This window comes from Cuneatibacter sp. NSJ-177 (assembly GCF_022867805.1).
GTDB lineage: Bacteria > Bacillota > Clostridia > Lachnospirales > Lachnospiraceae > Pseudolachnospira.
Window position 1 is genome coordinate 57,672 of sequence record NZ_JALIFO010000013.1, and the last position, 57,671, is coordinate 115,342.

Annotated in this window: 48 protein-coding genes and 1 tRNA gene (2 of these 49 cut by a window edge); 13 read left to right on the forward strand and 36 right to left on the reverse strand. The window is 53.4% G+C overall.

Annotation, left to right across the window (positions count from 1 at the left end; translation table 11 throughout):
• Positions 1 to 1,607 carry the 3' portion of a helix-turn-helix transcriptional regulator gene (locus MUB23_RS16420; RefSeq protein ID WP_244801834.1) on the forward strand. It extends 19 nt beyond the left edge of the window, so only the last 1,607 of its 1,626 coding nucleotides appear in the window; its start codon lies off the left edge, out of view; it ends in the stop codon at positions 1,605 to 1,607.
• Between the two features lie 35 nt (positions 1,608 to 1,642).
• On the opposite strand, the gene MUB23_RS16425 is transcribed toward MUB23_RS16420, so the two are convergent.
• The 5 genes from MUB23_RS16425 to MUB23_RS16445 form a co-directional block, all read right to left on the reverse strand.
• A complete protein-coding gene (locus tag MUB23_RS16425) occupies positions 1,643 to 3,334 on the reverse strand; it encodes a glycoside hydrolase family 2 protein (protein WP_244801835.1) in 1,692 nt (563 codons plus the stop codon).
• Positions 3,335 to 3,484: 150 nt separating this feature from the next.
• Positions 3,485 to 3,721: a hypothetical protein gene (locus MUB23_RS16430; protein ID WP_244801836.1), complete on the reverse strand. Its 237-nt coding sequence runs from the start codon at positions 3,719 to 3,721 to the stop codon at positions 3,485 to 3,487.
• A 651-nt stretch (positions 3,722 to 4,372) separates the two neighbouring features.
• Complete coding sequence (locus tag MUB23_RS16435) at positions 4,373 to 5,251, reverse strand: SPL family radical SAM protein (protein WP_244801837.1); 879 nt, start codon at positions 5,249 to 5,251, stop codon at positions 4,373 to 4,375.
• Between the two features lie 393 nt (positions 5,252 to 5,644).
• Positions 5,645 to 6,022: a BlaI/MecI/CopY family transcriptional regulator gene (locus tag MUB23_RS16440; protein WP_244801838.1), complete on the reverse strand. Its 378-nt coding sequence runs from the start codon at positions 6,020 to 6,022 to the stop codon at positions 5,645 to 5,647.
• A gap of 692 nt (positions 6,023 to 6,714) precedes the next feature.
• Positions 6,715 to 7,356 (reverse strand): orotate phosphoribosyltransferase, encoded by a 642-nt coding sequence (locus MUB23_RS16445; RefSeq protein ID WP_244801839.1) that lies wholly within the window; start codon positions 7,354 to 7,356, stop codon positions 6,715 to 6,717.
• 351 nt (positions 7,357 to 7,707) lie between these two features.
• Between MUB23_RS16445 and MUB23_RS16450 the strand changes: the two genes are divergently transcribed.
• The 5 genes from MUB23_RS16450 (at position 7,708) to MUB23_RS16470 (ending at position 12,046) form a co-directional block, all read left to right on the forward strand.
• Positions 7,708 to 8,205, forward strand: coding sequence for a superoxide dismutase family protein (locus tag MUB23_RS16450; protein ID WP_442874120.1), 498 nt, complete (start codon positions 7,708 to 7,710; stop codon positions 8,203 to 8,205).
• Between the two features lie 310 nt (positions 8,206 to 8,515).
• The gene (locus tag MUB23_RS16455) at positions 8,516 to 8,674 is read left to right on the forward strand and encodes a hypothetical protein (protein WP_244801840.1); all 159 of its coding nucleotides are present in this window, start codon (positions 8,516 to 8,518) and stop codon (positions 8,672 to 8,674) included.
• Positions 8,675 to 8,751: 77 nt separating this feature from the next.
• Positions 8,752 to 8,883 (forward strand): DUF3791 domain-containing protein, encoded by a 132-nt coding sequence (locus MUB23_RS20065; protein WP_244801841.1) that lies wholly within the window; start codon positions 8,752 to 8,754, stop codon positions 8,881 to 8,883.
• A 1,071-nt stretch (positions 8,884 to 9,954) separates the two neighbouring features.
• Positions 9,955 to 10,317: a hypothetical protein gene (locus tag MUB23_RS16465; RefSeq protein WP_244801842.1), complete on the forward strand. Its 363-nt coding sequence runs from the start codon at positions 9,955 to 9,957 to the stop codon at positions 10,315 to 10,317.
• A 319-nt stretch (positions 10,318 to 10,636) separates the two neighbouring features.
• Entirely contained in the window at positions 10,637 to 12,046 is a 1,410-nt protein-coding gene (locus MUB23_RS16470; protein WP_244801843.1) for an MATE family efflux transporter, read from the forward strand.
• Between the two features lie 427 nt (positions 12,047 to 12,473).
• Here MUB23_RS16470 and MUB23_RS16475 read toward each other — a convergent pair.
• The 18 genes from MUB23_RS16475 to MUB23_RS16560 form a co-directional block, all read right to left on the reverse strand.
• Positions 12,474 to 12,544: transfer RNA gene (locus tag MUB23_RS16475), tRNA-Trp, on the reverse strand.
• 71 nt (positions 12,545 to 12,615) lie between these two features.
• A complete protein-coding gene (gene radA / locus MUB23_RS16480; RefSeq protein WP_244801844.1) occupies positions 12,616 to 13,995 on the reverse strand; it encodes a DNA repair protein RadA in 1,380 nt (459 codons plus the stop codon).
• Positions 13,995 to 14,696: a 2-C-methyl-D-erythritol 4-phosphate cytidylyltransferase gene (gene ispD / locus MUB23_RS16485; RefSeq protein WP_244801845.1), complete on the reverse strand. Its 702-nt coding sequence runs from the start codon at positions 14,694 to 14,696 to the stop codon at positions 13,995 to 13,997. Before ispD ends, radA begins: the two co-directional genes overlap by 1 nt.
• Before the next feature lie 9 nt (positions 14,697 to 14,705).
• Positions 14,706 to 15,350 (reverse strand): zinc-ribbon domain-containing protein, encoded by a 645-nt coding sequence (locus MUB23_RS16490; protein WP_244801846.1) that lies wholly within the window; start codon positions 15,348 to 15,350, stop codon positions 14,706 to 14,708.
• The gene (locus MUB23_RS16495) at positions 15,328 to 16,848 is read right to left on the reverse strand and encodes a hypothetical protein (RefSeq protein WP_244801847.1); all 1,521 of its coding nucleotides are present in this window, start codon (positions 16,846 to 16,848) and stop codon (positions 15,328 to 15,330) included. The genes MUB23_RS16490 and MUB23_RS16495 overlap by 23 nt, the downstream gene beginning before the upstream one ends.
• A gap of 12 nt (positions 16,849 to 16,860) precedes the next feature.
• A complete protein-coding gene (locus MUB23_RS16500; protein ID WP_244801848.1) occupies positions 16,861 to 20,907 on the reverse strand; it encodes a vWA domain-containing protein in 4,047 nt (1,348 codons plus the stop codon).
• Between the two features lie 316 nt (positions 20,908 to 21,223).
• Positions 21,224 to 22,108 (reverse strand): zinc-ribbon domain-containing protein, encoded by an 885-nt coding sequence (locus MUB23_RS19720; RefSeq protein WP_280515839.1) that lies wholly within the window; start codon positions 22,106 to 22,108, stop codon positions 21,224 to 21,226.
• 17 nt (positions 22,109 to 22,125) lie between these two features.
• Entirely contained in the window at positions 22,126 to 23,472 is a 1,347-nt protein-coding gene (locus MUB23_RS16510) for a zinc-ribbon domain-containing protein (protein ID WP_244801849.1), read from the reverse strand.
• 12 nt (positions 23,473 to 23,484) lie between these two features.
• Positions 23,485 to 24,177 carry a YARHG domain-containing protein gene (locus tag MUB23_RS16515; protein ID WP_244801850.1) on the reverse strand — a complete coding sequence of 231 codons (693 nt, stop codon included), beginning with the start codon at positions 24,175 to 24,177 and terminating at the stop codon, positions 23,485 to 23,487.
• Between the two features lie 70 nt (positions 24,178 to 24,247).
• Positions 24,248 to 24,727 carry a Cys-tRNA(Pro) deacylase gene (gene ybaK, locus MUB23_RS16520; RefSeq protein ID WP_244801851.1) on the reverse strand — a complete coding sequence of 160 codons (480 nt, stop codon included), beginning with the start codon at positions 24,725 to 24,727 and terminating at the stop codon, positions 24,248 to 24,250.
• Positions 24,728 to 24,787: 60 nt separating this feature from the next.
• Positions 24,788 to 25,609 (reverse strand): Cof-type HAD-IIB family hydrolase, encoded by an 822-nt coding sequence (locus tag MUB23_RS16525; protein ID WP_244801852.1) that lies wholly within the window; start codon positions 25,607 to 25,609, stop codon positions 24,788 to 24,790.
• Positions 25,606 to 26,451 (reverse strand): 4-(cytidine 5'-diphospho)-2-C-methyl-D-erythritol kinase, encoded by an 846-nt coding sequence (gene ispE / locus MUB23_RS16530; RefSeq protein ID WP_244801853.1) that lies wholly within the window; start codon positions 26,449 to 26,451, stop codon positions 25,606 to 25,608. Before ispE ends, MUB23_RS16525 begins: the two co-directional genes overlap by 4 nt.
• A 9-nt stretch (positions 26,452 to 26,460) precedes the next feature.
• Entirely contained in the window at positions 26,461 to 26,934 is a 474-nt protein-coding gene (gene ispF / locus MUB23_RS16535) for a 2-C-methyl-D-erythritol 2,4-cyclodiphosphate synthase (protein WP_244801854.1), read from the reverse strand.
• On the reverse strand, positions 26,897 to 27,427 hold the full coding sequence (locus tag MUB23_RS16540; RefSeq protein ID WP_244801855.1) for a shikimate kinase: 531 nt from the start codon (positions 27,425 to 27,427) through the stop codon (positions 26,897 to 26,899). Before MUB23_RS16540 ends, ispF begins: the two co-directional genes overlap by 38 nt.
• Positions 27,424 to 28,239, reverse strand: a complete 816-nt coding sequence (locus MUB23_RS16545; RefSeq protein ID WP_244801856.1) for a hypothetical protein — start codon at positions 28,237 to 28,239, stop codon at positions 27,424 to 27,426. The genes MUB23_RS16540 and MUB23_RS16545 overlap by 4 nt, the downstream gene beginning before the upstream one ends.
• Positions 28,240 to 28,266: 27 nt before the next feature.
• Positions 28,267 to 29,532: a DUF5716 family protein gene (locus tag MUB23_RS16550; RefSeq protein WP_244801857.1), complete on the reverse strand. Its 1,266-nt coding sequence runs from the start codon at positions 29,530 to 29,532 to the stop codon at positions 28,267 to 28,269.
• A gap of 84 nt (positions 29,533 to 29,616) precedes the next feature.
• Positions 29,617 to 33,168, reverse strand: a complete 3,552-nt coding sequence (locus MUB23_RS16555; RefSeq protein WP_244801858.1) for a DUF5717 family protein — start codon at positions 33,166 to 33,168, stop codon at positions 29,617 to 29,619.
• Between the two features lie 27 nt (positions 33,169 to 33,195).
• Positions 33,196 to 34,515: a replication-associated recombination protein A gene (locus MUB23_RS16560; RefSeq protein WP_244801859.1), complete on the reverse strand. Its 1,320-nt coding sequence runs from the start codon at positions 34,513 to 34,515 to the stop codon at positions 33,196 to 33,198.
• A 351-nt stretch (positions 34,516 to 34,866) separates the two neighbouring features.
• Here MUB23_RS16560 and MUB23_RS16565 point away from each other — a divergent pair, with 351 nt between their 5' ends.
• Genes MUB23_RS16565 through MUB23_RS16575 form a run of 3 tightly spaced genes read left to right on the forward strand, consistent with a single transcriptional unit; the run spans position 34,867 to position 37,170 of the window.
• Positions 34,867 to 35,454: a nitroreductase family protein gene (locus MUB23_RS16565; protein WP_244801860.1), complete on the forward strand. Its 588-nt coding sequence runs from the start codon at positions 34,867 to 34,869 to the stop codon at positions 35,452 to 35,454.
• A 43-nt stretch (positions 35,455 to 35,497) separates the two neighbouring features.
• Positions 35,498 to 36,175, forward strand: coding sequence for a response regulator transcription factor (locus MUB23_RS16570; RefSeq protein WP_244801861.1), 678 nt, complete (start codon positions 35,498 to 35,500; stop codon positions 36,173 to 36,175).
• A complete protein-coding gene (locus MUB23_RS16575; protein WP_244801862.1) occupies positions 36,172 to 37,170 on the forward strand; it encodes a sensor histidine kinase in 999 nt (332 codons plus the stop codon). The genes MUB23_RS16570 and MUB23_RS16575 overlap by 4 nt, the downstream gene beginning before the upstream one ends.
• Here the strand turns inward: MUB23_RS16575 and MUB23_RS16580 are convergent.
• A complete protein-coding gene (locus MUB23_RS16580) occupies positions 37,145 to 38,068 on the reverse strand; it encodes a LysR family transcriptional regulator (protein ID WP_244801863.1) in 924 nt (307 codons plus the stop codon). The genes MUB23_RS16575 and MUB23_RS16580 overlap by 26 nt on opposite strands.
• Before the next feature lie 160 nt (positions 38,069 to 38,228).
• On the opposite strand from MUB23_RS16580, the gene MUB23_RS16585 reads away from it, so the two are divergent.
• The 3 genes from MUB23_RS16585 to MUB23_RS16595 all read left to right on the forward strand — a co-directional run bounded on the left by MUB23_RS16585 (position 38,229) and on the right by MUB23_RS16595 (position 41,657).
• Entirely contained in the window at positions 38,229 to 39,488 is a 1,260-nt protein-coding gene (locus MUB23_RS16585) for an FAD-dependent oxidoreductase (protein ID WP_244801864.1), read from the forward strand.
• A 78-nt stretch (positions 39,489 to 39,566) separates the two neighbouring features.
• On the forward strand, positions 39,567 to 40,133 hold the full coding sequence (locus MUB23_RS16590) for a chorismate mutase (RefSeq protein ID WP_244801865.1): 567 nt from the start codon (positions 39,567 to 39,569) through the stop codon (positions 40,131 to 40,133).
• A gap of 60 nt (positions 40,134 to 40,193) precedes the next feature.
• Positions 40,194 to 41,657, forward strand: coding sequence for an SLC13 family permease (locus MUB23_RS16595; protein ID WP_244801866.1), 1,464 nt, complete (start codon positions 40,194 to 40,196; stop codon positions 41,655 to 41,657).
• Between the two features lie 113 nt (positions 41,658 to 41,770).
• Here MUB23_RS16595 and MUB23_RS16600 read toward each other — a convergent pair whose 3' ends face one another.
• The 10 genes from MUB23_RS16600 to MUB23_RS16645 form a co-directional block, all read right to left on the reverse strand.
• Complete coding sequence (locus MUB23_RS16600) at positions 41,771 to 42,439, reverse strand: cyclase family protein (protein WP_244801867.1); 669 nt, start codon at positions 42,437 to 42,439, stop codon at positions 41,771 to 41,773.
• Between the two features lie 2 nt (positions 42,440 to 42,441).
• Complete coding sequence (locus tag MUB23_RS16605; RefSeq protein ID WP_244801868.1) at positions 42,442 to 43,407, reverse strand: ABC transporter permease; 966 nt, start codon at positions 43,405 to 43,407, stop codon at positions 42,442 to 42,444.
• Positions 43,408 to 43,427: 20 nt separating this feature from the next.
• The gene (locus MUB23_RS16610; protein ID WP_244801869.1) at positions 43,428 to 44,423 is read right to left on the reverse strand and encodes an ABC transporter permease; all 996 of its coding nucleotides are present in this window, start codon (positions 44,421 to 44,423) and stop codon (positions 43,428 to 43,430) included.
• A complete protein-coding gene (locus tag MUB23_RS16615; protein ID WP_244801870.1) occupies positions 44,420 to 45,937 on the reverse strand; it encodes a sugar ABC transporter ATP-binding protein in 1,518 nt (505 codons plus the stop codon). Before MUB23_RS16615 ends, MUB23_RS16610 begins: the two co-directional genes overlap by 4 nt.
• A gap of 104 nt (positions 45,938 to 46,041) precedes the next feature.
• On the reverse strand, positions 46,042 to 47,220 hold the full coding sequence (locus MUB23_RS16620; RefSeq protein WP_244801871.1) for a substrate-binding domain-containing protein: 1,179 nt from the start codon (positions 47,218 to 47,220) through the stop codon (positions 46,042 to 46,044).
• Positions 47,221 to 47,314: 94 nt separating this feature from the next.
• On the reverse strand, positions 47,315 to 48,325 hold the full coding sequence (locus MUB23_RS16625; protein ID WP_244801872.1) for a sugar ABC transporter substrate-binding protein: 1,011 nt from the start codon (positions 48,323 to 48,325) through the stop codon (positions 47,315 to 47,317).
• A 197-nt stretch (positions 48,326 to 48,522) separates the two neighbouring features.
• A complete protein-coding gene (locus tag MUB23_RS16630) occupies positions 48,523 to 50,061 on the reverse strand; it encodes a response regulator (protein WP_244801873.1) in 1,539 nt (512 codons plus the stop codon).
• Entirely contained in the window at positions 50,045 to 51,817 is a 1,773-nt protein-coding gene (locus tag MUB23_RS16635; RefSeq protein WP_244801874.1) for a sensor histidine kinase, read from the reverse strand. Before MUB23_RS16635 ends, MUB23_RS16630 begins: the two co-directional genes overlap by 17 nt.
• A gap of 20 nt (positions 51,818 to 51,837) precedes the next feature.
• Positions 51,838 to 52,992: an AI-2E family transporter gene (locus MUB23_RS16640; RefSeq protein WP_244801875.1), complete on the reverse strand. Its 1,155-nt coding sequence runs from the start codon at positions 52,990 to 52,992 to the stop codon at positions 51,838 to 51,840.
• Between the two features lie 82 nt (positions 52,993 to 53,074).
• Positions 53,075 to 54,106 (reverse strand): oxidoreductase, encoded by a 1,032-nt coding sequence (locus tag MUB23_RS16645; RefSeq protein ID WP_244801876.1) that lies wholly within the window; start codon positions 54,104 to 54,106, stop codon positions 53,075 to 53,077.
• Positions 54,107 to 54,243: 137 nt separating this feature from the next.
• Between MUB23_RS16645 and MUB23_RS16650 the strand changes: the two genes are divergently transcribed.
• Positions 54,244 to 56,031 (forward strand): ABC-F family ATP-binding cassette domain-containing protein, encoded by a 1,788-nt coding sequence (locus MUB23_RS16650; RefSeq protein ID WP_244801877.1) that lies wholly within the window; start codon positions 54,244 to 54,246, stop codon positions 56,029 to 56,031.
• A gap of 94 nt (positions 56,032 to 56,125) precedes the next feature.
• On the opposite strand, the gene MUB23_RS16655 is transcribed toward MUB23_RS16650, so the two are convergent.
• Positions 56,126 to 57,070: an AEC family transporter gene (locus MUB23_RS16655; protein ID WP_244801878.1), complete on the reverse strand. Its 945-nt coding sequence runs from the start codon at positions 57,068 to 57,070 to the stop codon at positions 56,126 to 56,128.
• An 83-nt stretch (positions 57,071 to 57,153) separates the two neighbouring features.
• Positions 57,154 to 57,671, reverse strand: the 3' portion of a protein-coding gene (locus tag MUB23_RS16660) for a dipeptidase (RefSeq protein WP_244801879.1). Its footprint extends 478 nt past the window's final position; the window shows 518 of its 996 coding nt (coding positions 479–996); the start codon falls outside the window, past its right edge; it ends in the stop codon at positions 57,154 to 57,156.

A 57,671-nucleotide genomic window follows, 5' to 3' on the forward strand; every position in this document is an offset into this window, starting at 1 on the left:
AAAACTCAGAAGAATCTGCGAAAGAAATTTTTGTTATCGCCTCAAAAAGCAATCTTTTTTATCAAATCCGGTTCTGCGGGCCGGTAAACGACCTTTCGTCAAAGATTAAGGAGGAAAAGCCTCAGCTTGTCATTCTGGCGATGGAATACCTGAAGGAGGACATTTTTCCTCTGCTCACCCATCTCATGGAATGCAGCGACGGATGTCTGTTCTTGGTGACGGGAAATATGGAGGATTACCCCAGTATTTTGTCCGCCCTGAAAGCAGGGGCCGCCGGTTTTATCCTGCGCCCTTTGGCGGAAATCAGTATCTACACCGCCCTGCAAAATGCTTCCGCCCGGATCCTTTCCGGCCTTCGGACCGCTCCCAGAGAACCGGACGGTACCGTCCCGTACGACCACGCCGAACTGATGCGGATTAAAGTTGAAAAGCTTTTGTTCTCCCTGATCAATACAGAGAACGATTCCTTCCACCTCTACCGGGATCTCTGCTCCCTGTCCCCGGAATATACCTGCCTCAAGCACTGCCGGGTCGGAATCATCTCCGCCGAACACCTCCCTCTGGATACGATGAACGCAGATTCCGGGCTGGCTTCCTCCGCCCTGGCCCGGCTCATGAACAACCTGATGACGCAGTGCCAGGCTGGTGTGGCCATTTCCGGCCTGAAAAGCTCCGGCGAGTTTTCCCTTTTCTTTTTCCGTGATCTGGAAAACAGTGAGACCATGTGCCGCAGCCTCTGCCAGGAAGTCCGTCGTCTGACCGGCATCCTTTTACATGTAGGGCTGGGTCCGGTCTTGGACTTTCCCCAAGGCGCAAAGGAAAGCGCCAACATTGCCAGGAAATACGCGAAATCTTATAATCTGATCGGAAAGGCTCCCTCCACCATCACAGCCTGCGATCCCCGGTATGCCACACTGCCCTACAATTTCTCCCAGTTGGAAAAAAGCCTGTACGCCGCTCTCCTGACAGGGAATTTGTCCACCATCCGCCACTGCGCAAGGGAGTTCGCCCAGACCATCGTGGAGCCAGGGTTTCTCTGCATCCGCCAGGTAGAGCGACTCCGGCTGATCTATCATGGTATGCGGACCAACTGGATCGAAAGCTTTCGGGTCCTCTATGCAGAGGCGGCCAAAAATCTCTATTCCCCACCTTTTGTCTTCCGCCTTCCCTACGACTCCAACGGGTCGTTTTCCCCGGAACTTTTGGAAAATGGGCTGACCGGCGATCTGGTCCAGGTGTCGGGTTTCATCTTGAATCTGTCGGCCCCCTCCCGGCTGGACAAGCATTTTCTTCAATCTGTGCGGGAATACATCCATCACAATTACACCCAAAACCTGTCCCTAAAACAGGTGGCGGGCCAGTTCGGCGTCACGCCCAATTATCTGTCCTCCGCATTTAAGAAAAAATTTGGGAGCACCATGATCCACTATATCCATGAGCTGCGGTTTCAGCAGGCAAAAAAAATGCTGGAGGATCCCAGCATCAATATCATCGATATCGCCCACACCGTAGGATTTACCGACGCCAAATATTTTTCTCGAATCTTTCAGAAAAAAGAAGGGATCTCCCCCAGAGAATACCGGAAGAAGGTGCTGGGGGAGGACTAGGAATTGTCCTTCTCCAACACCTTTTCGCGAAACTATCATGATTCGGTTCTTTCCGCAACCGCCTTGCTGAACGCCCGACGGATCTCTCCGGCCAACGCCTGCATGGTTTCGATGTCCACTTTGCAAACCTGGCGGTCATAGGTATACAGTCCGTTGACCTCCCCCTCGACATCGGACAACTGGGTATAAACGCACCCGCACAATCCATTGAAAATCGAAGGAATTACCATCTCCCGGTACAAGGCCGAGATCCGTTTGGTCAGCGCAATCTTAGAGTCGGTTTTTCCGTAACCGTATTTCGCGTCCTCCCGGTACAGATGGCCGGAAATTTTCCGCACATAACCGCCGCACTCGGACAGAAACAGCGGTTTTTTCCCTGCTTTTATCACCCGGTTGCGAAAATAAGCGTGAATGCTGTCCACATCGCTCTTTTTCTGAGAAAACCAGCCGGAGGTGGCGTCATAGAGCCGGGTGGCGTCCATCTCCTTAGCGATTCCAGCCATTCGATCCGAATCAAACTGTCCCCAGCCTTCGTTAAAAATCGTATAGCCGACGATACAAGGATGGTTGTAGAGGTGGGCCAGCGTGTCCCGCAGATGCCGCTCAAAAATCCGCTTCCTCCTCCGGCCGCCGGGCAGACGGTCCGGGCGCTTCTGAAAACCCAAATTCGGCAGGGCCGTATCCATCAGCCAGCAGAACCCGCCGTTGTTCACCATATCCTGCCATACCAGCATTCCCTCCCGGTCGCAGGCGTAGTAAAAAGCCTCCGGCTCAATCTTCACGTGCTTTCGCAGCAGGCAGAATCCCAATTCCCTCATACGGCGGATGTCTCTGGTATACTCGTCCGGCTCTCCCGGCAGATAATGCCCATCGGCAAAATACCCTTGATCCAACACGCCGTGCAAAAACACCGGCCGCCCGTTCAGACAGATCCACTGCTTTCCGCCCAGCCGCCGGATCTCCACCGTACGCAGGGCAAAGTAGCTCTCCACCCGGTCCGTATCCGTCTCAACCGTAAATGAATATAAAAAGGGATCCTCCGGTGTCCAGCAATGCGGGGCCTCCCCCGTTTCCTTCCAATCGATATGGACTCTTTTCTCCCGGCAGGTAAAAGCAAACGGTCCGCTTGCCAAGGAAACCGTCAACCGATATTCCGGCGCGTCCGTATCCACCTCCAAGTCGATTCCATAAAGTCCCGGCGTGACCCGCAGACCGGAAACGGCTCCCCTCTCCGGCACGGCTTCCAGCCATACGCTCTGCCAGATGCCGGAAACCGGCGTGTACCACATGCCTCCCGGCTTTTTGCTCTGCTTGCCGTAAGGATAATCATGGGACAGCTTGTCGATAACGTCCACCCGGAGCCGGTTTTCCCCTGGACACAGCGCATCGGTGATATCGGCGGAAAACGGAAGGTAGCCGCCCGCATGCCGTACCACCTCCCGCCCGTTGAGCATTACTCTGGCCAGCTGATCCACCGCCCCGAAATGAAGAAGCACACGTTTCGTCCGGCCGGTAAATCCGTCCGGCAGAGTAAAAGTTTTCTTATAAACCAGATACTCTTCCACCGGCTCCGCATATCCGGACAGCGCCGCCTCCGGCGGAAAAGGCACACGGACCGGACGCCCGTTCAACGACCAGATCCCGTTCAATGAGAAGAAACTGTCCCGCCTCATCTGAGGGCGCGGATACTCCTCCTGCCAGCCCCTGCCATCTCTCCGATCTCTCACGGCTTACCTCCTTTCATTCGCTGCGTCTTAACCTGCTGCCTTCCTAAGCTTACTCCTTCCCCGCGTTTGCACTTGCCGCTAATTTCAAAACCTGTCCCATTTCCCTCAACCTGTCTATTTCACGCTTGGATCCGTAATAAGGAAGTTGTCCTACCGCCCTGATTCTTTCAGCTCCTTCAGCTGCTCGATCAACTCTAAATCGCTCTTGGTCACCCGCATGTTGGTGCAGACCGGCTCTTCCCCCGGCCGTTGTACGGACACCTCGATAATTGTACCTTCCTCCAATTGTTTCCCCATTACATTTTGGATAAAGGAAACCACTTTTGGGTGATTATTCTCGAACTGGCTTTTTAAGCCCATCAATTTCATGATCGTCATCGGATTCATCGCCGCTTCTCTCTTTCTTATATCGGCAGCCTTCCACCTCTCTCGGCAGCGGCGGCCTAAATTTTCGTTATATCAGATAGAAAAATATTATCATATCCTCCTCTTTGTTGCCACCCATTTTTCTCTTCTGATCCGGATAAAAATTTAGCCGGATCAGAAGAGAAAAGCGCAATCATTTATCCAGCTCCCGCCGAATCCCCCACCCCGCCCCTCAATCCTTCTTCAACAAATACCGTTTTCATTTTGTACATATTTCTTTCAATAGTCAAATCAATCACCTTGTACATATTTCTTACAATAGTCAAACCAATCACCATCAAAAAAGCGTGCCCAAGAGGGGGGAGCGCCGAGGGGGGCCGTTCGGGCATCGCAACTCTGAGATCGGCCCCCCTCGGCCCCCAATACGACATCCTTCCAGACAGAATAACAGCTGCCTCTCCCAAAAATCAGCAATCATTAAATCAGAAAATCAACAATCTGCCCCAAATAAAACCATCTATTTTCAACAAGTCCCCCTCCTTTTCTATCATCATATCGTTTCCCCAAGTTAATATCAATATTTCTGCAAAGCGTAAATATCTTTAATATTTTTGTTAAAGACTGCAAAAAAAGCAGATTTACGAAAAACCTGCTCCATGGTACTTTCATCCTCTAAAACAAATCCCACAAATTCAACTGCATCGCTTCCGCCTTGTCCTCAAATTCAAACAGATAGCGGAATATTTGATCGTTATTGTGTATGATCCCATGTTGATCGCACTTTTGGTGGAACAGACGCATTAGGTGATTCTCATTAGGACTGCTCACCATATATTGATATCCATAGGTTCGAATATATTTCTCCTTCAATGTTGGAAACAGACGGTCCAACTGCCTATAGAAATATTCTCTGTTTCCTTCTCGTAGTGTCAATCCCATACCAAAGCAGAGAACGCCGGTCACCTTCGCCTCCGCGCACAAATCTAATATACCAGAGATGTTTTCTTCCGTATCATTGATGAACGGTAAGATTGGACTAAGCCAGACAACCGTTGGTATTCCTGCGTCGCGCAGTTTCCTTAAAACTTCAAAACGCTCGCTTGTCGTACTGACATTCGGCTCTATTTTTCTGCACAAATGATCATCGAAAGTAGTCAGAGTCATTTGTACGACACACTTAGACTTTTCGTTGATTTTCTGCAACAAGTCAAAATCCCGCATAATGCGGTTGGATTTCGTAATGACAGTAAAACCAAAACCATATTTTTCTATCAGGGATAACGCTTTTCTGACATGGCCGATCTCCATTTCAAGCGGAATATAGGGGTCCGTCATCGAGCCTGTTCCGATCATACACTTTTTTCGTTTGCGTTTGAGGGCGTCCTCCAATAATTCAATCGCATTCTCTTTGACCTCTATATCTTCGAAATCGTGGGCCATATGATAGCACGTGCTTCTGGAGTCGCAATAAATACACCCGTGTGTGCAGCCGCGATATAAATTCATTCCGTTTTTGGGTGACAAGATCCCTTTTGCCTTTCCATAGTGCATGGTATTGTCCTCTCGTCAATTTATCAAAGTTCTTCCTAATTATAAACCATTTTCCATGATCCTGCCGGAATCGCTTGTGGCTGCCACTGCTTTCATAAAAATCAATGCCGAAGCCGGTCCGGTCCATCTCCTGTCTGCTCTGCTTCTCCATGGTATATCTATGATATCAAACGAATCATGACACCATCTTGTCAAGTTTGTTTTTGAATCCTATTTCCTGAACCAATATGGGAGATAAAAGGCAAGACTTTCCCTTGATAGAAAAAGAGTTCAAAAATCCTTTCCGGTTTTGAACTCTTTTTTTATCAAGAAAGCCCTGCCGCCACACGTTTTTCACGCCTGTGAGCCCACGAGCCCTATTCTATTTTCTCTTAACGGCTGTCCGGTTCCTTCTCACTCCCAGCACCCGTCCAGCAACGCTTTCCATTTTCCACTTTCTTCTTTTGTCATGTCCGACACTTTAAATAATGCCGCCACTAAATCATAAGCGGAACCTCCATACCACTCATCCCTTAATGTCTTAACCTGTGCATCCGTAAAATCTTCCTGAACAACTTCTGCATGGTACTGATAGGAATGATGCTTTTTATAACGACTGACAAAGCCCTTATTCTCCAAGATCTTTAAAAAGGTCGCAACCGTATTGTTTGCGTACTCTTTGTCATACCGTTCTCTGATCCGTTCCGTAATCTCCAGTACGGTTAAGTCTTCATCGGATTCCCAAATACATTTCATGACCCGCCCTTCTGCAGGCGCCAGCGACAGTTTCATCGTACCTCCTTTCGTGGACCTTCCGCCGTAAATCTGGCGGACAGGTTTCAGATTCTTGCTCTTTCGTCTTACAAACGTATTCCTTCGTAATTTTAGGAATTATCTTAAATAGAATATCATGGGAATGATTTCCCAACAAGTATTTTTCCTTAAAATATTCTTAATTTTGTGGTCAAAATTGGTAAGGTTTTGTGGGAAAGATTAGCCAAATCCAATTTGGCTTCCAATTCTGCCGGCGCTTTTCTTTTACTCCTTTTGTAAGATATCATATCATAGCTTTGATCAAGAAATAAGAGGAAGGAACAAAAGCAGGATTTTTCAGGTAAAACAGATCCCTTTTGCAGCGTAGGTCTGCAACTTCAAAAGATTTTCCATCGGTTCCCGTCCTCTGCCGGAAGCACAATTCCCTGCTGCCCTATCCCGCTCAAAAAATACAGGTTCCAAATGGCCATCCTTGGCAATTTGAAAGCTGTCGTGTACCTGGCCGGCTTGTAATCAGTACCCGAAAAACGCGCTGGATATTTACCAGCGCTTCGGGGCTCGAACGTTCTTTCCAATATGGCAGAAATCAAAAATGGGGTGTGCAGCATAGTTTTATATTTGAATTACGGCTGTGGTAGAGTTTCCAATCCGTCAGAGAACCGGGAGTATTGCCGCCGCGGCTCTCCTGGTTCTCTGACTGTCTCTATTTTTTATAGAACAGAATATCCAAAACTGTTTGCCAACGCATCCAATCGGACGCCTGCCTTGCACTGTGGACAATCATGATAGTCCGTGACCTGATAATCCGGAAGATCTTCTTTTCCAAACAAATGGGAAATCCGGAATCCGTCCAGTTCATCGTAGGCAGAAAAGATCGCTGCAATTCCGGCGATTTTACCTCCGTAATACTCAATGCACTCGATCGCTCTTTTGGCTGTCTGGCCGGAGGCAATGGCGTCAATCATGATCAGCACGTTCTGATCCCGAATCATCGGCTGTGTATTATCCCGTAAGATCAATTGGCCATTGGCGTTATGCTCCGGAGGAACGACATAAATATTTTTCTGACCATTTACCATGAAAAACTCATTTCTCGTCAGATGCCTGGCTAAAAAAGCACTGATCAGTTCGCTTCCGTCCAGGGCGGCGATTGTATCCACCACCTTGTCATACGCGTAATCCGCCGCCAGGGTGATAGCCGCTTCCCGGCCCATCTCATGACTCAGTTTCGCTTCTGTGATATCGATGTAATAGTTCGTATGGGCGTGAGTTGTCGCAAAATGCCCGTGCACCGCACGGATGACTACTTTTGGATTCATCCTGCAAGTAAGTTTCACTGACCGATCAATCATGCGCTCACTTCCTTTCTCCAGACAATTATACTGTTTTTACGAGTTTATTATAACTCTTTTCCGTTATTATTGCAATTATTTCTTTTGTTTTTTGCTCATTTATTTTTTATGCCAGTTATTATTGTCAATTCAATCTTTTTAAAATTGTAAATAGCTATTCTTGATTTAGGTTTTTCCTATATCTTCCCTTGTCATTACTGTTGGTTGAAAAAAGGGAACAGCCCAAAATTTTTATTTTATTTACAGCCGTTGTTTTGTTCTGATCCGGAGAGCCGTCTCACCCAGCAGAGAAAACTGCACCCTCCTTCCATTTTGGCATACAATATTAGTAAACTGAACACTGATAGGTGCATTATGCCGCAATCTCCCACTCCACGATTAGCTTTTCTTCCGCTCCTTGAAAACAACAGCCCTCAGGCAACTGCCTGGGTCAGAGGCGGCGCATCCGCTCCCAATTTGAGCGGCCTCGTGAAATTTTACGATGCTCCTTATGGCGGAGTTCTCATTGAGGCGGAAATCTTTGGCCTGCCGAACAAAAATGTGCCAGATTCGACCACTTTTTACGCCATGCACATCCACCAAGAGGGCGACTGCTCCGATAATTTTACAAAGACCGGCAATCATTATAACCCCACCATGCAGCCACATCCGAATCACGAAGGCGACCTTCTGCCGCTCTTCGGCAATTCTGGTTATGCCTGGGGCGCTTTCTTTGACAGACGTTTTCGTTTGCAGGATATCATCGGCCGTTCCGTCGTCATTCACGCCAAGCCGGATGATTTCACCACACAACCCTCCGGAGACTCCGGTGCCAAAATCGCCTGTGGAGTTATCGTTGAAACAGAATGACAAAAAACCTCGTAGACCGCATATCTACGAGGTTTTCCTTTTCCCAGGGGCAGGAAGAGTCGAACTCACCTGGCTATGCCCTAGCCTTTTTAATATTGTAACCGGATCAACACCGCAAACGTATAAGATTGACGCCTGGGAATGGCGTTACGGTATAATAATGACAAACGGAAATCTCCTTATTTTTCAAGGGGTTTGAGCGTTTGTCGTTGTTTATTCAATTCCTTTTCCAGCTTTGAAAGGCAACAAAAAATCGTCGAATAAAGGAGGCTGTTGAATGAAAGACAAAAAATAATATGGGGGAATTTTAATGGAAAAGCAGAAATTTGAAGCTATTCTCATGCTTCTTGTTCCGCAGGTAGTCCACCTGATTACCGAGAATTATCCGTATGATGAAGTTACTGCCTCTAAAGAATTTTACGATTCTAAGGTATCTTCCTTTCTGGAGCAGGAAGATACGAAGCTGTGACATTTGAGCGCGCTGACTCTGTTTCATATGTTCGATGAAGAAAAAAAGACAAGCACATTCCCGGAGGAGGCATGATTATGAGTAAGGAAGGCAATTTTTTAATCTATTGTACCGAACAGTATAAATCTGCAAAAGGCTTAACCGGCAGACAGGTTTCTGAACTGTTCACAAAATACCGCGTATGGGATTACATCTATTCTTGTTTTTAAGCTTTGCATACAACCGGAGAAAAGTATATTGTAGAAGATATTGAGGCAAGACAACCAGCGATGGCTTCACTGCAAATCTGGAAAATAACATGAATCAGAACCCGTTTATTCTAAATGAAAATTTAGAATAGGCGGGGCTTTCTATACCTAAAGTAGGGATGTCATACTATAAGATGAATACATGATTTTAGCCTAAGGCGATTCGCTTCGTGAAGCCGATGACAAAAGCCGTATTTATCTGCTATTTTGTCATAATATTAGTCATAAATGCAAGAAAAACATCCCAAACATTGCAAAAATATCAATAGCTTGTTTTTTAGCGCCTGTTGCTGGCCTGCCGAGCGTTATGGTTCATGCTATCATTACTCTCGTTTTGAAGCAAAAAATAGCCGTCCTGTTCCTGGTCAGAGCTGACGGCTATTTCATGTTCACCGGGACAGATGAGGTGCATTCACCTTCCGGCTGTCCTGTTAAGGATATTATATCCGAATCTTCCGTCAGCTTCAAGAAAAAACGTCATCCACTGACCCAAGCTGCACTCCTGCACCATGACAATATAATAGACTTACCAGAGGAGCCGGGAGGGCGTGCTTGCCATCCGTTCCGAATCTTGCGGAAGGGGGTGGTGAGATGATTACATATGGGGACTTGTTCACCTTTGTGATTATGATCTGCGCTGTGATAGCTTTGTTACAGAAGAGGAAATAGCGCCCCTGCTCTGGTAAAGTAAGGCGCTATCTCTGCAAATTGCTTTTGTCGGAGCGGATAGGCTTAATCTATCGTTCCGGCTCTCTTGTTAAGTCTATTATATCCCATACTCCTGCCATCGTCAAGAAAAGCAAAAGGATTTTTGGCGCCTTCTATGTAGTATTCTGTTATTATGGTTCGGATTTGCAAGACGATTATAGTGTTCTTATGCCCCAGCACCTCCGCCACATCTTTCCCAACCAGCCACGGCTCTCTATCGCAAAAAATATTGACCTCTTCATAGTGAATCAAGCCTTTTCATGTGCGTTGACTATTGACAATTTATAGTGCAAGGCATTAGGATAGAGAAAAGGAGGAGCGCCTATGTTATACTATATCCCCATATCTCCCATCATTGCGATTCCCGTCACCTTCATTGTCGGCATCTATTTTCTTATCAACTTACTTCGGCTCCTATCCGCCCAATATAAACAGCGCCGGGAAAAGAAAATATTGGAAAAAGAGAAAGACTTAATCCGACAAGCGAATATATATCTTTCGGCTCACAACCTCTTCATTCCGACCAAAAGCACTGCTGATCCTAAGTGGCGGGAAGCCTCATCAAAACTGAATGCTGAAATCCGCCAAAAAATAAAAAGCGGCGAAATTCCAAAGGAAGAAATCGATCAATTGGAAAAAGAGTGGGACGAAAAATATCTAAGACACAGTAAGAATAAACCGTCATAAAAAACAGTTACTCTTCAACTTCGTCTCTTCAAACCTGGCCCGGGAGTATTTTGTTTATAGGTGGGGGCGGTCGGCGTGGGGAATTTCCTCCCGTCCTTATTCCCGGCCACAATCCGACATATCTCCAGGTGATCATTCGCCAGCTTCTGAATTCTGCTTATCGTTCTTTTCTTGGACGATTGACCATGGTCATGCGTACCTCTCTTTTTTGTTCTTGACTTATACTATAATTTATAGTAGTATAATCACCAGTGATTTAAGTACTATAATTTATACCACTATAATTTCAGTTCCGTGTCAAGCGAAAGGAGAGTTAAACATGAACGAACCAGACAAAAAGATGGCACTGTTGGGGAGCACGGCCATTCCAAAATCACTATTGGCGTTAGGGCTGCCAACCATGATTGGTATGCTGATTAACGCACTGTACAACCTCGTGGATACCTATTTTGTAGGTGGGCTGGGAACCGATCAGATGGGCGCGGTCACGGTTGCCTTTCCCCTCGGTCAACTGATCGTAGGCTTGGGTTTATTATTTGGGAATGGGGCCGCCGCCTATCTTTCAAGGCTGCTCGGACGGGGCGACAAGGAAACAGCAAACAAGGTAGCCAACACCGCCGTATATAGCAGCATATTGATTGGCGCAATCCTGATCCTTTGCTCTGTCCTTTTCCTGAAACCGATTCTAAGGCAGCTTGGCGCAATCGAAAGCGTCATGCCCTATGCAGTTTCCTACACCAGTATCTATATCACTTTTTCAATTTTTAACGTATTCAATGTCACGATGAACAATATCGTGTCAAGCGAAGGAGCCGCCAAGACAGCCATGTGTGCATTGATGGCAGGAGCCTTATTGAATGTGGTATTAGACCCCCTCTTCATCTATACGCTTAACTTCGGAGTCGCTGGTGCGGCGATTGCCACGGCCATCTCACAAATGGTTTCCACTGTAGTCTATTTGTGCTATATCCTCCGCAAAAAGAGTGTGTTTGATTTCCGTATCAAAGAATGTTGTTTTTCCAAAGAGATCATGTCCGAAATTTTGAAAATTGGGATTCCTACCTTGCTATTTCAAGTATTGACCAGTCTTTCCATCAGTATGATGAACAATGCGGCGAAAGAATATGGAGGTTCCGCGCTGGCCGCGATGGGGCCGCTCACGAAAATTATGTCTATGGGGAGTTTAATTGTTTTCGGCTTTTTGAAGGGCTTTCAGCCAATCGCCGGATTTAGCTACGGGGCAAAGAAATTTGACCGACTGCATGAAGCAATCAAGATCTCTATCCTCTGGTCAACCATATTTTGTGTAGTGTTCGGTTTGGCCGCTGCAATTTTTTCCTCGCAGATCATGGCCCTGTTCACAAAAGGTGATATGGAGATGATTCGTGTCGGTTCGGTCGCTTTACAGGCAAACGGCCTCTCCTTTATCCTTTTTGGTTTCTACACAGTATACTCGTTCCTTTTCCTTGTGATGGGAAAAGCGGCAAAGGGATGTATCCTTGGCGCTTGTAGACAGGGGATTTGCTTTCTGCCTGTTATTTTACTTCTTCCGAAAATCTGTGGTTTAAGCGGCATTCTTTATGCCCAGCCGATTGCTGACGTTCTTTCTGCCATCGTCACCGCGTTTATGGCCGTTCAACTTCACAAAGAGTTGAACGCAGCAAAAGCACGTTTCCTTGCCGCGCAAGTTGCGCAACCTGAATCTGCTGGTACGAACGAAGCGATTTAAGTACGTCTTAGGTGGAGAAATCGAATTGAATTTTTAATGATATAGTGAGGTGCAATGATGAGGTGTCCGATATGTGACAATGAAATGCAACGAGCTGTACAGAAGAATTTTATAAACAAGGCCGTCCGTCACCTCTAAAAAAATGAGTCTGTTGACTTCGACGGTAAGCACCAGCTGGCATACTGATCATGTAACCGGCCTTTTGCAGTGTGTCCGTGCCACCGGCCCAGAGGAAGTTGCCGCTTCCAATGGGCCTCTTTCATTTCTTTCCTGCGCGCCTTTATCCGGATCGCTCATTTACCATGTTGCAATGTTACCGTTATGTCCATAAATAGTCCATAAAACTTACAAAAACAAGCCACATCCTTCCAGATTCCAGGTACAAAAAAACCTCGTAGACCGCATATCTACGAGGCTTTCCTTTTCCCAGGGGCAGTAAGAGTCGAACTCACATCGACGGTTTTGGAGACCGCTGTTCTGCCATTGAACTATGCCCCTAAAATGACCTGCCTACTATTTATATCATAATCTGACAGGTCTGTCAACTAAAATTTTGCCTAAATTGTCTCTTAGTTCTTCCCCAGCGCAGCCATGGCCTCCTGTACATTTTTCACCCCAATCAGCCGGATCGGGAACTCCCTCTTTATCGCGTCCAGATTGCTTTTCGGCAGGATGCAGGCCTCAAATCCAAGCTTGACCGCCTCCCCGACCCGCTGCTCTGCCATGTTGACCGCACGAACCTCGCCGGAGAGTCCCACCTCGCCGAACACCAAAAGCTGATCGCTGACCGGGGTATCCTGATAGCTGGAGACCAGAGCCGTCACAATCCCAAGATCCAGCGATGGCTCTGAAATCCTCATTCCCCCGGCAATATTTACATAGGCGTCGCATTCGGACAGATGTAGCCCCAGACGCTTTTCCAGCACGGCCATCAGCAGATTGACCCGGTTGTAATCGGTCCCTGCCGCCGTACGGCGGGGCATTCCAAAGTTGGTCCGGCAGACCAGTGCCTGGATTTCCAGCAGGATCGGGCGGGTCCCCTCCATCGCGCAGGCCACCACCGATCCGGAGGCAGCCTCCGGTCGTCCGCTCAGCAAAAATTCCGACGGGTTTTTTACCTCCTGAAGCCCCTTCTCCGCCATCTCAAAAACACCAATCTCATTGGTGGAACCAAAGCGGTTCTTTACTCCCCGGAGAATCCGGTACGACGCATTTCGGTCACCTTCAAAATAAAGCACCGTGTCGACCATATGTTCCAGCATCCGAGGCCCGGCAACGGTCCCTTCTTTGGTGACATGACCGACGATGAAGATGGTAATCCCCAGCCCCTTGGCCAGTTGAAGCAGTACATTGGTGGATTCCCGAACCTGTCCGACACTTCCAGGCGCGCCGGAAACCTCCTCCCGGTACATGGTCTGGATCGAGTCGATGATCACGATCTCCGGCCGGTGTTTTTCCAGCACATGGGCAATCGTGTCCAGGCTGGTCTCACACAAAAATTTCAGATCCCCGGAAAATTTCCCCATACGGTCTGCCCGCAGGCGGATCTGTTTCAAAGATTCTTCCCCGGAAATATACAGCACCTTCCGGCCGGCCGCAGCCAGATTCCGGCAGACCTGCAACAGCAGAGTAGATTTACCAATACCGGGATCCCCGCCCACCAACAGCAGTGACGCCGGCACGATTCCGCCTCCCAGCACGCCGTCCAGCTCTCCGAAGCCGGTGGGAATTCTGGTTTCTTTCTCCACCGAAACATCCGCCAGCAGGCACGGTTCCGCGGCCGCGAACCCCAGAGGGCCGGACACCTTGCCCGGATGCTTGTCCGATGCGGCTGACGGCGCTTCCACAAAGGCGTTCCAAGCCTTACAGGCCGGGCACTGCCCCATCCATTTGCTGGATTCATATCCGCACTCTTTACAGAAAAATGCAGTTGTCTTGCTTTTTGCCATTATTCCGATCCTTTCCGCCGGTCTCTCAGCTCTAACAACCGTTCCACCAAAGCCAAATCCTCGGCGGTTGTCACCTTGATATTCGTATAATCTCCCTCGATCAGCTTCACCGGCAGGCCCGCCCGCTCCAGGAGCATACAGTCGTCGGTAATCTCCGGATTTCCCCTTTCTTTTTCATGGGAGGCCAAAAGCACATCCCGCAGGAAGCATTGCGGAGTCTGGATCATCCAGGTATCCGCCCTCCGAGTGGTACATTTCACCAGACCGCTGGAATCCGCCAGCTTGATCGTGTCCTTGGAGCGGACCCCCACAGTGGCGCCAGGGTAAAGGGCCATTGTCTCCACGCACTCTCTGACATACCGTTCCGTCAGCATGGGCCGGGCCCCATCCTGGATCAGTACGATCTCACCGGCGGCTGCCAGGAGAGCGTGATAGACGGATTCCTGACGGGTATCGCCGCCCAATACAAACCGTGCCGTTTTCCCGGACCGGTCTAAATACGGCTGAATTTCCTCCTCTTCCCCAGCGCGGGCCACGAAAATCAGCTCGTCCACCAAGGGGCACTCCTCCAATACCCGGTGGCTGTATTCCAGCACCGGTACGCCGCAGGCCTCCACATATACCTTATTCTTCTCCCCGCCAAACCGGGTCCCGCTTCCGCCGGCCAAAAGCACGGCGGTTACCTTCTTCTCTTGAAACATCTTCCTCTCCTATTGCCTCCGGACCGGATTTCCGCAGTGAGGGCAAAACTTGGCTGTCCGGCTGATTTCTTTCCCGCAGAAACGGCAGAATTTCTTCTTCTCAGGGACGGCATCCGTCAATAGGACCGTAGCTTCCTTCACGACAGGACTGCCTTCGTTCTGACACACCGCCGGTTCCTCTCCAAGGGGATCTTTTTCCTCCTGCCACACCACCGGCGCCTCCTCAAGCGAATCTTTTTCCTCCTGCCACACTGCCGATTCCTCTCCTAGCGGATCTTTTTCCTCCTGCCACACTGCCGGTTCTTCTCCTAGCGGATCCTTTTCTTCCTGCCACGCCACCGGCTCCTCCTCAAGTGGCTCTTTTTCCTCCTGCCACACCACCGGCTCCTGCTCCACTGGCCTCTCTTCTCCATGCCGGGCCGCCTTTTTCTCTCTTCTCTTTTTCCGGCTCCGTCCGCCCAGGAAAAGCGCCAGCGTCAGCAATCCCACACCGGCTGCGGTAAGAGCCGTATAGCGGTAGGACAGCGCCAGGACACGCCCCAGGCTCCGCTTCATGGAGAGAAGCTTATCTCCGGATATCAGAATGGCAGCCACTGCGCTGTATATTCCAAGAATCAAAGTCAATACCAGACTAATCCTTTTTACTTTTTTCACGGCGCTTCCTCCTTGCTCCCCGCACAAACACGATCAAATAGATGATCAGCAGGAGCAAAAAAACCGCTCCCGCTATCAAGTATCCCAGCCAGGATCCGGATAAAACCGTGCGGGTCACGATGGCCTGATACCGGGACTGATTCCCCGCCACGTCCTCAGCCGTCAACAAAATCTCATTGTCACCGGTTTCCAGCGGACAGCGGATGCTGAAATAACTCCCCACCATTTCCACCTCCTGGCCGTTACAAAAAAGCATGGCTCCGGCCTCGGAGTAGCCCTCCAGATAGACGGCGTCCTGGTCGGTAACCGTCTGGTCGATATCCTCCTTGACCGATAACTGCGGCGGCGTGCTGTCTACATAGAGTTCTTTCTGAAAGCTCCGGACCGCCCCGTTCTCTGCGGTCACCAGAAAAACTAAGGTGTTTTCACCGTCCAGGAGATTTACCTGGTACGTGCCGGGTTCCGTGGCTCCTTCCAACAAAAGCTCCTCATTGACCACTCCGTCCACGCGGCAGGCGCCTGAGAAGGACACCGTGACCGGGATTGTGGTCTGATTCGTGACATCTTCTTCCGGAAAAACTACTTCCGCATCCACAGCGGCGGAAAGATCGATTTCCTGCAAAGTGAACCGGCCCATCCGCTCCCCCTGATAGGAGGCGGCTCCAACCTGCACCTTGGTCACGCCCTCCGGCACTGTCAAAAGCGCGCTTGCCTCTTCGGTGACCTCTTCCTTCACCAGATCCCCGCTCTCCGCATCGTAGACAACGATCCGGAACAACGACGTCTCCCCAGGATTATAGGAAACATAAACGTCCCCATTCATCGCCGATGCCGAGACGCCCGAAAGTTCCGCGGCCGCCGAAGAATCCAAAAAAAGCAGCGTGCCGTCCATATAGGCCATATCGAATACCCCGGTCCCATCCTCGGCCTGCAGATAAAAATGGTAGAGCCCGCATTCCAGATTGGACGGGGCAATGACCTGAGTTCCCTGGGCCGGGCCGGAAAACGTGCCGGTCATAACTCCGTCAAACCCTTCTCCATCGGAATCCGCGAAAACCGTATAGCTAAGGGAAGGAACCATGGTTCCTGTCACTTCCCAGGAAAGCGCAAGCCCTCCGGCGTCCGCAGCCACCAAAAAAGCAGCGATATCCATCGGGTCCGGCACCTGGCCGCCTCCCACCTCCACGGTCCCCAAAGCGGTTCCGGTCACCGTTACTTTCCAGATCCCGGCCGGCGCTGCTCCCACATTGACCAGCAGACGCCCCTCGGACGCGGTCACCAACTCCGGCGTCGTCTCATTGCCGAAGTGCGTTCCGGCGGGGGATTCGATATCCACCGCTGCCTCCGCCTCCGTGTTCTCCCAGGTAATCTGAAAAACCGCGTTCGTATACTCCTGATCCAGCGTCACCTCCACGGTCTCGCTGGCCGCAAAGACTGCGGAGGAAGCCCCCAGCAGCATCAACAGGCTGAGGAGTAAAAAACTAATTTTTCTTCGCATGTCGCCCCCTCCTTACAGATCCACGCGGGTGTAGGCGGAATGGAACCGGTTCCAGAACAGAATCTGGCCGCCGTCCTCATACCACCACTTATAAGAATCCCGATTGTTTAAAAGCGCTTCCACCGACGCATATTTTCCATCCCACTGGGCCTGCTGGGTCAGCTTTGCCTCTCCCTGATGGTGAATTTTCAGCCAGCCGCAGTCCAAATGCCCGGAGATCCCAAACGTGCCTTCGATCCGAACCGTGTTGGCGGAAATTCCAAAATCCACATCCCCGCCGATGGAGCAGTCCAAGAGAGAAACCTCCATCTCCGCTCCGGCCTCTGCTTTCACACCTTTTTTTCCCGCCGACAAGGCAGCGTTCGCCAGCTTGTGGCCCAGAAGCTTCAGATCCGCTTTAAGAAAAAGTTCCGGGATGGAAAAATTCACTCCGGCTTTGCCGGAAATCTCCCCGATCTCTCCCCAATCCTGCAGCTGAGGAATGTTGATGTGCAGGGATTTAAACAGGTTGACGTCCGCAGCGGCCGTGCCGGCCAGAACGATTTCTTTCGGCTCTATTTCTGCAAAATTTTCCCCAAAGATCACCGCTTTGGCGGCGTCGGGGATGGCGGAGCTTTTCAGGAAAAACGTACTCATGCCCTCCGCTTCCAGTCCCAGGCTCTTTAAGAAAACAATATTGTACACATTGGGCGTCAGTTCCCCGGCCAGATTCATCTTCACCGTAAAGGAATCCGGGAACCAATAGTAGGAGGAAATGCTTCCCTCAAATCCATTGGCGGCCTGCCCCAATGTGGAAATCATCTTTCCCAGATCCACAGAACCGCCGAACTTCCAATATTCATGCTCCGGATCCTTGGTGTCGATTTTCAGGGAAATGCTGCCGAGGCCAACATTTCCGAAGGAAAGCGCATCATTGGCATTCATCTTGACATCCGCAGCTAGATGGATATCCTTCGCATCCAGGATCACCGAGACGGATCCCTCAAAGCCTTTGAATTTCTGGGCATCCCCGCGCTTGGTGATTTTTTTTGCCGCATCCCTTGCCTTCTTTTCCGCCGCGCTGGTGTTCTTTTTTCCGGTGAGCCCTTCCGTTATCTGATCTTTTAACTCGCTGAGATCAATGGTATGGACCGTCAGGCGAAGCTGGTTTGCATACGCTTTAAGCTCGGCGATCTCCACCTTTGTAATCTGCGGGATGTCAATGGCAAGGCTCCGGTCACGGGCGCTAAGTTCCAGCTCCGAGGTGTCCTTCTCCACCCGGAAACTGTAATCGCCGTCCTCCACCACATAGTCTTTTCCGCCCATCACCAGATTGGCAAAAGCCGCGGAACCGGTTCCATTGGCCTTTGCCTGCTGGTAGCTGATAAAAAGCTTTCCGGAGCCGGTCAGATACCCGCTGCCGCCGAGGCTGATCTCACTGCCGCCAAAGGAAAAGCCCTCCGGCAAAGCGTCCGCTTTGATGTGCATGGACTCATTGGTGTGAATAAAACCGTTCAGCATGACGTTTCCGGCCGCCACGAACTGATTGTCGCCGGTCTGGCCGATGGAATCCGCCGTGATGGTATTTCCGCCGATCCGCACTGTCCTGGTCGTACCTGCTCGGAAGATAGCCAGCGCATCCGTCTTGACTGCAGTCCGGCCGTCCGGCAAGGTCAGCCGCAGAGAATAGCTCCCTGCCTCCAGCGTCCCTTTTAAGGTGGCGGTCAGGGTGGTCGGGCTCTCCACCTGAATCTCGGTTAACGCCAGATTGGCAAGGCCCGCTGTCACTCCTTCCACGAATCCGCTGCCTTCCACCTTGATCCGCACGCCGCGGGCGGCCTCCGAGGCAGAGATTCCGCCGGGCACCACGGCAGCAGCCGTCAGAGAATTCCCGTCCCCCTTGGCAATCGATGCGGTCCGCTCCGATTCTTCCAAGATGCCTCCCCCGATGGTATAATCTCTGTCGCCGGACACGCCGTACTCTGAGACCAGGACCGTCAGATTCCGCGGATCCTCCTCCGGGTTCTGGGAAACGGTATAATGAAAGCGATAATTATTGACAATGTATTTCTGCAAGTTCCGGTAGATGTCCTCCAGTTCCATCGCGGAGTCTGCCAGGATACATTTCCCCCCGGTGGACTCGGCGATGCTGCTGAGATAATCGCCGTCCGCGTTCCCGAACCCGACCGTATAGATCACAATCTGCTGTGCCTTCGCCTCGTCGACCGCCTCCTGCATCGCCTCCACGGAATTGTTGTCCTGGCCGTCGCTGAGAAGGATCATGGCTTTCCCGCCCTCTGCTTTCGCCAGCGCTTCGATACCGGCCCGGACGCCGCCGGATATATCGGTGCCGCCGCCGGAAGCGAGTTCGTCAATCCCTCGTTTCAGGCTGGAAATGGAGCCGGTCAGGGGAACGGATATCTGAGCCGTATCGTCATAAGTTACCAGAGCCATTTTCTGCCGGACCTGGGGCAGATTTTCCACACAACTGACAGCAGCCGTCTTGGCATTTTCCAGCGGAGTCCCATCCATACTGCCGCTTCGGTCGATAACGATCGCGATGTTGGTCTCCTCGTTTCCTCCCTCCTCCTCCATCGTGAATTCGGTGATGCCGAACTGGGTGTCAATCAGTTCAAAATCTCTTTGGGAAAGGCCGCTGACCAACTCTGATTTTTGGTCTTTGGATCCGTTGATATTGACGTAAGCCGTAATCTCCGGGTAGGAGGTAGTGTCGATCTTCCCGATATGGATCCCCAGCTTATCGTATTTCAGCGTCGACGTCATGTACCCGGCCAGCTGACCATTCACCGTGTCTTCCCCCATGGGCACCACGCCCTGGCTTTCCGTCTCCACCAGCCCGTAAACCGACGAGCGCAACAGCGGGCTGGGGGAATCCGAAGTACTCTGCTGATAAGCATCGATCACCGCAAGCAGCGGCTCCTTTATTGGGGAATCCCCGGACAGATTGGGGCCGTCCTCCAAAATTTCATAGATGACGTCCCTGGCTTCCTCCCGCTTCCCGGCGGCCAGATAAAGCTTCGCCTTCTGAACCGAATAGATGCCTTCTTTGTCGTAAAACAGAGGCTTTCTGGCGTCAAGATAATTCATCGCCCGCTCAATGGGAATGGCTCTGGATTCCTTTCGGAGTTCCTCGGCCTTTATCAGCAATTCGTCCTGCTCCTCCCCGTCCTTACGGCCGGCCTGCCGCTCCAGTTCTTCCGCCTCCTCGATCAGCTCCCCTGCCTCCGGATCCTGGGCAATCGTACTCTCATCCGCGGTCAAAGCCGCCTGGGCAATCACATCCGTGTAAATGACATCATTTTGCGCCGAACGGTAACTTTTCGCGAGTTCCCCGGCCCAGCTTTCCGCCAGGCCCATTCTTCCGGTTGAGGACGCATACTGAACAGCCAGCCGCAGGATCTCTTCATCCGCATCATAACGGCTGACCAGTTTCTCCATCTCCTCCTCAGAAATTTCTTCCGCCGCGCCGGAAAGGATTCGGGCGTCCGCCTCATAGAGCGCCTGATATTTCTCATCTTCCTGCGGATCGGTCCCCAACAGGGCAAAACATTTCTGTGCTTCGATCCGGATCCGCTCGTCCAAAGTCCGGGAATCCGAAGTCTCCCCGCTGAACAAGCCCAGTTCCTGCCCCATCATTTCCCGGATACTCTCCGCCCTCGGCAGCAGTTCTTCCCCGACCGTGTTTTCCTGAATCAGACGGGCGGCATGGAAATACGCGGCCGCGTAATCTCCGTTTACGCACTCGGCCAGCAGGCGGACCATCTCCCGGTGCTCTTTTTTGCCGCCGGTGCAAAGAGCCTCCTTGGCCTCCGCCTGGCTCCCTTTTCCGTCCAGTAGATAGCAGTAGGCCAGGTACAGGCGGCAGTCTTCTTTCTCCCGGCCGTTCCAATTATCCCGGATTCCCTTCTGTCCGCTGAAAACCGCGGCTGCAAGAAGAACCAGCAGCAAAAGCCACTGCCCGGCTCCGCGCCGCAGCCGCAGCTTCCGATGACCGATCAGGTCCGCCAGGATAAAAAATGAAAATACGCCGGCCAAGGCCAGCCATATGGTATCATCCATTGTTTTTCTCCTCCCCAGGAGTGTCTTCTTTCCGTACCCTTTTGTTTACAAACCATATCTGTAAAACCCGTTCTCATTATACCAAATTCCTTCTCACTGCGGGAAACTTTTTCGCAATAATTTCCGGTGTTTTTTCCGCCTGCGAAATCAAAAAAACCTGCCTTCCGGTTCCCTGCGGTTCAAAAACCGCGGGCTCACTCCGTAGGCAGGCTTCTTATCTTTTTTCATATATGGTTATGGGAAGAAAACAGCGGACATACGAGCTCTGCTTTGCCCTGTTTGTGCTAAAATCTCTCCCCATCCCTTTCAGCCATATTTATTTCAGCTTTCTCCCGCACTCGCCGCAGAAGACATCCTCCTCCGCCACCGGGCTTCCGCATCCGGGGCACACCGACGGGGAAACTTCCGAGGAAAACGCGCTCTGAGTTTTCTCCAAAGAGGGAAGCGGCTGAGACTCAGCCGGAGCAGGCTGCTCATAGACAGGCGCAGGCTGCGGGGGCTCTTCTCCATACGCTGGGGCAGGCTGTTCCGGTACAGGCGCTGCCTGCGGCGCTTCCCCGTATGCCGGGGCGGGCTGCTCATAGACAGGCGCTGCCTGCGGTGCCTCCCCGTATGCCGGAGCGGGCTGCTCATAGACAGGCGCTGCCTGCGGCGCTTCCCCGTATGCCGGAGCGGGCTGCTCGTAACCCGGAGTCTGGGGCTGGCCGTAGGCCGGCTGTTCATAGCCCGGAGCCTGAGGCTGGCCATAGACCGGCTGCTCGTAACCCGGAGCCTGGGGCTGACCAAACGGCTGCTGAACGTCCGCCTGGCCGTACGGGGCGGAATTTTGCGGCATCGCCTGACCCTGAGGAGTAATCCGGCAGCCGCAATATCCGCAGAACTGGCTGTCTTTCGGAATCTCTGCATGGCAGTTGGGGCAAACCTTCACACCCTTGATCACCTGAATCTGAGCCCGGAGCGCGTCGGCCTGATCCATGGCCTGACGGATATTGGCGCACTGGGCGGCAAAGGGATCATCCCCGTCGTCTTTGTGGGCCTGGTAATAGTAATAACCGATTTCCATGTAGGAATCGTTGATCTTCTGGTTGCACTGATTGATCTGTTTATTTAAATCGGATACCTCCGCCAGATCCTTTGCCTTCTGGGCTACTCCCTTGCTCTTGCTGGAGATCGTCTCTCCAATCTTGTCAAAAAAAGCCATCTTGTCTCCTCCTTTGATTAAAAACTCATATCCACTAACTTCCAGCCATCATCCTGATACCGGTATTGAAAACTTGCCGGCAAATCCTCCGAACAATCCTGGGAAGGATAAGTCGTCTCCCCTGTGTAATAATTGTGATAACGGGAAATGAAACGGTACGCCATCTTGCCGCTCAGCTTCACCTCAGCATAAGAGCTGTCACCTTGATTTAAGAGCACCACGGTTCCTTTCAAATCGGATATGGCCATATCCTGAATTCCGCCGCCGTCTCCGCTGTTGAACATCTGCTGCATCTGAGAAAGATCCGCCCGATAATTCTCTCCGCCGTTTGCATCGATCTCCTCAACCGCCTGGGATTCTGTCCCTGCGGAGGCGGCCGTCAAAGTCTCCCGCAGATATTCGGCGGAGCGGTTCAGCAGCTCCTTTTTGCAGTCCTCGGTCAACGTATTCATTTGAACCTCCACCTTTTTTTCCGGTGACAACACCGCAGAAAAAGGTTCAAAACCCGGCCGGGAAGCCTCCAGTTTATAACTGGTATTCCACAAACGGACCTGATATTCATTGATACCGTTCCCATTTGTCTGGTAAAACCAATCCTCTAAAAGTGGGTGCCCATCGATGGTCAGGGCAACCCCCTGTGGCGCACTCAGGAGAATCGGCTCAAACTGCAACGCTTTGGCGTCCACCTTCCAGACCGGAAAGATTCCCCATTTCTTTTCTTCCTGCCGTACCAGCATCACCGAAACTTCGCCTGGTTCCCGGCTTCCTTTTTCCTTCCAGGTTAAAGTATAAAACCGATGATCCTCGTCCTCGGCATTCCCCCCCATTCGATTTCGGATTTCCGAGGTCTTCATCCATTTTACGTCCCCGGTTAACCCGGCGTCGATCGACTCCTGAGCCGGCATGGTGCGGGCAAATACCTCCGGTGTCAAAAACTCCAAAAGCTCGTCGCTGACATCGGAAAAATCAAGCATTCCGTATGCGGCCCCGACATCGCCGGTCAGCAATGCCTCCAAATACCGCCGTGCCGCCCTTTCCGGATCCGCCAAACGCTTCACCGTGACCAATGTTCCCACGATGGAGGCGACGGTAAGCAGCAGTAAAATCACACAGGCGGCAATCTGTTTTCCGCTGAAGCCTTTCCGCTCCTTTTTTGTCTTTTTACCGGGATCCTTCCGATCGCCGCGGGATTTCTTTCCGGAATCCTGCGGATCATTCGGATTTCCTCCGTTCTCCGGCCATATGCCCCGGTCCGTCTGCCTGCCGGACAGATCCGGTTCGCTTGTCGTCAAAACCGGGATTCCGCATTTTTTACAAAATCTTGCCCCTTCCGCAAGAGGCGCGCCGCATTTTCTGCAAAACATCTCCGCCCCTCCTTACGATTGTTTTTTCGCTTCTTCCACTTCTAAAATCAGCCTGGAATTCGCGAGCTCAAATTCATTTAAAATCGAATCCCCATAGGAATCAAACTCCGCCGGGGTATATTTTCCCACGTACCAGCTTTTACTGTTAAAGTAATTTTGCAGCTCCGGATCATCAAACGTGCGCCCCAGACGGGCATAGATCTCATTGCGGGCAATCCGCAGCTGTTCCAGCGTCAAAGCCTCCAATTCGGCCCGGTCCAGATAAGTGGAATTGCTGTCCGGAAAGATAAAATCGCCGGCCGCTGCCGCCGTTGAAGGCGCTGTGGTAGCCGTTGTCTCCGTCGGAAGCAGTGGATTTGGGATAGAAAAGCCACTGATCTCCAAAGGCACCTCCGAGGTTTCCGCGGCCGTCTCGCTGGTCTCCTCCACGCCGAACAGCTTCCGGAAGCCGGCCTCATTCAAGTAGGACGCCGGGACAGTCGCATCCACGTCCTCCGCTCCCTCCTGCTGAAACAGCAGCACCAAAGAACCCGTCAGGGCTGCGGCTGAGAGCACCAGGAGGACCGAGAGCGCCGCAATCCATCCGGTCAGGCTTTTCTTTTTCTTCGGCGGCTTTTTACCGCCCTTCCCCGCCAGGGGATTCCCGCAGGCCGGACAAACCTTGCTTCCATCGGGAATTTCCGATCCGCATTTTTTGCAAAACATTCTTCCGCCTCCCCCTTTCCCCTTGATCCGATTTCCCGGAAACTTCATCCGGCCGCCGGGAAATCCGTCTCTATTCCACCACCACGTCGGCTGTCTTCGCCCGCGCCACGCGGATCAGATCGCCGGGCTTTAATTCCAGCTGGCTGCCCAGCCTTCCTCCGCTGACCACGATCTTCTCCCTGGCCTCCGCCGAGACGTCCACGATGGTCGGGAACTGTTTTTTCATGCCAATGGAGGTACAGCCGCCCCGGACATAGCCGGTCAAAGGAGTCAGCTCTTTTAAAGGGAGCATCTCGATGGACTTTTCTCCGGCCGCCTTAGCCGCTTTCTTTAGATCCAGTTCCGCCTCAATCGGGATCACAAATACGTAGTGCTCTTTACTCTTCCCGACAGTCACCAACGTCTTATAGACCAGATCATGGGGCAGGCCCAAGGTATCCGCAATCTGAATCCCATCGGTAAATTCCGTGCATTCGTAGGAATACGCTTTGTACTCCACCTTATTTTTTTCCAGCAAACGCATCGCGTTGGTCTTTGCTTCTTTTCCCATGGAATCACTCCTAAAATCTCTGTATGCGACTTTGCAAAATGCGGCTTTCACCGCCAATCCTTATGCCAAAACCACCTGCTCGATCACGGCGGCGACACCATCGTGGTCGTTATCCTCCGTGACCAGGTCCGCGGCCGCCTGCAAGCTTTCCGGGCTGTTACCCACCGCCACGCCGGTCCCTGCATAAAGGATCATATCCCGATCGTTCTCCGCATTGCCGCAGGCTAAAATCTCCTCCTGGGGAATCGCAAGAAACCGGGACAGCCAGGCCAGGGCCGAGGCTTTCCCCGCCGTCCGGTTGCCGATCTCCACAAGATGAGGCACGGAGGAGGTCACATAAAGGCCCCCCAGGGCCGCCAGCTTTTCTTCGATCTCCCGCTTAAATCCGGCGTCGGCAGCCAGGATATCCACTGCGTCCAGACGCGTGCGGTTCTCCCGTAAAAACTCCCGGATGTCGTCCACCGGCCTTCTGGTTCTCCGAATATATGGAAAAGAACCCGGAGGCGCCCCAAAGGCAGCCGGGTTCTCCACATAAGCTCGGCCTGCATAGGGGATCCCGTCCACAAAGCCCTCCAGCGCAGCCGGATAAGACTCCATCAGGTCAAGGATTTCCAGCACCTTCGCCTCTTCCATACAATTCCGGTAAAGCAGGGCCCCGTCGGTCAGGCGGCTTACCGCCGCCCCGTTGGAGCTGATGGCATATTCGAGTCCCTGTATCTCCTTTAGGCAGGTCGGCAGGGAATGGAACGAACGGCCGCTGGCCACCACCACATGGACGCCCTGATCCATCGCCGCCCGGAGAGCCTGCCTGGTGCGTCCCGACAAGCTTCCGTCGCTGCGAAGAGTGGTTCCGTCCAGATCCAAGGCGATCAGACGAATCATCGGTTGACCGCCTCGCAGGCATAAACCTCGTAGTCGTTCTTTAATTCCTCAAACGCCCGGTCGCGCATCGGGGCATCCTTAAAGATGCCGTAGACACAGGATCCGGACCCGGTCATCAGGCTGGCCGAAGCGCCGTACTCCACCAGCAGGGCTTTCAGCTCCTGCAGGCGGTCCTTGTCCGGGACAGCCTCCTCAAACACATTGTAAAGATTCTCACAGATCTCCGAAAGATTCCCGGTCTCCAGCCCCCGCTTCACCTGTTCGGTCAGATATTCCTGGGACAGGCCCGGCGTCTCGTCCAACTTCTGGTACATGGCGGCCGTGCTGAAAGGCTCCTTTGGCTGCAATAAAAGCAAGGGGTATTCCATCTCCGTGTCAATCAGCGATAATTGATCTCCGATCCCGGTCCCCACCGCGGCGCGGGACAGCATACAGGCCGGTACGTCGGCGCCCAGGCCTTTGCCCAGCTCCATCATTTCTTTCCGGCCCAACTGCAAACCGAACATCTGATTGACGGCCCGGATCAAGGCCGCCACATCAGCGCTCCCGCCGCCCAGGCCGGACCCGTAAGGAATTTTCTTTTCCAGATGAACCCGCAGACCGCCGATGCCCGGATAATGCTCCAAAAGCCGCTCGTAGGTACGGTACACCAGGTTATCCTCATTCTCCAGTTCCTTCACGGTGCAGGTGAATTCCAGGCCCGGCTCGGCCTTTTTCTCCACCGTCAGAATATCGCTTAAGGAAATCGGCTGAAAGATCAGTTCCAGATCGTGATAGCCGTCCTCCCGGCGCCCCAGCACATTCAGGGTCAGATTGATTTTACCTCTTGCTTCTACTTTCATCACTGCCTCCTATTCTACCGTTAAAATGCAAAACACGCTGACGCCCAGCCCCCGTCCGAAGTCCGTCAGTCCCTCTCCGGTGGTGGCGGTGATTCCAACCGAGTCTTCACGGATACCCAAAAGCGCGGCCAGCGAAGCGCGCATCTCCTCCGTCCTCGGTCCGATCTTCGGCCGCTTCCCCTCGATCGTAAGGGAAAGATGGCTGATCCGATGCCCAAGACGTTCCAAATCTTTCAGCGCTTCCGCGAGATACGCCCGGCTGTCCCGGATTCCGGCCCGGCACATGCAGTCGGCCACTGGTCCCAGGATATTCCGGCAGGTAATGCCGGAAACCGCATTGGTCACAGCATGGAGCACCACGTCCCCGTCGCTGTTGGCGGAAAAAGGCGGAACTCCCTCAAAGAGGACGCCGCCCAGCAGGCAGCTCCCCGGCGCATTCTCCTCATCAAATCGATGACTGTCCTGCCCGATGGATACTTTCATACACATCCCTCACCACTTGCTCGACGCTCTTGCCGTCGGTCTCCACCACGACGTCCGCTGCCTCCTGATAGGCATGGGCTCGTTTATTCATCAGCTGCTCGATATATTCGACATTCATATGGCCATTCAGGATTGGCCTGGTCTTCTCATTTTTCACCCGCTCGAAGGTGGTCTCCGGGCTGGCTTTCAACAGGACGATGAAACCGTTTTCCTTCATGGTCCGAATGTTCTGCTCCCGGATGACGATTCCGCCGCCGCAGGAGACGATGGTGTCGCTGCCGTCCGTGATCTCCCGAAGCATCCGGGACTCCCAATCGCGGAAATACTCTTCGCCGGACTCCTCAAAGATCACCCGGACGCTGCGTCCGTCTCTCGCCACAATCTCATCGTCCAGCTCCAACACCTGTTTGCCGTATGTTTTTCCGAAAGCCGCCGAGACCGTTGTCTTGCCGCTTCCCATGAATCCTATAAAAAATATATTCTTGTTTGTCATCCTTGACTCCTCTGATATTCCGATTTCCACCTCCGGACCAGTGCCTGTAAGCCGGCGGCGCGACGGATATTATCCTTTTCCATCAGCGCCTCCGCCTCCGCGGCCCGGCCGGTAAAGCGGGCTCTTTTTTTCTTTTCTTCCAATTCTGTCTTCCAATTAAACTGAGTTTCCGCCGGGATATGGTCCATCAGCCCTTCCGGTATTTTAACCAGCTCATCGAGAAGATGCAGTTCAAACAGCTTCCGAAGCGGCTCCTCATTCTGGAGCAGTTCGTAAGCCCGGATATAGCATTCCGCCGCCTGGTCAAACGAAAAAATCCCAGCCAGCGCCGAGCCCTTATTAAACCAGACGGTTCCGCGGAACCCCTCGCTTATGAGCTCGTCATTTCGAAGCGTGAATATCTTGTCATACAGCCGCAGAGCCCCGTAATATTGGCGCAGGGAAAACAGATAGTCAGCCTTCGCCTTCATCTGTTCCGCCGCACTCGACTTGGCCAGGCGGTCCAGCTGTTCCTTGAAGGCAAACAGTTCCGCGCTGCTGTAATAATGGATATCCTGCAAAATCACCAGGAGCAGTTCCGCCTGGTCCGCTTGCCCCGCCCATTTCCGGAGCTTCGTTTCCAGACCAGTCATCCCCAACTCCTGGCCAATAAATCGGAATAACCTCTCATCCAGGAAGTCATCGCCGATGAGCATCAGATTGTGATAGATAAAATAACTCAGTTCTTCACCGGAATAGAGATGAATTCCCATCTCTTCCACATAATACGGGTTTTTCACCGGTCTGCTGTTGCACAGAATCAATCCGCTCATGGCCGCCTCCTTTCTAAAAATAACTGATTATGAGATAAAGAAGTCTCTGCGTATCACTTTCCCCGTCGCCGGGAACAGCTCTCCAAAGCCTTTGTCCACCACTCGCACGGTCATGCACCGCTCGTCGGAAAACGAAACGATCACTTCTATTTTCGTCGTCTTATTGGGCCGGGCGGGCAATTCGTCCAGGGAAATACTGACCTTTTCCACCCTCTGGCTTCCCACCGGCGCCACCGTCAAATCCAGCATCGCCGTGTCGTCCACGATGAATTCCACCGAAGACTTGGCCTCGTACCAATTACTGCCCGCCGACGCCAGCACCACCTGCTCCTTGCGCCCGCCGTATACCGCGTAGAGGCTGACCGTGGAGCGAATCCGTCCTTCACAGATACAGATATAAGGGTAGGCCGTATCCTCCTGCAAAAGGTCAAAGGCCACATAGGCCGCGCCGTTTGCAAACAGATGCTGTCCGGCAAACACCTTGCGCCGGTTGCAGGCAACTTTCAGAAATTCCGGCGCCCAGTCGCTGGTCATAAATCCCTTGCCGGTCAAAAAGACCGAGGATATAATCTTCTTTTTAAAGAGCCGGTCGGCACAGGCGGTCAAAATCGTGTCCGCCAGGTGTTCTCCCGCCGGCGTGTCCAGCACGTCCAGGCTGAAGCTCTCCTCCAGTTTCTCATGTTCCGCCTCGATGACCTGGGGCTTCCTGCCCCGGATCACCCGCATCTCATAATAATGAAGGCCGTCCTCCGTCAAATCTAAAAGACAGGTCTGGTTCGCCCAGACATCCTTTTTCTGGCTGATCACATAATAGATAAAACTTTCGGTATGGCTTAACACATGCACCGTGTCCCTCGCCACCTTGCAGGACTCAGCGACCTGAATCAGTTTATCCAGAAAATGCCCTTCCAGATCCTGTACCGTGAAAACCAGGCTCTCGATCTCTTCCGTACCATATTTCTTCTTCGGAAGTTCCAATATTTTCTCCAGGTAGATCCGCAGAAGATCCTCCGCCATATAGCGGACTCCCTCGATGGTGGCGTACCCCTCCTTGCGGACCAGCTTCACCAATTTATCCACCATCGTACCGCCGCCGAACAGGGCCAGCCGGTAGGCTTCCTCGCCGATATACCAGGCATCTTCTCCTTTTTTCTTGCAGATTACCGTCGGTATCAAGCCGGAGGAAGTATCGTCCCCCAGAGCCACTGGCTCTGGTTCCATGTCCAGAGGGCGGAAGCAGCTGATTTGACTGTAATCATCACATAAATCAATTCCTAATAACAATCCCTCCACGGGGCTCCTCCCATCTCACTGCAAATCTTGCTGCTTTTCTATTACATCGGAAATTCCTTTTGGATTCCTATGTAATATTCCTTTTTATATTGTGGTAAATAACGTATCGATCAGCGCCTCTTTTTCGGCGTAGCCTAACACAGCCTTCTGCCACTCTTCATGCGTCGGATCGGCGCAGCCTTCCACTAAGCGGTTCAGCTCCTGGAACCGGTTGGCCCCGGCCATCGGCATGTCTGCCTTACGTTTTCCGCGCTCCGCCAACTCTCGGCTTCCGCCGGCCGTCACCCAAATCTCATATTCCAAGATATCCCCGGAAAACAGCAAGATAGATTTGACGAATATCCCCTGATAACACTGGGCCATCTCGGCACGCACCATGGGATTTTCCTCCCCGTCGGGGAGAATGCGGTATAAAATCTCCACCACGGCATCCGGATTTCCCCGGTATTCCAGAATGGTCTTGTCCATCAGCTCATCCGGCAGAGAAAACATCCGGCCCAGCTTCTTAAAGTACGGGAATACCATTCCCCGGTGGTAGAGACGGGTCACCATCTCCTGGCCAAGAGTCCGGTCTTCGTCGGAAAGCTCCGGCTGGCCGGAAAAATATTTGGTCATGGCAAGCAGACAGATCACCGGCACGCTGCCGGCTAACAGTTCGCTCTTCACGATATCTCGGATATGGCGGAAAACTTCTTCCTCCACCTTATCTTCCTTCATGAAATAGCCATAGCACTTCACCACAAAATAGGCGTTGACCAACAGTTTATCCGTCGGTCCCTTTTTCAGGTACATCTGGAACACATCGTCCAGATGCCCGCGCTCGCCGGTAAAAAGCTTTTGAGCCAAAAGCCGCTCCGGCAAATCTCCGGTCTCCACCCGCTGGCTCGCCCCGCGGCGCAGAAGCACCAACATATCCCGGCTGAGTCCATTGTAATAGAGACAAAGATAAGACAGGACCGTGTCATTCGCCTGTCCGCGCTGAAACAGGTAATAGGAAAGTTCCAGCAAAAATTCTTCGTTCTGATAAGAGGTATTCTGAATGGTCCTGCTGCACAGCTTTAACAGCAGCGGAACCTGAATTTGTTCATAGCCATATGTCCGGATCAGGCCTAAGGCCTCGGCCAGATACTCCCGGTCAATCAAAACCTCGATCAGGTGAATCCGGTCCTCTCGGCTGACAAAAGGATTTTTCACACAGGCCAAGAGCTCATCCCCGCTCTCCGTGTCCTTGTGGGAAAAATAGCGGATAATCCCGGCCGTCAGTTTTTTCTGGTACAGCGGGTGGACGCCGGGCACCTCCAGCTCCTCCTGAAGCAGGGAAGCTCCGTCCTCGTCATTTTCCGCCGTCTCCAAAAGCTCATTGCAGCGGGCCAGTTTTAACATCGGATGATTCGGATAGATCGCGCGGCACCGGGCCAATAATTCGCCGCTGTCATCAAAAAGCGGCGTGCAGGTAAAAGGCACCCCGGCATAGCGGCTGCTGTAGGCGTCGGCGAACAGCAGACGGCAGCCGTCGGAGTAGACCGGAACATAGGCCGCGCCGTCCCGGACCGGCACCATCTTCTCTTCTTTCAGCTCCCCGTACACCACGACCACATGGCGCAGGTTCGGATTGTCCACAGCGATCCGGCAGGTTTTTAGGACGTCCGGCAAAATCCGGGCCATCTTCTCATCCACCATCTCCGGAAACAACTGTTTCCGGTACATCACAGCCAGAGAGCCGTCCACACTCCCGGCCAACAGCTGCTCCAGCGTAAACTGCTGGATCTGCCGTTCATAGGCTCTGGACATCAGGCTGTCAGGCTCGAAATTCTCCATCACATTCCGGTAAAGGCGCAGCTTCGAAGGCACGTCCGACGGACTGTTGTAAGAATAGTACAGCAGGACGACCTGGGGCAGCGGGCCCTCAAAGTCCTCCGGCAACGTATACAAGTAATAGTCATAGAGGCGGGTCAGCCTTACGTCGGCCTCCACGCCCTTGGCAAACCACGGGAAAAACTCTTTTTTCCTCTGATTTCCCCGGATCAAAATCGAACAGATCGCATGAAGCAGAGCCTCGGAGGGGTGATTCTCATAAAAAGCCTTCAACACCCGGTACAGTTCCGGCCGGAAACCGGTCTCCGAGACGGACAGATCCGCCACATGGGCCGCCGCTTTTTCATTCAGATACTCATGCTTTGCGCCGAACCAAAGGGATTGCAGGGCAAACGCATCTAGCCTCCGCAGGACATCAGGGATTTCATTGTAGATCCGGCAGGCCTCCAGATAAAGGTAAGGACTGCGAAGCCCTTTCCGGTAAAACTCGCGCATCCTTTCTAACGATTCCTCCGGCCGGTTCCGCAGGCTCTCGTCCATGGTCATCTGCAGCATGGTGACGACCGGGGTTCCCTGGCCCCGCTCCTGATATTTTTCTAAAAGCTTCAGGAGCCGTTCTTTCAACTCCCAGCTGTCGATCAAAAGCATCTGCAGGTAGAGGAAATAGCAGTAGGAATCCACATCCTCAATCCGATGCTTCTGGACTTCCGGCTGCAGCTCATTCAAAAGCCGGCCGGCCAGTTCTTTGCGGTCCCGGAACATGGCAAGCTCAATCTGCCAAAGCTTCCTCTGTGTATCCGGCGCCTTGATCTCGGCCATCGCATCTAAGGCGCTCTGCATCCGGTTTAGCAGCAGCCCTTCCTCGTAATGCCCGGCCCGGCGGTCCAAATCCGCCTCAATGTAGGCGGCCATATGCCGGCGGAACCGGTTTCTCTTCTCCCGTTCCGCCCCGTCGGACGCCACCTCCACCACAACCGGAAGCTCGATCTTTCCATAAACCCCGGCAATCGTAATTTTTCCGTAATTCGTTCCGGTATGCAGGGCTTTCGGCAAAATCCGGTAATTCAGTTCGCAGGTATTGCCGACGAAATCCGCGTCGGTCAGCCCTTCTTTTTCCGTCACGAGAAAATCTGCGTCGCAGCTGATCCGGTAAGCCAAATATCCCCAAGTATTTTTGGTGATGGTCAGCCGGTCGATCAGCTCCTCCCCGGTGCCGGTGTAATGTCTGGCCGTGGAATCCGCAGAAATCCGGACCCCTTCTTTGGCCCCTACGGCCACGAGGAATTCCTCCAGTGCATTCCTCCTTGAACCGCCCCGGCAGAGGCCGTCATACATGGCTCTGGCCGGCAAGTCCTGCAAAAACGGCAGGCGCGCAAATTCATCGGAGTCAAACAGACGCAAAGCCGTATCCGGCTCCGCCTGCACCATCTGGGCAAACTGTTCCACGGTTTTCAGCTGGCCATAGCGGGACGCCGCCGCCACCTGTACGGTAAACCGGTAAGGAATCGTGTATTCGCCGCCGTTGCTGACCAGGAAGAAGGCTCCGTTGATGGATTCCCCCTCCTCCAGGTGCCTGGCGTCCACATCGTAGGAAATCAGCGCGCTCTCCCCGGTAAAAAACCCGGATTTCAACGCGACTCTGCGGTCGCTGGAATACACCAGACCACGAAAAGCAAGCCGATTTTCGCTGTTGATGCGAATATCGCCTTGATGAATCCGGCCATATGCGATGACCTCTTCAATATTCGGCTGTAAGAGTGCCAGACGGGGAACTTCCGTATCTACGATTCCCCTCGCCAGGCGGCTGATGCCTTCCTTCAATTCCGCTCACCTACCCGTTTTATATTACTACAGTTTCTGACAGAATTCCATATATTTTTTTAATTCTTTTTCATACCCATTATCCCCCGGCTCAAAGAATTTCGTGCCGGCCAGCTCATCCGGAAGATACTGCTGCCGCACATAATGGCCAGGATAGTCATGGACATACTGGTAGCCCTTGCCGCGCCCCAGCTGAGCCGCGCCGCTGTAATGGGAATCCTGTAAATGCGGCGGGACAGAGCTTACCTGCACGTTTTCCACCGCGTTCATGGCTTGATTGATGGCCATGTAGGAGGCGTTGCTTTTGGGGGCCGTAGCCACATAGACCGCCGCCTCGGCCAGCGGAATCCGCCCCTCCGGCATACCGACCCTCTCCAGGATCTGGGCGGCGGCCGAAGCCACCACCATTGCATTGGGGTCTGCCATTCCCACATCCTCCGCCGCGCAGATCATGATTCTGCGGGCGATAAACTTTGGATCCTCGCCGGCATAGATCATCCGCGCCAGATAGTAAACCGAGGCGTCCGGGTCGGATCCCCGCATGCTTTTGATAAAAGCGGAAATGATATCGTAATGGTTGTCGCCGTCCTTGTCGTACCGGACGTTTCGCTTCTGTATGCACTCCTCCGCCACCGCCGTGGTGATGTGTATCTTTCCATCCTCGGAGGGCGGCGTCGTTAAAAGCGCCAGCTCCACAGCGTTTAACGCCGAGCGGGCGTCCCCGCCGCAGATATCTGCAAGGAAATGCAGAGCATCCGGATCGATCTCACCGTGGTAAGCTCCCATTCCCTTTTTCTCATCATAGACCGCGCGCCGCAGGATCTCCTCGATGTCCTCCACGGCAAGTGGTTTCAGCTCAAAGATGATGGACCGGGAAATCAGGGCCCGGTTTACCTCAAAATACGGATTCTCGGTGGTGGCTCCGATTAAGACCACCGTGCCGTCCTCGACAAACGGAAGCAGGTAATCCTGCTGCCCCTTGTTAAAACGGTGGATCTCATCGATGAACAGGATTGTCTTCTGGCCGTACATCGCCAGATCATCCTTTGCCTTGGCAATCACCGCCTCCATATCCTTTTTTCCAGCGGAGGTGGCGTTGATCTGCTCGAAGTTGGCTTTCGTCGTATTGGCGATCACTTTCGCCAGGGTGGTCTTTCCGGTTCCGGGCGGTCCGTAAAAAATCAGGGAGCTCAGCTTGTCCGCGGCAATAGCCCGGTAAAGCAGCTTGTCCTTCCCCAAAATATGTCGCTGGCCGACGACTTCGTCCAAGGTTGTCGGACGGAGGCGTGATGCCAGCGGCGACTCTTTTTCCTTTTTTGTCTCCCGCATATAGTCAAAAAGGTCCAAAACGTGCCTCCTTCTCCATCAAACCGTTCCTGCGCGCCTTGGCGCGTAAAACGGCGGAATCTGTCAGCCAGGGCCGGCATATTCCCCTGCGCATTTCTGCTGCCCGGCGGAAGGTTTCTTTCCGGCGGGATGAAATGGTAACTTTTATCTTACCATAGAACGCTTCTCCTTGGCAAGAACAACCGGGAAAATCAGGCCTATGAATTTTTCAATTTGTCGAACCGTTGAAAGGAGATATCGGTTTGATTTGACTTTTCCCCAGGCAGATAATAGAATCTAAGAAAGGCAGATTGCCTGAGGCCGGTTCCAAGAAAACCTTTTCCATTACAACATTCCTTTAGGAGGCATCCCATGATTTCCGAAATCGCAGAGAGACGCAGCATCCGTAAATATAAAGAAAAACCCGTGCCCCAAGCCATGATCAAAGAGATCATTCAAGCCGGCGCCTTGGCGCCGTCGTCAAAAAACCGGCAGCCCTGGAAATTCACGGTCGTGACCGGGAACGCAAAGGAAGAAATGTTGGAAGTGTTCCGGCAAGGTCTGGAACGAGAACGGATCTCCCCTCTGCTTCCGGAGAGCGCAGGGCACCTGGGCGGCGCAGCGTACACCTTGGAGATTATGCGGCAGGCTCCTGCCGTGATCTTTTGCATCCATACGCTGGGGCTTTCCCTGAGCCAAACTCTGACCGTGGAGGAGCGGGTCTCCGAAATCTGCAATGTGCAGTCCATCGGAGCCGCCCTGGAAAATATGACTTTGGCAGCCGCCGGTCTGGGACTTGGAAGTCTCTGGATCTGCGACACCTACTTTGCCCAGCCGGAATTATGCCGCTGGCTGCAGACGGAAGGGCTGGCCGCAGCCATGGCAATCGGTTATGCCGATGAGGCTCCCGCCGCCAGGCCCAGAAAAAAAGTGGATGAAATGATCGAATGGAGAAGCTGACCCTTCCCGCAAGGATAACAAAAATCAATTTCAGGAGGCAGCCATGTTTCGAATCCTATTGGCAGAAGACGACAAAAGCATCGTAGAAAACCTGACGTTTCTCCTCACGGAAGAGGGCTTCTCGGTCCGCGCGGTTTCCGGCCAGGCCGAGGCGCTTAAAATTTTAGATAACGAAAACTTTGACCTGCTGCTCTTAGACATCGCCCTGGAGGACGGCAGCGGCTATCCGGTCTGCGCGGCAGCCAAGAAGAAACACCGGGTTCCCGTGATCTTTCTGACGGCCTCCGGCGATGAGATGAGCGTTGTCACGGGTTTTGACATGGGGGCCGACGACTACATTGCAAAGCCGTTTCGTCCCCTGGAACTGATCTCCCGGATCCGCAATGTGCTGCGCCGCTACGGACAGACGGAGTCCGCCATCACCATCGGCGGCGTGCGGGTAGATTTTCTGAAAGGAACTGTGACCAAAAACGGAAGGGAACTGTTCCTGTCCGCGCTGGAATACCGGCTGCTCCTTCTCTTTTTCCACAACAAAGGAATGGTTCTCTCCAGAAACCGGCTGCTGGAAGAAATCTGGGATGCTTCCGGCGAGTACGTCAACGACAACACACTGACGGTCTATATCAAACGTCTCCGGGACAAAATCGAGGACGATCCCCAAAATCCCACGATCCTCCACACGATCCGCGGACTCGGCTATAAGGCAGGTGAGACACCGTGAGAAGAAATAAAGAATGGAAACTTTTTGTTGTTTTCTGCCTTGCCGCCGCGGCAACGGCTTCCGCACTCTCCTTCCGGTTCTTCGGAAACGCCGGTTTTCTGACCCTTGCCGCCTGTGCGGCGCTGACCGTACTTTTTCTCCTTTTCACCCATCTGCGCTACCAGCGCATGGCAAAGCTTTCCGAGGCGCTGGACGGAATCCTCCACGGACAGGCCCTCTCCCTCGCCGAATATCAGGAGGGAGAATTTGCCGTTCTTCAGGATGAGCTCCAGAAAATGATCGGCAAACTGAAAGAGCAGGCTGAGATTTTGACTGAGGACAAAAAAAGCCTTTCTGTAGCCATGGCCGATATCTCTCATCAGCTCCGCACCCCGCTGACCGCCTTGCAGTTAATCGTCGCCAGGCTTCAAAGGGAAGAATGCGCCGAGCAGGAACGCCAGGCTTTGATTCGGGATTCCCGCCGTTTGCTGGAGCGGATCGACTGGCTGATCACCACGCTTTTAAAAATGTCCAAAATCGAGGCCGGAACCATTGTGTTTGAGAAAAAGCCAGTGAATGCGGCGGAGCTGACCCGCGCGGCAGCGGAACCCTTGGCGGTTCCCATGGAATTAAAGGGGATCGAACTCTCCCTCTCCTGCCTTCCCGACGCTGTTTTCCCAGGCGATTTTCTTTGGTGCCGGGAGGCAGTCGGCAATATTTTGAAAAACTGCATGGAGCACACTCCGGCCGGCGGCCATATCTGGGTCACGGCCCGGCGCACCGCCGTGTTCACGGAGTTAGAAATCTGCGACGACGGCCCCGGCATTCAAAAGGAGGACCTTCCTCATATCTTTGAACGGTTTTACCGGGGAAAGGATGCCGGAGAGGAAAGCTTCGGCATCGGGCTTTCTCTGGCGAGAATGATTTTTCAGGCCCAAAACGGAACGGTCAAGGCAGGAAACCGGCCGGAAGGCGGCGCCTGCTTTTGGATCAAGATTTATGAGGGCGCCTTGTAGCGGACTCCGGAAGAAGACCGCTGCCGTCCATATACTGTTGGAAGGCGCGGACCGTCGGGTAGTCCGTCATGCTCTTTAAAACCACATAGTGGATGCTAAGCTTCATCTCCGGGACAAAAGGGACAATCCGGAATTTCCCGTTGTCCGATGCCTTTGCCAGCCTATGGGACATAAAAGCCATTCCCAGATTCTGGCTGACTAATTGGATATTTACATCGTTATGGCTCGATTCACAGACAATGTAGGGCTGAATCCGCTTCGCCTGCAATTGATCCATCAGCTGCGGGCGGAAAGCAGAATCCCGCGAAGGCATGATCAGGCGCTCCCCATCCAAATCCTCGGCAGTAAGCTGTTCCCGGTTCGACAAAGAATTTTCTTTAGAAACGATAACTCCGTACCGGTCTTCCATAATCTGCTGGGATACCAGATCCAACTTTTGCTCCAGCCCCTCCGACCCAATCACAAAAATCACATCCACCTCTCTCTGATACAGCATTTCCAGCAGCTTACTGCTTCCATTCACCTTCACCTTCAGATCAATATTTGGAAACACGTCTAAAAAACCGGAGACCAGCTCCGACAGGCCAAGATAGCCGAAAATCCACAATAATCCAACGGTCAGCGTCCCTTTCTGGAGGCTGGAATAGTTCTTCATCGAATTTTCCAATGCCTCTAAATCGTTTAGGATCTTTCGGGCATACTGGACATATTCCCGCCCCGCCTCGGTCAAACCGACCGACCGGGAATGCCGCAAAAACAGCTTAACCCCCAATTCTTCCTCCAAACTTGCAATCTGTTGGGAAAGGGTGGGCTGAGAAATATACAGAAGCTTGGAAGCATGGGAAAAACTTCCCATCTCGCTGACCTTTACAACATATTTTAGCTGCTGTAAGTGCATCTCTTCTCCTTCTGCCGGTTAACATCCGGCTCAATCTATAGTTGACATCTATAGATTCTATCATAACTAAATATTTTACAAATAGCAATTCCTTTTCTATAATCCTTTTATAAATATCATGATATGAAAAAAATCTGTATTGATTTTCAGGAGGTAGAGAATGACTAGAAGATTCTCCTATGACGTCGCTGTCGTAGGCGGGGGTGTCGCCGGCATCGCGGCCGCCGTGGGGGCAGCCCAGGCAGGCGCCAGAACCGTGCTGTTGGAGAGAGCCGCCTATCTGGGGGGAGAAGCCACCAACTCAGGGGTAACCGCTTTTGCCGGCGTCTATGCCAGCGGCAGCGGCGGAATCAAAGTTGTGAGCGGTGTATGCGACCAGGTTCTGGGGCATCTGGCCCGTCTGGGACAGGATACCCGTTACGGAGTCACTGCGTCCGGCAATCTTACAATCAAATTTTCCCCGGAATATTTAAAGGTTGCGCTGGACGATATCGCGGAAGAAGCTGGCGTAGAGCTGCTCTTCCACTGCCAGGTGATCGGGGCCAAAACGGAGGGTACCCGGCTCCTTTCGATTGAGTGCGCCGATGATTCCGGACGTTTCGAGGTAGAGGCCGGCGCCTTCGTCGATGCCAGCGGGGACGCCAATCTCGCTTTCCTCTCCCAAGCCCCCACCGTCTGGGGAAATCATCAAGGCCAGACGCAGGTGGCCACGCTTTCCGCGCGGATTGACCAGATTGACAAAGACGCGGACATTTCTCCCTCGGCCGTTGAAAAGGCAATTCTTAAGGCAAAATCGGACGGGATGAAACACTTAACCAAGGAGAAAGGTTATATCCTCCGCCGGGACCAAGAAGATTTCGGCTTTGCCCTTCTTCCCAGTATTGTGTTAAAAAATCTGGATGCCAAGACCTTGTCCGATGCGGAACGGGACGGCAGAAAGCAAGCCCTCGCCTATGTGGAAGCCTTCAGAAAGTACATGCCGGGCCTGGAGCGCTGCCGTCTGGTCAGCACCGGCCCCGCCCTGGGAATCCGGGAAGGCCGGAAGATGGTAGGACTTTACACCCTGACCGGCGAGGACGTGGTTAGAGCCGTAAAACGGCCGGATGCAGTCGCACGAGGCGGCTGGATGCCGGAGATTCACCGGGATCCCAATAAAATGGGGGAATATATTCCGGTCGAAAAGGGTTCCTATTTCGACATCCCTCTCTCCGCCTTAAGGTCCATTCAGCTGGAAAACCTTTACGGCGCAGGCCGCGCCGTGTCCGCCGATGAGGTTGCCTTCGCCTCGATCCGGGTGATGGGCACCGGTTTTGCCACCGGACATGCCGCCGGTGTGGCCGCCGCCGTCAAGGCCCGGACCGGCGAGGCGGAGATAAAAAAAGTCCGTGAGGAACTGCTCCGGCAGAACGCCTTGATTTAACCGATCGGAGACCATGGGAACAGGGAACGAAAAGCAGCCCTTGTTGACTGCACCATTATTATACTAGGAGTGATCATTATGACATTAGAAGAAATCCGCCGGCAGATCGATGCCATTGACCCTCAGATCAAAGAGCTGTTTCTAAAACGCATGGCCACCTCCTATGAGGTTGCCAAAACCAAATACGAAGCCGGTGAGACCACCATCTACCGAGCCGACCGGGAAGCCGACATCATCCGCCGCCTGACCGCGGATGTGGATCCGAATCTGGTGGAAGAGTACACGGCTATGGTCCGGAAGATCATCGAGGTATCCCGCAAATACCAGTACGGGCTTTTATACGACTGGAACCCCGATCTCTTTTCCCCCTTGGCCGAGGGAATCGAAATCCACAGCACGGACACCCGCGTAAAGATCCGCCTGACCCGCGCCGATGCCTGCAACAGCATGTCTTCCATTCTCTCCATGATCGGAGATTACGGCTTCAACATGGATGAAATGCAGCTGCTGGAAATGGACCGGGAACAGCAGACCGTCACTTTTGAGCTGATTCTCCGGGGGAATCTCAATGACACAGCCATGAAAAAGCTGATGTTCCAGCTCTCTAAAGAGGCTCTGCACTTTCGGATTTTAAGCAGTTTCTAGCCCGAATTACGGAAACCAGGCGTGCCCGGCACGCGAAAACAAAAGGAGAAGAGAAAAACCATGTCGAAACTAACCCAAAATAAAAAGAGCAATCTGTTTCTGATTGCCGCCATCCTCGTCATGTTCGGTTTCCGGCTGATCCCCGGAAACGATAGTCTTTCCGCAGAAGGCCTTGCCGTCCTCGGAATCTTTTTCGGCTCCCTGCTGATGTGGATCGGCGTGTCCATCGACTGGCCCAGCATGATTACCATCTTGATGCTCGGCTTCCTCCCCAGCTTTTCCTTCGCTGACACCTTCAAAGGCGCTTTCGGGAATACGACGGTGGCTTTCCTGATTTTTACTTTTATGCTGGTGTATCCCCTGTCTCAAACCAGTTTTGTGCGCCGCTGCACCATCTCTTTTATCACAAACCGGATCGCGCGCAAAGGCCCCTGGCACTTTGTCTGCTTCCTCTTTGCGGCCGTGACTTTTATGGGACTGTTCATCTCCCCTTCGGTTCTGTTCGTCGCCTTCATGCCCTTCCTGGAGGATATTTTCCAGGTGCTTGACGTCAAGAAAGGTGGCAAAACCGGCAATATGATCATGATGGGAACCGCCTTTTGCATCAGCCTTTCCTCCGGAATGACCGCCATCGGCCATGTCTGGCCCACCATGGCCATCGGCTACTACACCGCCGCAACCGGAAACGACGTGAATCAGTTCCAGTACATGGCCATGGGTATTCCCACCGGCATCGTCCTGATCGTCCTGACGATCCTGATGTTCCGTTTTCTCTACCGCCCGGATGATATCGGCGCAATCAATACGGAAAAAGCCCTTTCCCTGCGGGGCACCGTGCCTCCCGCGGACCGCAAGGAGAAAATTGTGCTGGCCACCATGTTCCTCACCGTGTTCCTTTGGGTTGGCCCCAGCCTGGTAAAAAACATCCTGCCGGATCTCTATGCCACCGTCAACGGATGGTCCACCGCCATGCCTCCGCTTTTGGGCTGCATTATCCTTTTCCTCGTTCAGGTAAAGGGTGAGCGGATTCTGAATTTTAAGGAAGCCTCCAGCAAAGGCGTTCTCTGGGCCAGCATCCTAATGACCGCAGCGGCCACGCAGCTCGGCTCGGTTCTGACCAACGACGCCATCGGAATCAAAGTGTGGCTCAGCGACATGCTCAGCCCCATTGCCAACGGCCTCCCCGTCATTGGTCTGATTCTCTTCTTCATCGCCTGGGCAGTGATTGAGACCAACTTTTCCTCGAATATCGTGACCACCACGGTGGTCAGCGCCGTCGCGCTCTCTGTGCTGACTGCCCTCCCGGAAGGAACCATCAGTATTGCACCGATTGTCTGCCTGGTAGGTTTTGGCGCGGGCATATGCAACATGACCCCGGCCGGCCAGAGTACCGTCAACACAGTGGCCATCGGCTCCGGATGGACCGACGCCAAGTCCATGTTTGTCTGGGGCGGAATCTATGCCCTCCTCGCCATCTTGGTGATGGCCTTCGTCGGCTATCCTCTGGGTTCACTCTTTATGTAATCCCTGAGGGCACAGGCGCTTGTGCGGCGTACTGCTGAAAAAAATATCAAAAGACCTGCGGCGCTTCTGGAATCCAAAACTCCAAAAGTGCCGCAGGTCTCTTTTTCTACCGGCTAGACCAAAGCCAGCAGCCGGACCCATGTCCCGCTTGCTCCCCGCACCGCCGGGAAGGTGCCGAAAATCCGGCAGCGGTCAGCTCCGATCTGCTCCAGGCGGCAGATATTTTCCACGATGATCACGCCGTTTCCAAGGAGGATCCGGTGGGATTCCATGCCGGTTTTGTCCACATTGATGCTCTCGGTGCCCAAAAGGCGGATTTTTTTCTCCGCCAGGTAATGGGCGGCGTCCGGATCCAGATAAGGATAGCCTTTTCCGATAAACTCCTCGTATCCTCTCTCCCACTTTCCGGCATGCCCGGTAAAAAGCAGCACCGCATCACCGGGCCGGATCTCCCCGTGATCCTTCTCCCAGTCCTGAAGCTCCTCTTTCGTGATCCCATGCCAATATTCCGGCACCGCAAGCTGTACCACAACAGCCGGGCCGCAGAGCACCAGCGGATCCACCTGCTCCAGGGTGATCCCATCGGCAAGCGCATGATACGGCGCGTCTATGTGGGTGCCTGTGTGGGGGCAGCAGCGGCGCACCTCCAGATCCGCCAGACCGCCGTCTACGCCGGCCTTTTCCAGCCATTCCACCTGATACCGGTCGATGTAGGGTTCACAGACCATCCCCTCTCCGTGCATGTGGGACAGATCCACAACCCGTTTTTTTTCCTGATCCACCCTTATCCCTCCTTCTTGGCCCGGCCGTAGAGGAACAGCACAGCCAGAATAATCACGCCGTAGATAATGTTCCGGCCGCCTTCCTGCATATCCAGATTGACCAGCAGGCCGTTCAGAATATAAAGGATGATGGCGCCTGCCACGGTTCCGGCATAGTTGCCCTTTCCTCCGAGGATCGAGGTGCCGCCGATGACAACCGCGGCGATGGACGGCATCAAATACGGGGTTCCCATGCCGATATAGGCATATCCCAGGTAACCGGTGAAAAGCAGTCCTCCAAGGGAGGCGAACACTGCGCTTAAAATATAAACCAGAATCAGCACTGCGCTGTTGTTTACACCGGAATAGTAAGCTACGCTGCGGCTGTTTCCCAGAGCGTACAGCTTCCGTCCAAAATTAGTCTTGGTCAGGGCAAAGGTGATGCCGGCCGCAATCACGACCCAGAGTATCAGGATCAGCCGGACGCCGAAGACGGATTCCGTGGACAAAAAGCGCAGCCAGTCCGGAGCCGCCCCATTGGCCAGGCCGTTGGTGTAGAGATAGACCACGCTCCAGAGAATACTCTGCATGGCCAGGGTCATGACGATGGGCGGTACATCTAAAAACACAACGCCCAGTCCATTGATCAGACCGATCAGAATGCTGACGCCGAGAAGCACAGCGATCAAAAGCAGCTGATTGTCGTTTTGCATGCTGGTCGTGATGACGGCCGCCAGGTTAAAGGTTACGATAATGGACAGGTCAATGCCTCCGGTTAAAATTACCAGGGTCTGGCCGATGGCAAGAACTCCCAGAAAAGAGGCTGTCACCAAAGTATCCGAAATATATTTCCCGGAAAAATAGTTGGGCTGTAAGATACAGGTCACGACATACAGCAGCACTGTGGTCAGATAGACTTTTGCCACCGCAGAGCCCCTCAATTTCTCCTTCCAGCCGGCGGACGGCTGGGCTGTGGTTTTTTCTTTCATGCGTTCCACTCTCCTTTCCGTCACGCCGTCTGTTTCCGGCGAAGTTCCAGCTTTTGCAGGGCATTGATAGCCAAGGCGGCTACCAGAATCAATCCCTTAATCATATCCTGGTAGAACGAATTGACGCCCCAGAAGATCAAAAGCCCCAGAATCAGAGAGTAGGTAATCACGCCTGCCACGGTTCCGATAAAACTGCCTCTTCCTCCGGAGAGCGCCGTGCCGCCCAGTACGACTGCAGCCACGGAATTCATGGTAAAGCCGTCGCTTCCGGTCGGGTCTCCCACCGTGGTCTGCGCCGTCAGGAGAATGCCGGCGATGGCGCAGCAGACTCCGGCCATCAAGTAAGTTTTCACCTTGGTTTTGTTCACATTGATGCCGGATACAAAGGCCGCGTTTTCATTGCCGCCGATGGCATAGACGGACTGGCCGAATTTAGACCGCCGGATCGGGATCCAGAGAATCAAAACCGCAAACAAAAGCCACAGTATGGACTTTGGTATCTTAAGCGGCGTCAGGGTTCCCATCATCAGCTTGGTAAAACCGCTCACCACTTCGCCGCTGGGCTGCGGCAGGATATACATGCCGATTCCCATGAAGATGAAGGAAGTCGCCAGCGTCACAATGATCGGCTGGAGACGTCCATAGACGATCAACATTCCATTGATGCAGCCAGCAAGGGCTCCGATGGCAAGCACCACCAACAAAGTTACCGCCACACCCAGCATGTCGTTCCCCAGGGCATGGGCGATCGGTACCATGAGAAAAGCGGTCATTGTGTTGGTCAGGCCGATCAGGGCTCCCACCGACAAATCGATGCCTCCCGTCAAAATAACCAGAGTCTGGGCCAGGGCCCCGAACAGCAGCGTCATAAACTGATCAAACGTAGATTTAATTCCGTAGGCGGTGAAAAAGTTTTTCTGGCTGGATATGTAGAGAATGACCACCGCAGTCATGATCACATAGCCGAACACCGCCTCCCGGTTTTTCGCCCAGATATAATTCAGTTTTCCCTTCATGCTCCCACCTCCGTCTCTTCCATTCCCAGAGCGGCTTTTAAGATTTCATGCTCGGTAAACTGCTCTCCTTGTAGCACGGCCGCCACTTCCCCGTCCCGGAACACGGCGGCCCGGTCGCAGAGGCCCAAAAGCTCCATGTTCTCGGTGGAGTACAAAAGAATCGTCTTTCCGCTCTCTGCAAGCCGGCGGATCAACTGATAGATCTCATATTTGGTTCCCACATCAATACCGCGGGTCGGGTCCGACAGCAGCAGAATATCCGCGTCGGTCAAAATTGCCTTTCCCAACACCAGCTTCTGCTGGTTGCCGCCGCTTAAAGTCCCGGCTAATTGGGAAGGGCTGCTCAGCTTGATCTGCAAAAGCTCGATCATCCGCCTGGTGTCTTCCTCTTCTTTCTTGCTGTCGATGACGCCGAGGCGGCTCCTCTTTTTCAAGGTGGTCAGCATCATATTTTCCCCGGATCCCCGGCTTAACAGCAGGCCGTCGTTTTTCCGGTCCGCCGGAGTGAGCGCCACGCCTGCGGCCAGGCCCATTCTGGGATTTTTGATCCGTTTGGCCTCCCCCTTAATTTTTAAAGTCCCGCCGTCCATGGCCTCGGAGCCGTAGATAACGCCGAGAAGTTCGCTCTGGCCATGGCCGCTTAAGCCGGCCAGCCCAAAGATTTCGCCGCGCCGGATCTTGAGATTTACATGTTTTAGTTTGTTTTTATAGCTGACATCTTCCAGCTCCAACACCGGTTCATCGGGAAGGTTCTCCCGTTTCGCCGGAAAAATCGTATCGATCTTCCGCCCAGCGATCTGGTCGATGATTTCTCCGTTCGTCATCTCCCCCCACCGGAAGGACGTAATATACCGGGCGTCCCTAAAGATTGTGGCCCGGTCCGCAATCCGTTCCAGCTCATCCATCTTGTGGGAGATTAGAATCACGGTTTTTCCTTCTTCCTTGGTCAGGCGGCGCAGCAGGCGGAACAAAAGCTCCACCTCTTTGCTTCCGAGGGCGGACGTGGCCTCATCCAGAATGATGACGTCCGGGTTTTTTGAAAGTGCCTTGGCAATCTCTACCAACTGCTGTTTGGCCAGGGGCAGATTTTTTACCAGGGTCCGGACGTCGATGTCGAATTCCAGCTCCTTCATAATCTCTGCCGTCCGGGTCTCCATCGCCTTGAAATCAATCAGTTTCCACTTATTTTTGGGCTCACAGCCGAGAAAAACGTTCTCCGCCACCGACAGATCCGGCAGCAGGGAGAGCTCCTGAAATACCGATGCAATCCCCACCTTCACCGCATCCACCGGAGATGTCAGGCGGATCGTTTGTCCTTTCAGGGAGATTTCCCCCTGATCCGGAAGGACGACCCCGCACAATACTTTAATCAGGGTGCTTTTCCCTGCGCCGTTCTCTCCGACCAGCGCGTGAACCTCCCCTGCGTAACAATCAATCTTGGCGTCGATAAGCGCATGGACGCCGCCGTAGTGTTTGTTTACGTTTCTGGCCGAAATGATCGGAACCTGTTCCACCAATAGACCTCCTCTCAATCACAAAGGGGAGCCCCTCCCGCCCGCATCTGACCACGGGAGGATCGGAGGGCCTCCCCATCCTTCTAGCTTTTCTGTCTCGTAACTTACTCCAGAACGTCCTCCAGCTGAATATTCCAGCTGTTGGCTTCATCCGTGTAGGCCGGCATGAATTCATCGGACTGGGACGCCTGATACCACTTGCCCGCATCCTTGGCATCGATGACCGGCGGATCCAGAAGCTGGTTTCTCTCCACATCCTTGCCGTTTACAACGTCCAAGGCCACATCCATGGCCATGGCGGACAGGTAGGAAGGAACGCCGGTGATAAATGCGTTCAGGTTCTTTTCCTGTACCACGCGGAAATATCCGTTGGTCCACTCGCCGGTGATCGGAACCGTGGCGGGATCATAGCCGTGCTGCTCTAAAGCCGCTACGATGGCCGCTTCGCCCATGCCCTGCTGCAGGACGCCGTCGATCTGGGTTCCCTCATTTTTCGCCAGCAGATCGTTCATCAGCTGAGCCGTTGTGCCGAAATCCCACTCGCCGTAGCCGTCGCCGACCACTTTGATATCCGGATACTGTTTCAGAACTTCTTCATAGGCGGCGCAGCGGACCGTATCGTCATGGGCGCCTGCTTTGCCGCGAACCAGAATAATATTGCCTTTGCCGCCCAGCTGCTCGCAGAGCCATTTGGCCTGGTTGGTCGCAAATGCGGTGCCGTCCACAGCGATGCTGTAGGTGGTGTCGGTCTGCACAATATTGTCAAAGGAAACCACAACGATTCCCTGGTCCGCCGCTTCTTCTAAAACCGGCTGCAATGCCGAGGAAGCGCAGTCCACCAGAATCACGTCGTATTCTTCTGCGATCAGGTTCTTGATCTCATTGATCTGCGCCTGAGCGTCGTCGCCGGAGCTGGTGGCATAATATTCGGATACCACGCCCTGCTCTTTTAACTGCTCGCAATAGGTTTCAAAAATTTTGACCATCTGGATTCTCCAGGCATTGGTCAGAATCGAGTTGCTCAATGCTACTTTCAGGTCCTTTGCGTCTCCGGCATGTTCCTGGATTGCCTTTGCCACACCGCCCTGTACGGCTGCCGCCGTGGTGGACTCCGCCGCCGTTGCTCCGGCCTCAGTGGCTGCCGCTGTGGTAGCCTCGGTAGCCGCCGCTGTGGTGGCTTTTGCCGTTGTCGCCGCTGCTGTTGTCGAATCACTTCCTCCGCCGCATCCCATCAGTCCGAATGCCATGCAGAAAGAAACAAACACTGCCAAACACTTTTTCATATTGGTACTCTCCTTATCCTTTTTTGCCGGCGTTTTTTTTGGTTGCTGCCGCCTATTTATTTGAAAGCTGCCGGGCCCTGACCGCTTCAAATTTCTACCAAGCCAGATTTTCCTTCAGGAATCGTTCGGCATCCTCCGGGGAAATCGGAATGGATTCCTGATAATAGACCGGGGAAAGCTCCTCTCCATCCAGATAATCACAGAGCTTTTCCACCGCTGTGACGGCCATATCCGGCGGTTCTAAAACCGTGCCGTAGATGCCGCCTTCCCGGATCTTTTCCACGACGGAGCGCTGTCCGTCAAAGCCTACGATCAGGATTTCCCCGACCTTACCGGCTTTTTCAATCTCCCGGTAGCAGCCTTCCGCCATCAGATCATTCTGACAGATGACCGCGTGGATCTCATCGTAAACGCCAAGGCAGTCCTCCATGATGCTGGCGGCGTTTTCCTCAGCAAATTCACCATTGTAGCTGCCGAGCAGGTGAACCCGTTCTTCCTGGTCCAGGACTTCGTGGATTCCTTCCCCGCGGTCCATGGCGCCGGCGGATCCGGGGATACCGGTCAGCTCCAGCACGTTCCAGGTTTCTTCCTCCGGGTATGTTTCCTTCAGCCCCCGCAGAAGCATTTCCGCGGCCTGATTTCCCATTTTTTTGTGATCGCTGCCGACAAAGCTGACCACCTGCGCCGAAGAATTGGTTTCCATCCGATCGTCCACAGCCATGATCGGCACGCCCCGCTCATTGGCGTATTTGATAACGGAAAGGATTCCCTCGGTTGTGTAGGAATCCACCACAATGCCGTCCACGCCCTGCTCGATCAAATCCTTGATGTCCTGGTTCTGCTGCTTTTGGCTGTTCTTTCCGTCATAAACCAGAACCTGCGCCCGTTTGTCGGTATTTCCCTCCGGATAAGCTTCCTTTACCATCTCAAACATGGTTCTCCGGAACGCCAGGTCCGTGGTCGGAATGCTGACGCCGATCACATACTGCTTCTTCCCATCGCCGGCCTGCGCCGAGGGATCCGGCATGGTCTGGCTGCCCCCGCCGGAGCAGGATGCCGCAGCCAGGAGAAGAATGAAAAGCCCCATCCAATGCTTTTTTTTCATTTCTATCCTCGTAGTCTTCCGAATTCTCCGTTTCGCATCTTTATCATAACGAAAAATTCTGTGAAAGGAAACAACATATCTTGAAATTTGGTTTCATATCTTTGACACTTGGCACCGCCAGGGCAAAAAAAATACCCCGGCGGTTTGGTTTATCTTCACCGTCGGGGTGGCTTTTCATTCAGAACTTTTACTTATTTTTAAAGAAACAACTGCTTCTCCCGATACTCCGTGGGCGTCATCCCTTCCACCTTCTTAAACACCCGCATAAAATGTTTCACATTCGGATACCCCACCAGTTCCGCGATCTCATACACTTTGTACCGGTAATCTTTTAAATACTCCTTTGCTTTTTGAAGGCGGATCTGGGCGATCGTATCGGAAAAGCTGCTGCCCTCCACCTCGGAAAACAGCTTAGAAAGATAGGACGGGTTGATGTAGACCCGCCGGGCCACCTGCTCCAAAGAAAGCCTCTCCGCGTAGTGCTGGCGGATATACTCCTTGGCATCCCTGACCAGGGCCGCTTTATGTCCCCCGCCGTCGGTCTGCTGCCGCTCACAAAAAGAGAGCAGCATCCCATCCACGATCCGGAGAAGCTCGTCGATATCCCGCGCCTCCAAAATGGCGGCCAGGTTTCCTTCCTCCGGCCAGTCCCGCAGCACTGAGTCCACAAAGTTGGCGAAAAAGATGCGGGTTTGACTGATGTTAAGCCGGTTCTTTTCCCCCTGAAAAAGCAGTTCTCTTTGATCCGCCAGCGCGCTTTCCAAGAGACGACGCACGCTTTTTTGAACCGCCTCCCGGTCGCCTGCCTGCAAAAAGCCTCTCATCTCTTCCGCCGTCACCCAGGGTTCATGAAGATTGGCGATCCGCCGCTCCACCCGGTCGATGCTGCGGAACCGCTCGCCTTCCATAAAGGACCGGCTGACATAGGCAAGCAGCGCTTCCTGATAAGAGACATTCAGCTGATACTCTGAGCGGTAGAGCCGGCCGCAGCCCACATACCCGCCGGACTCCTCTGCCAACCGGCGGCAGATCCGCTCCACCTCATCCTGTAATTCCGGCTTCCCGCTGGAAAAAACCAGAGCTTTCCGCCCAGGCTGCGGGCAGGAAAAGCAGTATTGAAGCGCGGTGCCCTCCCGTTCCAGTTCCCGGTGGGTCGCCTCCCGCAGCAGTTCCTCCTGCTCCGCCGCCAGCACCGCCGCCTGGACATAGCAATCTGTATTTAATTCCGGCGTCTCTTCCTCATCCTCCGGCTGGCCGCCGAACAGGACACGGGAAACGGCCGACCTCCGGACCGAGGCCGCCGCTTTGCTCAGATGGCTTTGCAGGTCGACAATCCGCTCCTGTTCTTCCAGCCTGGCGATACACTTATAGACCGCCTCAAACATCACGTCCTCAGAAGCCGGTTTCAGCAGATATTCCACCACCTGGCCGCTGGCCAGCATCCGCCTGGCCGCGTCAAAATCACTGTAGCCGCTGAGCGCAATAATCTGCGCCCCGTATTTCCTCCGGTGAATTTCCTCCAAAAGCTCCACACCGGTCATCCCCGGCATCTTGATATCCAAAATCACAAGATCCGGCCGGTGCTCTTCCATTTGAACCAGCGCATCGAAGCCGTCCGCCGCTTCATACAACGTCGTGATCGAAAGCTTATCCCAGGCGATGTCCTGCATCACATGCTCCCTGGCGATGCTCTCATCGTCCACCACCAAAAGAGAGTATTCACGTTTCATCATCATTTCTCCTCTTAAGCGGAATCCGGAAATAGACCTTTGTCCCTTCTCCCTCTCTGCTCTCGATAAAGATCGGATCCTCCTCCCCGTAGGTGATCCGAATCTGCTCCCGGATATTTTTGAGGGCGTAACCGTTCCCCACTGTCTTCAGATTTCCGCTCTCCTCCATCAGCTGCCGTCTGGTCTCCTCCGGCATGCCTGCGCCATCGTCCTTTACCTCAAAATAGAGGAATTCCTCTTCTTTTCGGAAAACAATCTCCACGGTGTGGCTGCTGCGGCTCGGCTCAAATCCGTGAACAATGGCGTTCTCCACGATGGGCTGAAACAGGTATTTCAGCGCAACATACTGATTCATATCCGGAAAATCCTCGATCCGGCACCGCAGCGCATCTCCAAAGCGCATCTTCTGAATTTTCAGGTAACACCGGATCAGCTCCACAATCTCGTCAAGTCCCACCATATCCTGCCCCTTGGCCAGGCTCAGCCGGAAATACTGGGACAGCACGATCAGCATATTGGCGGACTTCCCAGCCTTTTCCCGGCAGGCCTCGCAGTAGATCGTATTGATCGTGTTATAGAGGAAATGTTCGTCCATCTGGGATTGCAGGGAAGAAAGCTGGGCCTGCTTGCGGAGCAGCTGCTGGACGTAGACTTCGTCAATCAGCTGGCGGAGCTTTTCCGTCATGCGGTTGTAGCTGTGGAGTACGGCTCCGATCTCCCCTTTTTGTTTGATATTGGTTAAAGGAGCCAGCTCCCCTTCCTCCATCCGCTTCATTCCCCGCATCAGGCGGTTTAACGGCTGGACGACGCCAATGTAGAGCAGGCCGGAACCCAGCAGAATGCTGAACACACCGAGAACCACAATCAGCAGGAACCCCGGCGCCTGGCTGGAAAAGTTCTCCAATATCTCTGAGAGAGGAACCGCCCCCAGATACTTCCAGCCGCTCTCGACGGAATTATAGTACATGACCAGGCAGGGTTTCTCATCTCCCACAATATAGCTTTCCGTGTTTCCGTTTTGCTGGTACGCATCCTGAAACAGCGGGTGTTCCTTTAAATTCTCCGAAAAATGCTCCAGCTCCCAGGAGGCTTCCAAAATCCGCCCCTGGTAGTCCGTCACCGCGGACAGCACTCCCGGATAGTCCAGGGTGCCGGCCGTGCTGTCCAGCTTTTCTTTCAGCGTACAGATCATCGTACAGCCGCCGTATTGTTCGGGAATCGGAACCGGGCGGATATGGGCCAGCCGCCAATCATTCTGCGCCTCGTTGACCGGCAGGGAATACCATTCGATGCGCCCGGAAAAATAATTTTGATCGAGCTGGTACAGCTTTTCCCCCAAGCCCTCTTTGATCGAAATCGTCTTGTGGTCAAAATCAGTGGATAGAATCAGATCACTTTTCTCAAACACCAAATAAATCTGATCCAGTGTTCGCATCTCCCCGGCATATTGGCCCAGCGCCAAAGACAGCTCTTTTTGCGCCCGCTCCGAGGGCTCCGACAGATAAGCGGTGATCTTATCCGTCAAATCCGGCTCCCGGCTTAAGTCTTTACTGAAAGAGCGGACTTCCTCCATCGAAGATTCCATCAGGAGCGACGAGCCGTACAGGCTGGTGTAAAGAGAATGTCTGGCATTTTCCAGGATATTTTCCCTGGCGGACTGATAGGTATAAAAGAGGAACGCCAACATCGGAATCAGAATGGTCAGTCCGACGATCGCAGGCACCCGGTACCGGATGCTCTCAAACCAATGCTGTTTCTCCATATTGTAGTTTCCCATGAAACTCAGTGAAGCCGATCAGCGGTCAGCTTGCTCTCCTTCCACTCGGTCGCTTCCCGCAGCAGGCGGTAGAGGGCCGATGCCACCGGGACGCTGAACAGCATCCCGACCACGCCGCCCATACTGCCTCCGACCGTAATCGCAGCCAGCACCCAGATGGCGGGAAGCCCCATAGAGGACCCCACCACCCGCGGGTAGATCAGATTGTCCTCCAACTGCTGGAGAATGACCAGAAATACCACAAATAAAATTGCCTTCGTAAAGCTCTCCGGCAAAATCATCAAAGCACCGACAAAACCGCCGATCAGGCCGCCCAGCATGGGAACCAGGGCGGTGACTCCGACCAGTGCGCCGATCATCGGCGCATAAGGAAAACGGAAGATCCACATGCCCAGGAAGCAAAGGCTCCCCAAAATAATTGCTTCGATGGTCTGCCCTGCCACAAATTTCCGGAACGCGTCCCCGAACACAGCCCCAACGTGCAGAACCGTCTCTGAAAATTTCTCCGGCACCCAGGCGTGAATCAGGCGGACGGCCTGTCCTTTCAAGCGCTCTTTTCCGCTGAGAATATAGATGGCAAAGACCAGCGCCACGGTAAAATTGATCACCCGTCCGGCCAGTGTTCCGATCACGGAAGCCGTCGTTCCCAAAATATCGGCTACGCCGCCCTTCGCCCATTCAAATAGGCTGCTTTGAATTGCATTCCAGTTCAGCTCCAGCTTCATCAAAAAGCTTCCCACCGGCGTCTCCGCCAGATCATGCTGCAAGCTCCAGTCCTGAGCCGAATTGATCACGTCGACCACGCTCTCCCCCAGCACGCCGATGGCGCTGACCAGCTCCGGCACCACCAGGAGCAACACGCCGGTCAGCACGCTGAGGATGATCAAAAGAGCGATCAAAATACAGCAGGGCCGGCGGATCTTTTTCACCCATGCCTGATTGGAGCGGGGAAAGAAATGTTTTTCCAAAGGGCGAAGCGGCACATTTAAAATCAGCGCCAAAATCAGCCCCAGAATCAAAGGGAAAATCAGGTTAAAAAAACCTCCAACTACCTTTCCCACGGTTCCGATATTCTGCACGCCTGCATAGATCACGATACAGACTGCGATTATTCCGATCAGCCATTTGGCCCTTCGCATCTGCTGTTCCCGATTTCCCATAAGCTATCCTTTCTGCGCTATTGATCCACGATAAGACCGGCCTCTTCCTTGCTCATTTCATCTTTCACTTTTTTCCCTGCGGCTATTCCCCGAAAGTTTTCCTTAACTGGGGGATCTCCTGCCGGTGCAAAACACAGCGCCGGTAGCGTTCCCGGTATACCCGGAAACAATTATTGCAGTGGATACATTTGCTTTTCTCCGCGCCGCCTTTCAGCTTTTCGATAAAGTCCGGCTCACAGATCAGGCTGCGGCTGAATGAGACAAAAGGAATCCCTGCCTCCAACACCTGTTCCGCACCTTTTTCCGATACAATGCCGCCCACCAAGATCAGAGGGATCCGGATCCCCTCCCCGGCCGCCAACGCCTCTTTCAGATAAAAGGGCTCCCCTTTCACCTCCTGGTGCGCAAAACCGAGTCCGCTGACCTCCGCGGCGTCCGCGCCGGCTTCTTCACAGAGTTCCAAAACCCGGTGAAGGTCCTCCACGGCATCGCAGTTTACCTTCACCAAAACCATCCCTTCCGGTCCCCATTCCTTCCGCACGGCTTTTAAAACTTCTCCGGGGAAACGGAAACGGTTCTCCACCGAGCCGCCATAGGCATCGCCCCGGACATTTTCCTTTGGATTCAGATAGCTGGAAAGCAGGTAGCCGTGGGCCATATGGACCTGAACCCCGTCGAATCCGGCCTCCTTTGCCAGCCGGGCGGCTGCAGCATACTTTTGGAGTAAAAGGCTTCGGTCCGCTTCGCTTAGCTCCATCGGTCCCTGGGCTGGGCGGCCGTTCACCTTCTCCGAAGCGTTTAATCCCCCATGGTTCAGCTGGATCACCAGCTTTCCGCCCTTCGCATGGACCCGCTCCGCCGCTTCCTGAAGCAGCGCCCGGTCCGTCCTTTCATCCAGATATGGCTGCCCGGCATCCACGCGAGCCAGGGCATCCACGGCATAGTGGCCGGTAATGATCAGCCCCACTTCATGGCTGGCCAGCTCTTCATAGCACTCGATCAGCGCTTTCGTCATGCGGCCGTCCCGCTCCGCCAAGTGCTCATTGGTCGCAGAGCGCACCGTCCGGTTTCGGAGCGTCACCGTTCCGATGGATGCGGATTCCCAAAGCTTCATAAAAAGTTCCTCCCTGCATTTACAATCCGGTTTTCTCGAATTATAATAACATAGAATGTGTCACTTTGCAAAAAGAATCCTGCCGCAAAGGATTCCCTGCCTGAGGCGGGCCGTTCCCGCGGCATAAAGGAGAATTTATGAACAACCTTGTAATGGAAAATATCACCAAGGGCTTCGGAGGCCGCACGCTGTTATCCGGCGTTTCCCTCGGCATCCAGGAAGGTGACAAGATCGGAGTCATCGGCATCAACGGCACCGGAAAGACCACGCTGTTAAAGCTGATCGCCGGATTGGAGGAACCCGACGATGGAGCCGTCACCAAAGGCAACTCGGTCACACTGGCCTATCTGCCCCAGACGCCGGAATTTACGCCCGGCATCACGGTGCTTCATTATGTGCTGGAAGAGCACAAGGATAAGCCCGACGCCTGGAATGCGGAAAGCGAGGCAAAAACGATCCTGACCCGCCTCGGCTTTCGGGACTGGAATCAGGTCATGGATCCGCTCTCCGGCGGAGAAAAGAAACGCGCCGCCCTGGCCCGGACGCTGATGAACCCGGCAGACATCCTGATCCTCGACGAGCCCACCAACCATCTGGATTCCGACATGGTTTTGTGGCTGGAACAGTACCTGAACCAGTTGAAAGGGGTCCTGGTCATGGTGACCCACGACCGGTATTTCCTGGACCGGGTGACCAACAAAATCGTGGAGATCGACGAAGGAAAGCTTTACTCTTATGAAGCCAACTACTCCGGCTTTCTCCGGCTGCGGGAGCAGCGGGTGGCCGACGCCTGGGCCACGGAGCGCAAACGCCAGAGTATTCTGAGAACCGAGTTAGAATGGCTGCAGCGGGGAGCCAGAGCCCGTTCCACCAAGCAAAAGGCCCACATCCAGCGGATCGAGGACATGCAGAACGCGGACAAGCCATCCCGTGACCGCGCCGTGGAAATGGACTCCGTCGGCAGCCGGATGGGGAAAAAGACCATTGAGATCACTGATGTGTCCAAAGCTTACGACGGAAGGACTTTGTTCCGGGACTTCTCCTATATCGTACTGAAAGGGGAACGGCTCGGCATCATCGGCCCCAACGGCTGCGGGAAATCCACTCTGATGAAGATTCTGACCGGGATGGAGGAGCCGGACTCCGGCAGCGTGGTCTTGGGGGATACCATCCGCATCGGCTATTTTGCCCAGGAAAATGAGGACATGGACCTGGATATCCGGGTCATCGATTATATCCGCAGCGTGGCGGAGATTATCGAGACCAGCAAGGGGACGGCCACCGCCTCCCAGATGCTGGAACGCTTTCTCTTTACCCCGGCCATGCAGTACACGCCGGTGAACAAGCTTTCCGGCGGGGAAAAACGGCGGCTTTATCTGCTCCGGGTACTGATGGGATCGCCCAACGTGCTGATCCTCGACGAGCCCACCAATGACCTGGATATCGCCACCTTAACCATTCTTGAAGATTACCTCGACAGCTTCCCAGGCATCGTTATCACCGTGTCTCATGACCGGTATTTCCTGGACCGGGTGGTCAGCCGGATCCTGGCTTTTGAGGGGGCGGCGATCCGCCAGTATGAGGGAGGCTACACCGACTATTTCTTCTCCCCGAACCGCCCGAAGGAACCCTCCGCCCCGGCGCGGGAGGAATCCCGGCCAAAGCAGACCGAAAAGCCAAGGGATAAGAAGAAGGTGAAATTTTCTTATCAGGAGCAGAGAGAATTCGACACGATCGACGCGGACATCGCCGCCCTAGAGGAGAAACTTGCGTCCCTGGAAGCGGAAATCGAGGATTCAGCCAGCCAGTACGCAAGGCTTGGCGAACTGATGGAAGAAAAAGAACAGACGGAGCTGGCGCTGGATCAGAAAATGGAGCGCTGGGTTTACCTGAACGACCTGGCCGAGCAGATCAGTCAGGAATAGGGCGCTCTGATCAAAGTGTGCGCTTTGCGCGGAGGCCCCAAGGAGGGCGGGCCCTGGGATCCATGAGATTCCGGGGCCTGTTCGTTCTCCTGATTTAAACCGCCGGCAGCAGTCCAAAGGATTTGAAGCAGAAAATCCACAAAAATAAAGTGACAAGAGATACCAAGGTGGAGATCACCACCTCCACTCCGGCCAGATCTGAGTCCCCGTTGAAGTGCTGCGCCATGACATGGGACGCGATAGCCGTCGGGGTGGCAAACAGAGCGACCAAAGTCAAAAGCTCCACGCCGCGGAATCCGAGGAGCACGGCGGCACTTAAAAAGATTCCGGGGAATACCACGAGACGCATCAGACAGCAGCCGGTCAGATACTTTTTATACGCAGAGATATTTCCAAAAGAAAAACTGGCTCCGAGGATAAAAATCGCCAGCGGGTTTCCGACTCCCGCCACCTGATCCACCACATCCTCCAAAAGCGACGGCAGGCGGATCCCCAAAATATGAAATCCAAACCCCACGATCGTCGCCAGAATATACGGATTCCGGATCACTTCCTTTGCCAGGGCCAGAGGCTTTGGCCGGGATCCCTGAAAATAGCTGAGCACCAGGACCGACACCACATTGTAAAGCGGCGTCGTGATACAGGTCATCATGGCCGGGACGCCCAGTCCCGCCTCGCCGTAGACGGCAGACACAACGGGAAATCCCAGCACGACGAAGTTGCTCCGGTAGAGGGCCTGGATCAACACGCCGCGCCTTTTATTCTCTTTTTCCAGCCGCATGACCAAAAGGTAAGAAACCGCCATCATGATCAGAATGCTGACCAGCCCAAACGCCAGCAGCTTTCCGTCCACCGTTTTCAGATCCATCTGGTAGATACTCCGGAACATGACTGCCGTCAGGAATACCTGAAAGCAGACGGAATTCATTTTTTTCAGAGATGTCTCATCCAACATTCCCTGCCTGCGAACCAGATACCCGATGCTCATGATCGCAAACATCGGGAATACTGCTCTCAGTGACACCAAAAAGTTTTCCATGTTTTCTCCATCTTCTCTATATCTTTAAATAAGATTTTCTCTTTGCGTCATTTACTCGCCGCATTTGCGCAGCGCGCTCTTCTCTAACGCAGGTTTTCTTTCAAAAACCGCTCCGCGTTTCCGTACAGGATCTTCTCGATTTCCCTGGTGGAAAAGCCCCCCGCCTCCATGGTCTCACAGAGCGTCTGGATCCGGGAACACTCCTCCATCTCCGGCGCTTCGGCGATTCCGTCGTAATCCGACCCCAGAGCCAGGCAGTCGATTCCTCCCACCTTTCGGATATGCCGCATATGGGCGGTCATCTCTTCCCTGGTGCCTCCCCGGCTGTCGCCCGGCTGCCAGCCCGGCCGTAAAAACGCCACGCAGAAATTGATGCCGATGACGCCGCCCCGCTCTGCGATCACCCGGATCATCTCATCCGTCAGGTTCCGCACATGGGGAGTCACGGCTCTCGCATTGGAATGGCTGGCTAAAAACGGCCGTTTTGCCGCCGAGGCCACATCCCAGAAACCGCCGTCGGAAAGATGGGATACATCTGCCAGCATCCCTGCTTCCTCCATAGCCTCCAGCATGGTAAAGCCTGCCTTTTTTAATCCACGCT

Excerpts from the sequence above, each read along its gene's own strand:
- MUB23_RS16430 (WP_244801836.1), bottom strand. The coding sequence starts at position 3,721 with ATGAATCCGATGACGATCATGAAATTGATGGGCTTAAAAAGCCAGTTC.
- MUB23_RS16435 (WP_244801837.1), bottom strand. The coding sequence starts at position 5,251 with ATGCACTATGGAAAGGCAAAAGGGATCTTGTCACCCAAAAACGGAATG.
- MUB23_RS16440 (WP_244801838.1), bottom strand. The coding sequence starts at position 6,022 with ATGAAACTGTCGCTGGCGCCTGCAGAAGGGCGGGTCATGAAATGTATT.
- MUB23_RS16445 (WP_244801839.1), bottom strand. The coding sequence starts at position 7,356 with ATGATTGATCGGTCAGTGAAACTTACTTGCAGGATGAATCCAAAAGTA.
- MUB23_RS16455 (WP_244801840.1), top strand. The coding sequence starts at position 8,516 with ATGGAAAAGCAGAAATTTGAAGCTATTCTCATGCTTCTTGTTCCGCAG.
- MUB23_RS20065 (WP_244801841.1), top strand. The coding sequence starts at position 8,752 with ATGAGTAAGGAAGGCAATTTTTTAATCTATTGTACCGAACAGTATAAA.
- MUB23_RS16465 (WP_244801842.1), top strand. The coding sequence starts at position 9,955 with ATGTTATACTATATCCCCATATCTCCCATCATTGCGATTCCCGTCACC.
- MUB23_RS16470 (WP_244801843.1), top strand. The coding sequence starts at position 10,637 with ATGAACGAACCAGACAAAAAGATGGCACTGTTGGGGAGCACGGCCATT.
- radA (WP_244801844.1), bottom strand. The coding sequence starts at position 13,995 with ATGGCAAAAAGCAAGACAACTGCATTTTTCTGTAAAGAGTGCGGATAT.
- ispD (WP_244801845.1), bottom strand. The coding sequence starts at position 14,696 with ATGTTTCAAGAGAAGAAGGTAACCGCCGTGCTTTTGGCCGGCGGAAGC.
- MUB23_RS16495 (WP_244801847.1), bottom strand. The coding sequence starts at position 16,848 with ATGCGAAGAAAAATTAGTTTTTTACTCCTCAGCCTGTTGATGCTGCTG.
- MUB23_RS16500 (WP_244801848.1), bottom strand. The coding sequence starts at position 20,907 with ATGGATGATACCATATGGCTGGCCTTGGCCGGCGTATTTTCATTTTTT.
- MUB23_RS19720 (WP_280515839.1), bottom strand. The coding sequence starts at position 22,108 with ATGGCTTTTTTTGACAAGATTGGAGAGACGATCTCCAGCAAGAGCAAG.
- MUB23_RS16510 (WP_244801849.1), bottom strand. The coding sequence starts at position 23,472 with ATGTTTTGCAGAAAATGCGGCGCGCCTCTTGCGGAAGGGGCAAGATTT.
- MUB23_RS16515 (WP_244801850.1), bottom strand. The coding sequence starts at position 24,177 with ATGTTTTGCAAAAAATGCGGATCGGAAATTCCCGATGGAAGCAAGGTT.
- ybaK (WP_244801851.1), bottom strand. The coding sequence starts at position 24,727 with ATGGGAAAAGAAGCAAAGACCAACGCGATGCGTTTGCTGGAAAAAAAT.
- MUB23_RS16525 (WP_244801852.1), bottom strand. The coding sequence starts at position 25,609 with ATGATTCGTCTGATCGCCTTGGATCTGGACGGAACCACTCTTCGCAGC.
- ispE (WP_244801853.1), bottom strand. The coding sequence starts at position 26,451 with ATGAAAGTAGAAGCAAGAGGTAAAATCAATCTGACCCTGAATGTGCTG.
- ispF (WP_244801854.1), bottom strand. The coding sequence starts at position 26,934 with ATGAAAGTATCCATCGGGCAGGACAGTCATCGATTTGATGAGGAGAAT.
- MUB23_RS16540 (WP_244801855.1), bottom strand. The coding sequence starts at position 27,427 with ATGACAAACAAGAATATATTTTTTATAGGATTCATGGGAAGCGGCAAG.
- MUB23_RS16545 (WP_244801856.1), bottom strand. The coding sequence starts at position 28,239 with ATGAGCGGATTGATTCTGTGCAACAGCAGACCGGTGAAAAACCCGTAT.
- MUB23_RS16565 (WP_244801860.1), top strand. The coding sequence starts at position 34,867 with ATGATTTCCGAAATCGCAGAGAGACGCAGCATCCGTAAATATAAAGAA.
- MUB23_RS16570 (WP_244801861.1), top strand. The coding sequence starts at position 35,498 with ATGTTTCGAATCCTATTGGCAGAAGACGACAAAAGCATCGTAGAAAAC.
- MUB23_RS16580 (WP_244801863.1), bottom strand. The coding sequence starts at position 38,068 with ATGCACTTACAGCAGCTAAAATATGTTGTAAAGGTCAGCGAGATGGGA.
- MUB23_RS16585 (WP_244801864.1), top strand. The coding sequence starts at position 38,229 with ATGACTAGAAGATTCTCCTATGACGTCGCTGTCGTAGGCGGGGGTGTC.
- MUB23_RS16590 (WP_244801865.1), top strand. The coding sequence starts at position 39,567 with ATGACATTAGAAGAAATCCGCCGGCAGATCGATGCCATTGACCCTCAG.
- MUB23_RS16595 (WP_244801866.1), top strand. The coding sequence starts at position 40,194 with ATGTCGAAACTAACCCAAAATAAAAAGAGCAATCTGTTTCTGATTGCC.
- MUB23_RS16605 (WP_244801868.1), bottom strand. The coding sequence starts at position 43,407 with ATGAAAGAAAAAACCACAGCCCAGCCGTCCGCCGGCTGGAAGGAGAAA.
- MUB23_RS16610 (WP_244801869.1), bottom strand. The coding sequence starts at position 44,423 with ATGAAGGGAAAACTGAATTATATCTGGGCGAAAAACCGGGAGGCGGTG.
- MUB23_RS16620 (WP_244801871.1), bottom strand. The coding sequence starts at position 47,220 with ATGAAAAAGTGTTTGGCAGTGTTTGTTTCTTTCTGCATGGCATTCGGA.
- MUB23_RS16625 (WP_244801872.1), bottom strand. The coding sequence starts at position 48,325 with ATGAAAAAAAAGCATTGGATGGGGCTTTTCATTCTTCTCCTGGCTGCG.
- MUB23_RS16630 (WP_244801873.1), bottom strand. The coding sequence starts at position 50,061 with ATGATGATGAAACGTGAATACTCTCTTTTGGTGGTGGACGATGAGAGC.
- MUB23_RS16635 (WP_244801874.1), bottom strand. The coding sequence starts at position 51,817 with ATGGAGAAACAGCATTGGTTTGAGAGCATCCGGTACCGGGTGCCTGCG.
- MUB23_RS16640 (WP_244801875.1), bottom strand. The coding sequence starts at position 52,992 with ATGGGAAATCGGGAACAGCAGATGCGAAGGGCCAAATGGCTGATCGGA.
- MUB23_RS16645 (WP_244801876.1), bottom strand. The coding sequence starts at position 54,106 with ATGAAGCTTTGGGAATCCGCATCCATCGGAACGGTGACGCTCCGAAAC.
- MUB23_RS16650 (WP_244801877.1), top strand. The coding sequence starts at position 54,244 with ATGAACAACCTTGTAATGGAAAATATCACCAAGGGCTTCGGAGGCCGC.
- MUB23_RS16655 (WP_244801878.1), bottom strand. The coding sequence starts at position 57,070 with ATGGAAAACTTTTTGGTGTCACTGAGAGCAGTATTCCCGATGTTTGCG.